This is a genomic window from Streptomyces sp. Pv4-95 (assembly GCF_045782725.1).
Classification (GTDB): domain Bacteria; phylum Actinomycetota; class Actinomycetes; order Streptomycetales; family Streptomycetaceae; genus Streptomyces.
The window spans coordinates 2,748,893-2,805,000 of sequence record NZ_CP127172.1; the positions used below are offsets into that span (position 1 = coordinate 2,748,893).

Genomic DNA, 56,108 nt, shown 5'->3' on the forward strand with positions numbered 1-56,108 from the left:
TGGAGCCCAGGTCGAAGGCGAAGACCAGGTAGATGATGTAGAGCACGCCGTGGATCTGGGACACGACGAGGGTGAGGTCCTTGCCCATCCCGAAGCCGTACTTGAACACCATGCAGGTGCACAGCACCAGCAGCATCACGGCGGTGATGTAGGCCATCACCCGGTACCGGGTCAGGACGCTTCGCTTCATGCCCACGAGCGTAACCGCCCGTTCCGTGACGATCTTCGCCACCCCCCGGTCGTCACCGCCGGTGGTCGTCACTCCTCGGAGAAGTCCTCCGCCGCCACCCGCAGCGGGCGCAGCATCGCGAAGATCTCCCCGCACTCCTCGCCGTCGTACACCCCGAGCCCGAAGTCCATCGCCATCAGCTCGCGGGTGGCCGCGTCGCACACCTCGCGCCCCTTGTCCGTGATGGAGGCGAGCGTGCCGCGCCCGTCGTTGGGGTTGGGGCGCTTGTCCACCAGGCCGGACTTCACCAGCCGGTCCACGGTGTTGGTCACCGAGGTCGGATGCACCATCAACCGTTCGCCGATCTTGGACATCGGCAGCTCGCCGGCCTTGGAGAAGGTCAGCAGCACCAGCGCCTCGTAGCGGGCGAACGTCAGGCCGTACGGCTTGACGACGGCGTCCACCTCGGCCAGCAGGATCTGGTGGGCCCGCATGATCGAGGTGATCGCGGCCATCGACGGCACGGCGCCCCATCGCTCCTGCCACAGTTCGTCGGCGCGCGCGATGGGATCGAAAGCAAGGCTGAGCGGCTTCGGCACGCCACCGACACTACCCGGCGGTCATATCGTGGTCAGCCTCGTCTCAGGTTTCGGGCGCCGCACCGGGCAATGCGGCTCCCGCGCCGGCCCCCGGCGCCTTGGCTCCGCCACCGGCCGCGGTCCGCCGCACCTCCGCGATCACCGCGAGCACGCACACCGCGCCGACCACGCCCGCCGCCGGCATCACCACCCGAAGGGGGGCGTACTCGGCAGCCGCCCCGGCCGCGCCCATCCCCAGGCCCATGATCGTCATCCGGCCCGCCTGCATCACCGTCATCGCCTGTCCCAGCAGTGCGTCGGGCACCGCCGCCACGAACCACCGGTCCACCCCGAAGTTGTACGAGATACCGGTCCCCGTCAGCGCGAGCAGCAGCACGGCCCAGCCGAGCGAGGGCCCGGCGGCGAAGCCGAGGGAGGGAAGGACGGCGAAGAGACCCATCGGGAAGGTGAGCCGGGTGCGGGCACGGGGCCCGAGGAGCGAGCCGACAAGGGTTTCCGCGAGCACCGCACCGACCGGCATGCTGCACATCAGCAGCCCCAGGCCGGCCGGGCCGACGCCGAGCCGGTCGGAGTACGGGATCAGCAGGGCCTCCGGGACGACCACGAACGTCGGCGGCAGCCAGGACAGCAGCAGAAGGGCCCGCACCCGGCGATCACCCAGCAACCGGCGGACGCCCGCAAGCGACGCCCCGAACAGCGCGCCACGGGAGCCACCCCGCGCCGGACGGGCGCGGGTCCCCACGCCGAGCAGGAGTGCGGAGCCCAGAAAGGTGCCCGCGGTGACGGCGAGCACCGCCGCCGGTGACACGACGGCAAGCAGCAGACCGCCGGCCGCGAAGCCCACCAGCTGAGCGCTCTGGTTGACGATCCGGATCACCGAGCGGCCCAGCACGAACAGATCCCCCTCCCCGAGGATCGCGCCGAGCGTCGCCGCACGCGTCCCCGCGAAGACCGGCGCGATGGCGGCGATCACGCAGCGCAGCCCCAGGAGGACCGCGACCGGGGTGCCCGGCAGCACCATCGCGGCGGCGGCCCCCGCGCACAGCAGATCGCAGCCCACCAGCACCCCGCGGGCCGGACAGCGGTCGGCGACGGCCGACAGCAGCGTGCCGCCGAGGACGTACGGCAGCAGCCCCAGCGCAAAGGTCAGCGCGCTCAGCAGCGGGGAGGACGTCAGCTGGAAGACCAGCAGGGACAGCGCGATCTCGCAGACCACCACGCCCAGGGAGGACAGCAGATGCGCGGCGAAGACGCACCGGAACTCGGGGACGGCGAAGACCGCGCGATACCGGGCCCTGCCGTCCGGCTCCCCGGACGGCGCGTCGGGTAACGCGCCGGGGCGCGCTGGGGTACGGCCCGGCTCCGCGGGCCCGGAAGGTGCAGTCATGGCGGCAGCGTGCCGGTGCCGCCGGGCGGACCGTAGTCTTTCGGCTCCAGCCGAATCCTGGGAGCGAGGGGACCGCCCGTGCCGCTGGATCTGCATTTCGGCGCCGACGACCTGCTGCGCGTCCGGTTCGCCGTTTCCCCGCTGTGCGAGACCCACGAGGCCGTCCGGACCCTGCGCCGCTCCGACCGGCACGGCTATCACCTGCCATGGCTGCGGCGGATGCGCGAGGCCCTCGCCGGACTCGACCTCTCGCCGCTGTGGCTGTTCATGCCGTCGCCGCCGCCCGGCTACACCCCGGATTTCCTGGGCCGCCCGCCGGACGTCCCGCTGGCCGGCTTCGAGGAGGAGCTGGCGCTGCTGCGGGCCACCGATCCGGCGATGGCGCGCGCCGAGATGGCCAAGTCACTTGCCTGCACACCGGGGGCCGCGCAATCGCCCCGCGGCCGGGCGGCCCTGGACGATCCCGCACGGGCGATCCAGGAGCTCGCCGATGTCACCGAACGGGCCTGGCACGCCCTGCTCGCCCCTGACTGGCCCCGGCTGCGCGCTCTGCTGGAGGCCGAAATCGCCTACCGGTCGCGGCAGTTGGCCGGTGGCGGGCTGCGACGGCTCTTCGCCGACCTGCATCCACGGCTGTCCTGGTCCGGGGACACGCTCACGGTACGTACGCGTACCGACTTCGTGCAGCTCCAGGATCTGGAGGGCCGCGGGGTGCTGCTGCTGCCGAGCGTCTTCGTCTGGCCGGACGTGGTGAGCGGCTTCGATCCGCCGTGGCAGCCCACCGTCATCTATCCGGCGCGCGGTATCGGCGGGCTGTGGAGCGAGCCGGCGACCGGGCCGGCCCTGGTGCGCCTGCTGGGAGCCAACCGCGCCGCGGTGCTGGCGGCGCTGGACACGCCCTCGTCGACGTCGGCGCTGGCGCACCGGCTGGGCCTGGCCGCCTCGTCGGTCTCGGCGCATCTGTCCGTGCTGCGCGACGCCGGTCTGCTGGCCTCGCGCCGGCACGGACATCAGGTGCTGTACGAGCGCACGCCCCTGGGCATGGCGCTGCTGGCCGGAGGCTGAGCCCCGGGCCGTGCGGTCCTAGCGGGCACCCTCGGCGAGGTGCCGCTCGACGGTGTCGACCTTGGAGGTCAGACCGTCGGTGACGCCGGGCCGGATGTCGGCCTTCAGCACCAGCGAGACCCGGCCGCTGCGCGCCTCGACGGCGGCGACCGCGCGCTTGACGACGTCCATGACCTCGTCCCACTCGCCCTCGATGGAGGTGAACATGGCGTCCGTACGGTTCGGCAGCCCGGACTCGCGGACCACCCGGACCGCGTCGGCGACGTACTCGCCGACGTCCTCGCCGACGCCCAGCGGGCTCACGGAGAAGGCGACGATCATGCGTTCACGACGCCTTCCTGGCGGGCGCGGGCGGCGATCACGCTGGCCTCCGCCTCGCCCTTGAGCTTGCGCTCGGCGAAGAAACCGCCGGTGGGCAGCACGGAGAGGATGAAGTAGAGCGCGGCGGTCTTCAGGTTCCACTTGGTGCGGTTCCAGGCGTCCAGCCAGAAGAGGACGTACAGGATGAAGAGCACGCCGTGCACCATGCCCATCACCATCACGCCGTCGAAGCTGGTCGTGCGCTTGAGGACGGAGCAGCACAGCAGCAGCAGGAAGGACACCGCTTCGGGGGCGGAGACCAGGCGGAGGCGGCGCAGGGCGGAGGCGGTCTTGATGTCCACGGGAACCTCGTTCGGGTGGCAGGGGGCGGCAGCACGGCTTGTGCAAGAGTTCACAAGCTTCGCCACCATTGTTACAGCCGCTCCGGCGATCATTGCGCCGGGGGCGGCCCGTGAAAGGCCCTGCCCTCAACGGCCGCGGCCGACTACCGTCTGATCCGTGGCTCAGTTTCGGCTCCAGGGGAGCAAGGTGCTCGCCGTCGACATGACGGGCGACGCCGTCAAGGCGAAGAACGGTGCGATGGTCGCGTACGACGGCCAGATGTCGTTCAAGAAGATGACCGGTGGGGGCGAGGGCCTGCGCGGCATGGTCACCCGGCGCCTCACCGGCGAACAGATGGCCGTGATGGAGGTGAAGGGCCAGGGCACCTGCTACTTCGCCGACCGGGCGAGCGAGATCAACCTCGTGCAGTTGCAGGGCGAGAAGCTGTACGTCGAGGCCGGCAATCTGCTGTGCACGGACGCGGCGCTGCGCACCGGCACGACGTTCACCGGACTGCGCGGCGCCTCCCAGGGCAACGGCCTGTTCACCACCACCGTCGAGGGACGCGGCCAGGCCGCGATCACCTCCCACGGACCGGCGGTGGTGCTGCGGGTCACCAAGCAGTATCCGCTCCAGGTCGACCCGGGCGCGTACGTCGCGCACACCGGCGACCTCAAGCAGCACCTCCAGTCCGGGGTGAACTTCCGCACGGTCATCGGCGAGGGCTCCGGCGAGGCGTTCCAGATCCGTTTCGAGGGCGAGGGCCTGGTGTACGTCCAGCCCAGCGAGCGCAACACCGTGGGAGGCGAGATCTGACATGCCGTTCACGGTGCTCAACTCCCGCATGGTCGAGGCGCGTCTGACGCCCGGCATGCGGATGTTCAGCCAGCGGGGCGCGATGCTCGCCTACCGCGGCGATGTCACCTTCACCCCGAACATCCAGGGCGGCCAGGGCGGGCTCGGGTCGATGATCGGCCGCCGGGTCGCCGGTGAGGCCACCCCGCTGATGACGGTGGAGGTCCCACCGGGCCCCGCGGGCCCGGGCGGTGCCTCCGGCGGCACGGTGATGTTCGGGCACGGCGGCCACCACGTCCACGTCGTCGACCTGACCGGCGAGACGCTGTACGTCGAGGCCGACCGCCTGCTCGCCTTCGACGGGACCCTGGAGCAGGGCACGATGTTCATGGGCTCGCAGGGCGGGGTGATGGGCATGGTGCGCGGACAGGTCACCGGACAGGGCCTGTTCACCACCACGCTCAAGGGCCACGGCTCGGCCGCGGTGATGGCCCACGGCGGCGTCGTCGAACTGCCGATCACGCCGCAGCGTCCGGTCCATGTCGACCCGCAGGCGTATGTCGCGCACCGCGGCGACGTCCGCAACAAACTCTCCACGGCGCTCGGCTGGCGCGACATGGTCGGCCGCGGCTCGGGCGAGGGCTTCCAGCTGGAGCTGTCGGGTCAGGGCACCGTCTACGTACAGGCCTCGGAGGAAAAGCTGTGACCGGTCCCGTCATCCACGACGCCACCACCCTCCCGGCCGACGACAACGTCAATCCGTACACCTTCGGCGTGGACCTCAACGGCCAGTGGTTCCTGCAGAAGGGGAAGATGATCGCCTACTACGGGCGGATCGACTTCCACGGCATCGGACACGGCCGCCTCGACCGGCTGATCGCCGGCAGTTTCCATTCGCCACTGCACGCCGCCGACTGGGTCGTGGCCGAGGGCCAGGGCAAGATGCTGCTCGCCGACCGTGCCTTCGACGTGAATTCCTACGACCTGGATGAGGGCAACCTCACTATTCGCTCCGGCAATCTGCTCGCCTTTCAGCCATCTCTGTCGCTGAAGCAGTCGATCATCCCGGGCTTCCTCACCCTCATCGGCACGGGGAAGTTCGTGGCCGCGTCCAACGGCCCGGTGGTCTTCGTCGAGCCGCCGATCCGGGTGGATCCGCAGGCGCTCGTCGGCTGGGCCGACTGCCCGTCGCCCTGCCACCACTACGACCACCAGTACCTGCGGGGATTCCTGGGCGGACTGCGTGCGCACACCGGGATCGGCGGGACCTCCGGCGAAGAGCACCAGTTCGAGTTCATCGGGGCCGGCACGGTCCTGCTGCAGTCGACGGAGCAGCTCATGCCGGAGCTGGCGACCGGCGCGGTGCCGAACGAGGCGGGCGTGCCGGGTGGTGGTTCCGGCCCGCAAAGTGGCTCACAACTGCCGCAGCTGCCGGGCAACCTCGGCGGCCTCCAGCGCCGTCTCGGGCTGTGAGCGGTAGTCTGCGGACCGTGACGTCGAACGCCTGACCAGCCCCGGCCCCGCCGGGAGACGTCCACCACAGCACCGACCAATTTAATTCATTATTCAACTTTTACGGGTAGAATTCCTCCATGACGACCGACAGTGACACCCCCTGGCTCACCGACCAGGAGCAGCGTGCCTGGCGCACTCATCTGGACGTCAGCAGACTGCTGATGTACCAGCTCGAGCGCGATCTGCAGCCGTTCGGGCTGACGATCAACGACTACGAGATCCTGGTCAACCTCTCCGAGGCCGAGGACCGACGGCTGCGGATGAGCGACCTGGCCGCGGGCACCCTGCAGTCCAAGAGCCGTCTCTCGCACCAGATCACCCGCATGGAGAACGCCGGCCTGGTCCGGCGCGAGAGCTGCGAGTCGGACCGCCGCGGCCTCTACGCCGTCCTGACGGAGGAGGGCTGGGACACCATGCGCCGCGTCGCCCCGCACCACGTCGCGTCCGTCCGCAAGCACTTCATCGACCTGTTCTCCCCGGAAACCCTCGACGCGCTCCGCGCCTCGCTCGCCCCGGTGGCCGACCACCTCCGGGAGCAGCGCGGCAGCCTCTGACGGAGCCGCCGCGGCCCTTCCGTCGGGCCGCGGCGCCGCCCTCGGGCACTCCGCTGCCGCCCCGGGCGCCACCGCCGGCCCGCCCCTCAGCCGGCCACCGGCAGCCGCAGCTCGAACGCCGAGCCCTCCCGCACGGCCAGCGAACCGCCGTGCCGCACCGCGACATCCCGTGCGATGGCGAGCCCCAGCCCCGCACCGCCGTCGTCCCGCGCCCGCGCGTCGTCGAGCCGCACGAACCGCTCGAAGATCCGTTCCCGCTGGTCCTCCGGGACACCGGGCCCGTCGTCCTCCACCCGCAGGACCGCCCAGGCTCCCTCACGCACCACGGTCACCCGTACGGACGACTTCGCGTGCCGCTGCGCGTTGTCCAGGAGATTGCCCAGCACCCGGCCCAACTGGCTCCGCGACCCGGTCACTTCCACACTCGCCAGGTCTGCGGCCCGGACCGGGATCCGGTCCCCGACCCGCTGGGAGCTCTCCTCGCTCACCATCGCCGCCAGGTCGATCCGGACGTCCGAGGGCCGCTCCCCCGCGTCCAGCCGGGCCAGCAGCAGCAGATCCGCGGCCAGCCGCTGCAACCGCACGGTGTCCGCCACCGCGCCCGGCGTGTCCAGCAACTCCGGATGCGCCACGCCCACTTCCAGCTGGGTGCGCAGGCTCGCGATCGGACTGCGCAGCTCGTGCGAGGCGTCCGCGACGAACCGCCGCTGCCGCTCCACGGACGTCTCCAGGGCGGCCAGCGTCTCGTTGGTGGTACGCGCCAGCCGGCCGATCTCGTCCTTCGACGACGGCACCGGCACCCGGCGGCTCAGATCCGTGCTGGCGGTGATCGCGGCCATCTCCTGGCGGATCCCCTCCACCGGCCGCAGCGCGCGCCGGGTGACCAGCCAGGTCACCCCGGCGACCACCACGAGCAGCAGCGGCAGCCCGATCAGCATGGCGTTGCGCACCGTCCCGACGGCGTTCTGCTCCGCGGCCAGCGCCGCCCCGGCCCGCACCGTGGCCTGCTCACCACCGGTGTCCTTCGCCTCCACCCGGGCGAATCGGTAGTCGGCCACCTTCCCGTCGACCTCCGCGGTGCCGTCCGCGTAGTGCACCTCGTCGTCGACCTCGCCGGGCTCCGGCCCGGTGTCGTCGTCGTCCCCGTCCTCGTCCGACGCGCCCGGCCCCTGCTTGCCCGGACGGCCGACCTCCTTGCCGTCGATGGCGCGGACATCGTCACCGACCGCGAGCACCCGCCCGCTCTCGCTGGTCACCACCACGGGGTGCTCGTCGCTGTCCGGCAGATCCAACTGGCCGTACGGGGTGCCGGTGGCGATCTGCGAGGCGACCTCGCGGGCCGAGACCTCTGCCTGCAGCCCGGTCTGGTCCTGGAGGTTGTCGCGCAGCACCAGCAGCACCGCCAACCCGGCGGCCACCAGCGCGAGCGCCACCACGACCGTCGCCCCGACGGCCGCCCTGGCCCGTACCGAACCCAGCCCGCTACTCACCGGCCACCAGCCGGTATCCGGCACCGCGCACCGTCACGATGCTGCCGGCGCCGATCTTGCGCCGCAGCGTGCTCACATAGACCTCGATGATGTTGAGATCACCCTCGTAGGCGAAGTCCCATACGTGCTCCAGGATCTCCGCCTTGGAGACCACGTCCCCCGCGCGCAGCGCGAGCTGCTCCAGCACGGCGAACTCCTTCGCGGTCAGCACCACTTCCTCGCCGTCCCGCTCCACCTTGCGCGACCCCTGGTCGATGACGAGCGGTCCCACCCGCAGCACCGGCTCGGCCGTCCGCCCGCGCCGCCGCAGCAGCGCCTTGACCCGCGCCACCAGCACGACGTACGAGAACGGCTTGGTCAGGTAGTCGTCCGCGCCGGTGTCCAGCCCCTCGGCCTCGTCGTACTCACCGTCCTTGGCGGTGAGCATCAGGATCGGCACCTCATGGCCCGCGGCACGCAGCGCGCCGCACACCCGGTAGCCGTTCATCCCCGGCAGCATGATGTCCAGGACGATCAGGTCGTATGCGTCCTCACTCGCCCGGTGCAGCCCTTCGAGGCCGTCGTGCACCACGTCGACCGCGTAGCCCTCGGCCATCAGGCCCTTGGCCAGCGACAGGGCGAGACGCTTCTCGTCCTCCACGATCAACAGGCGAAGGGGGCGGCGCGCGGCGCCGCCGGCGGGGCGGTGATGAGTGACGGGCGGGAGCATGCGCACCACCTTGCCACTCCTTTCCTGAAGACCTCTTCAGGCTCCTTCAGCTCCTGTTCAGGTCGGTTCGGCCACTGTGTTGTCACAACCGATCGCAAGGGGAGAACACACATGAAGCGCCACATCATCGTCGCCACCACCGCCGCGGCCGCCCTCATCGCCGGCGGCACGGTCAGCGCCATGGCGGTCGGAGGCGGCAGCACCGCACCGGGAACGGCGGCCGGCGCGCAGCAGGCCGCGGCGAACGACTCGGGCCGCTCCAGCATCCACGTGCAGGACCAGGACGACCAGGAGGACGCCCGCGAGGCGAAGGCCGCCAAGGTGACGGCCTCGCAGGCCGCGGCCGCCGCGCTGAAGGCCGTCCCCGGCACCGTGACCGGCCTGGACCTGGACGAGGACCGTCCCGGCCTGGTCTGGGACGCGGACGTCCTCGGCAAGGACGGCAAGTGGCACGAGGTCACCCTCGACGCCGGCAACGCGCGGGTGCTGAACCAGCACGTCGACGCGGAGGACGGCGACGACAGCGACGACATCGCCGTCGTCCGTGACGGCCTCAAGGGCGCCAAGACCGACGCCGCGGCCGCCGCCCGCGCCGCGAACGGGCACGGCACGGTGACCTCCGTCGAGCTGGACGACGACCACGGCGCGAAGGCCGCCTGGGAGGTCGAGACGACCACCAAGGACGGCAAGGAGCACAAGTTCCTCGTCGACCCGCAGTCCGGCAAGGTGACGGCCGCCCCGGCGCACGACCAGGACCACGACGGCGACAACGACTCCGACGACAACGACGACGACAACGGCCAGGACGACTGAATCCCGGCACCCGTCACAGGTGACTGACACTCCCGGCCCGTCCCGCTCCTGCGGGGCGGGCCGCAGTCGTGTCCGGAGCCGGGTGGCGGACGTAGCGGGGGGCCGGACGAGAAGCCCGGACCGGACCGCCCGCCCGGACCGCGGGGCCTCAGCCCCCGTTCGTCAGCCCCTCCACCAGCTCGTCGGCCGCGCGGTACGGGTCGGTGTCGCCCGCCACGATGCGCTCGGCCAGCGCGTCCAGCCGCCGGTCGCCGCTCAGGTCGCCGATCCGCTCCCGCAGCGCCGTGACCGCGATCGTCTCGACCTCGCGCGCGGCCCGGGACCGTCGGCGCTGCGCCAGGACGTCCCGCTCCTCCATCCAGGCCCGGTGCTTCTCCAGCGCCTCGACCACCTCGTCGACGCCCTCGCCCCGCGCCGCCACCGTCTTGACGATCGGCGGCCGCCAGTCCCCCGGGGCCCGCGATTCGCCCAGGCCCAGCATGTGGTTCAGCTCCCGGGCGGTGGCGTCCGCACCGTCCCGGTCGGCCTTGTTGACGACGTAGACGTCCCCGATCTCCAGGATTCCGGCCTTGGCCGCCTGAATGCCGTCACCCATTCCGGGGGCCAGCAGGACCACGCTGGTGTCGGCCTGCGAGGCGATCTCCACCTCGGACTGCCCGACGCCGACCGTCTCGACGAGCACCACGTCGCACCCGGCGGCGTCCAGCACCCGGATCGCCTGCGGAGCCGCCCAGGCCAGCCCGCCCAGGTGGCCGCGGGTGGCCATCGACCGGATGTAGACGCCCGGGTCGGAGGCGTGGTCGCTCATCCGTACCCGGTCGCCCAGGAGCGCGCCCCCGGAGAACGGCGAGGACGGGTCGACGGCGAGGACGCCGACCCGTTTGCCCGTCTTGCGGTACGCCGTGACCAGCGCCGAGGTGGTGGTGGACTTCCCGACGCCCGGCGAGCCGGTCAGCCCGACCACGTAGGCGTTGCCGGTGAGCGGCGCCAGTGCCGCCATCACCTCGCGCAGCTCCGGTGACGCCCCCTCCACGAGGGAGATCAGCCGGGCCACCGCCCTCGGCCGGCCCTGCCGTGCCTGCTCCACAAGCTGCGGAACGTCCACCATCGCTGCTCGGCTCCTTCGGTTCGGCGCGCTGACTTACCCGGACGGTCGTATGCGGTTACTTACCCGGGACCCGGATGATCAGCGCATCGCCCTGGCCGCCGCCACCGCAGAGCGCGGCGGCACCCACACCGCCGCCCCGGCGGCGCAGTTCGAGGGCGAGGTGCAGCACGATCCGGGCGCCGGACATGCCGATCGGGTGTCCGAGGGCAATCGCACCGCCGTTGACATTCACCTTTTCCGGGGAGACCCCGAGGTCCTTCATTGACTGGACCGCGACGGCCGCGAACGCCTCGTTGATCTCGATCAGGTCAAGATCCTCGACGGTGAGCCCGTCCTTGCCGAGGGCGTGGTTGATGGCGTTGGAGGGCTGCGACTGGAGCGAGTTGTCCGGGCCCGCGACGTTGCCGTGCGCGCCGATCTCGGCGATCCACTCCAGGCCCAGTTCCTCGGCCTTGGCCTTGCTCATCACGACCACGGCGGCGGCGCCGTCGGAGATCTGCGAGGAGGTGCCCGCGGTGATGGTGCCGTCCTTGGCGAAGGCCGGCCGCAGCTTGCCGAGCGAGTCCGTGGTGGTCTCGCCACGGATGCCCTCGTCCTGGCTGAAAATCACCGGCTCGCCCTTGCGCTGCGGGATCTCCACGGGGGTGATCTCGGCCTCGAACAGCCCGTTCTTCTGGGCGGCCGCGGCGCGCTGGTGGGACCGTGCGGCGACCTCGTCCTGCTCCGGACGGGCGATACCGAGACGGCTGTTGTGCTTCTCGGTGGACTCGCCCATCGCGACGCCTTCGAAGGAGTCCGTGAGCCCGTCGTGCGCCATCGAGTCGAGCATTTCCACGGCGCCGTACTTGTATCCCTCACGGGACTTGGTCAGCAGGTGGGGCGCGTTGGTCATCGACTCCTGGCCGCCGGCGACGATCACGTCGAACTCGCCGGCGCGGATCAGCTGGTCGGCCAGCGCGATGGCGTCGAGGCCCGAGAGACAGACCTTGTTGACGGTCAGCGCGGGGACGTTCATGGGGATGCCGCCCTTGACGGCGGCCTGCCTGGCCGGGATCTGGCCGGCACCGGCCTGGAGGACCTGCCCCATGATCACGTACTGGACCTGGTCGCCGCCGATGCCCGCCCGGTCCAGCGCCGCCTTGATGGCCACACCGCCCAGGTCGGCGCCGGAGAAGGTCCGCAGCGATCCCAGGAGCCGGCCCATGGGGGTGCGCGCTCCTGCCACGATCACTGAGGTGCTGCTGTTCGAGCCGTTCGTTGCAGACATGCGGTGCGGCCTTCCTTTGCAGGGAAGTTAACGAGGGTTCCCGTCAATGTACTGAGGGGTAGGCGCCGGGTCACCGGCAAGCGGGTGTGATCGCGCGCACGTTGCGTAACCAGGCGTGCGAGCGGTGCACTGGAGCCATGCTGACGCGAATCGACCACATCGGAATCGCCTGTTTCGACCTCGACAGGACCGTCGAGTTCTACCGTGCCACCTACGGGTTCGAGGTGTTCCACTCCGAGGTCAACGAAGAGCAGGGTGTCCGGGAAGCGATGCTCAAGATCAATGAGACGTCCGACGGCGGCGCCTCCTACCTCCAGCTGCTGGAGCCCACCCGCGAGGACTCCGCGGTGGGCAAGTGGCTCGCCAAGAACGGTGAAGGCGTCCACCACATCGCCTTCGGCACCGCGGACGTGGACACCGACGCGGCGGACATCCGCGACAAGGGCGTCCGGGTCCTCTACGACGAGCCGCGAACCGGTTCGATGGGCTCCCGGATCACCTTCCTGCACCCCAAGGACTGCCACGGAGTTCTCACCGAACTCGTCACCGCCGCACCCCCCGCCTCGACGGACCACTGACCTTCGCGTTCCCCGGCCGGTAGAGTGCACCCTCGGCCGGGGTAAGGGAGTGGGGCTCGGTCCATACTCTGCCGATGATCTGACACCATTTCTTCGGAAGGGTCAGCTCCAGACGTACGAATCCGGTACGACATGACGTGTACGGGACGACTGCGAGCAGGACGGAGCAGGCCGCCACCATGACCAGGGGACGGATGGGACCGCGCAGTGCGGGGCAACGACCGCTACGAGGCTGACGACCACCTCTCGCAGTTCGAAGCCGAGATGGAGCGGCTGAAGACCGAGCGGGACAAGGCCGTCCAGCACGCCGACGACCTCGGCTACCAGGTCGAGGTGCTGCGCGCCAAGCTCCATGAGGCGCGCCGCAACCTCGCGACCCGCCCTGCCTACGACAACCTCAGTCACCAGGCCGAACAGCTGCTGCGCAATGCGCAGATCCAGGCCGACCAGCTGCGTTCGGACGCCGAACGCGAGCTGCGCGAGGCCCGTGCGCAGACCCAGCGGCTGCTGCAGGACCAGGCCGAACGGCAGTCCCGCCTGGAGGCGGAGCTGCACTCCGAGGCGGTCACCCGCAGGCAGCGGCTGGACGAGGAACTCAACGAGCGCCGGCAGACCGTCGAGTCGCACGTCAACGAAAACGTCGCCTGGGCCGAGCAGCTGAGGGCCCGTACGGAGTCCCAGGCCCGTCGCCTGATGGAGGAGTCCCGGGCGGAGGCCGAGCAGGCCCTGGCGTCCGCGCGCGCCGAGGCGCAGCAGCTGGCCGAGCGTGCCCGTGAGCGGCTCAACACCGAGGCCACGGACGCCCGCGCCGAGGCGGAGGCCATCCTCCGCCGGGCGCGTACGGACGCCGAGCGACTGCTGAACGCCGCCTCCAACCAGGCCCAGGAAGCCACCGATCAGGCCGAGCAGCTGCGCACCAGCGCCGGCACCGAGTCGGAGGAGGCGCGCCGGCAGTCCGCCGAGCTGACGCGTACCGCCGAGGCCCGCATCCAGGAGGCGGACACGGCGCTGCGCGAGGCGCGCGCCGAGGCGGAGAAGCTCATCGAGGAGGCGCAACAGAGCGCCACCAAGCGACTGTCGGCCACCGAGTCGGACAACGAGCAGCGCACCCGTACGGCCAAGCAGGAGATCGCCCGGCTGGTCGGCGAGGCCACCAAGTCCGCCGAGGCGCTCAAGGCCGAGGCCGAGCAGCTGCGGGACGACGCGAAGGAAGAAGCCGAACGCCTGGTCGGCGAGGCACGGGAGGCCGCACGGTCCAAGGCCGCGGAGGACTCCGCGGCGCAGCTGGCGAAGGCCGCGCGGACCGCCGAGGAGGTGCTGACCAAGGCGTCCGAGGACGCCAAGGCCACCACCAAGGCCGCCACCGAGGAGGCCGAACGGCTGCGCAGCGAGGCCGAGGCCGAGGCGGACCGGCTTCGGGAGCAGGCCCATGACACCGCCACGCAGCTCAAGGGCGCGGCGAAGGACGACACCAAGGAGTACCGCGCCAAGACCGTCGAACTCCAGGAGGAGGCGCGGCGGCTGCGCGGCGAGGCCGAGCAGCTGCGGGCGGACGCGGTCGCCGAGGGCGAGCGGATCCGCAGCGAGGCCCGCCGGGAGGCGGTCCAGCAGATCGAGGAGGCGGCCGGTTCCGCCGAGGAGCTGCTGGGCAAGGCCAAGGCCGACGCCGAGGAGACCCGTTCGGGTGCCGTCGCGGAGAGCGAGCGGGTCCGTACGGAGGCCATCGAGCGTGCCACGGCGCTGCGCAGGCAGGCCGAGGAGGCGCTGGAGCGGGCCCGTTCGGAAGCCGAGGAGCTGCTCACCGAGGGCGCCCAGGCCGCGGAGCTGGTCACCACCGAGGCGGAGGAATCCGCCGCGCGGCTGCGCGCCGAGGCCGAACGTGCCGCCGAGGAGCGGCGCGAGGAGGCCCAGGCCGAGCTGACGCGGTTGCAGACCGAGGCCGCGGACAAGGTCGCGGCGGCCGAGGACGCGCTGCGCGAGGCCCGCGCGGAGGCGGAGCGGCTGCGCCGGGAGACGCAGGAGGAGGCGGCCCGGCTCAAGGCGGAGTCGGCCGAGCGGCTGCGGACGCTGCAGCAGCAGGCCGAGGAGGAGGCCGAGCGGCTGCGCACGGAGGCCGCGTCGGACGCGTCCACGGCGCGCGCCGAGGGCGAGTCGGTGGCCACACGGCTGCGCGGCGAGGCGGCCGCCGAGGCGGAGCGGCTCAAGGCGGAGGCGCAGGAGACCGCGGACCGGGTGCGCGCGGAGGCGGCGGCCGCCGCGGAGCGCACCGGTTCCGAGGCGGCGGAGGCGCTGGCAGCGGCCCAGGAGGAGGCCGCCCGGCGGCGCCGGGAGGCCGAACAGCAGCTGGGCGAGGCCCGCGAGGAGGCCCACCAGGAGCGCACCGCGGCACGCGAGCAGAGCGAGGAGCTGCTGGCGTCGGCCCGTACGCGGGTGAGCGAGGCGCAGGCCGAGGCGGAGGGGCTGGTCGAGGACGCCGACCGGCGTGCCGGCGAGCTGGTGGCCGCGGCCGAGCAGACCGCGCAGCAGGTGCGGGACGCGGTCGCGGGACTGCACGAGCAGGCCGACGAGGAGATCGCGGGGCTGCGTTCCGCGGCCGAGCACGCCGCGGAGCGCACCAAGGCGGAGGCGCAGGACGAGGCCGACCGGGTCCGCACCGATGCCTACGACGAGCGCGAGCGCGCCTCGGCGGACGCGGCGCGGGTGCGGCACGAGGCGCAGGAGGCGTCGGAGGCCGCGAAGTCGCTCGCGGAGCGCGCGGTTTCGGAGGCCATCGAGGAGGCCGAGCGGCTGCGCACCGAGGCCGCCGGGGTGCTCGACGGGGCCCGCCGGGACGCCAACGCGGCGCGGACTGACGCGGCGGAGCAGGCCGACCGGCTGCTTGCGGAGGCGACCGAGCAGGCCGAGAAGCTGGTCGCGGACGCCTCGTCGAAGGCGCAGCAGCTGCGTACGGAGGCCTCGGAGGCGCTGGCGTCCGGCGAACAGGACGCCGCACGGGCCCGTGCGGAGGCGCGGGACGACGCCAACCGCATGCGGTCGGACGCCGCGGAGCAGGCCGACCGGCTGATCACCGAGGCGCGCACGGAAGCCGAACGGATCGTCACCGAGGCGACCGAGCTGACGTCGTCGGCGCAGGAGGACGCGGACCGCACGGTCCGCGAGGCCCAGCAGGCCGCCGACCGGCTGCGCGGGGACGCCGAGCAGCAGGCACAGACGATCGTCGGGGAGGCGAGCGAGGCCGCGGAGCGGCTGCGCACCGAGGCCGCCGAGGTGCTGGAGAGCGCGCGGACGGACGCCGAACGCACCGGCGACCAGGCGCGCGAGGCGGCCAACAAGGCGCGTTCGGACGCCGCGGAACAGGCCGACGAGCTGATGTCGGAGGCCGCGAGCGAGGCCGAGCGGCTGCGCACCGAGGCGGCCGAGGCGACCGCGGACGCCGAGCGGGACGCGGACCGTACGCGGGCCGACGCCCGTGAGCAGGCGGACCGGATGCTCGCGACGGCCACCGCGGAGGCCGACCGGCTGCGCGCCGAGGCGGCCGAGACGGTCACCGCCGCGCAGGAGCACGCCAACCGCACCCGCGGCGAGTCCGCGAAGGTCAAGGAGGACGCCGAGGCGGAGGCGGAGCGGCTGCGGACGGAGGCTCAGCAAGAGGCCGACCGGCTGCTCGACGAGGCCCGCAAGGCCGCCGCCGAGCGTCGCGGTGACGCCGCGGAGCAGGCGGACCAGCTCATCGCCAAGGCCCAGGAGGAGGCGCTGCGCACCGCCGCGTCCGCCGAGGAGCAGGCCGACACGATGGTCGGGGCGGCCCGCAAGGAGGCCGACCGGATCGTCACCGAGGCGACATCCGACGGCAACACGCGGGTGGAGAAGGCGCGTACGGACGCCAATACGCTGCTGGGCGAGGCCCGCGGCGACGCCACGGCCATCAGGGAGCGGGCCGAGGAGCTGCGGGTGCGGATCGAGGCAGAGGTCGAGGAGCTGCACGAGCGGGCGCGCCGGGAGTCGGCGGAGACGATGAAGAACGCCGGCGAGCGGGTCGACAAGCTCATCGCGCAGGCCACGGCCCAGCAGGTGGAGGCCGAGGAGAAGGCCGAGGAGATGGTCTCGGAGGCGAGCAGCGAGGCGAGCAAGGTCCGGATCGCGGCGGTGAAGAAGGCCGAGGGCCTGATCAAGGAGGCCGCGAACAGGAAGGCCGAGGCCGAGCGCGACGCGGAGCGGATGCGCACCGAGGCCGAGGCCGAGGCCACCCGCATCGTGGAAGAGGGCAAACGCGAGCTGGAGGTCCTGGTGCGCCGGCGCGAGGACATCAACTCCGAAATCTCCCGTGTCCAGGACGTGCTGGAGGCACTGGAGTCGTTCGAGGCGCCGACGGGGGGCGCGGAGGGCAAGAGCGGTGGCGTCAAGGCCGCCGCGGGCGCCGGTGCAACTCGTTCGAGTGGCAAGCAGTCTGAGGGGTAGCCACTCGAATGAGGGGTCATTCTCCAGATCAAACGGGCATTGACTCGATGACACGCCGTTGTGGCCCCTAGGATTCCCCTTATCACCTCACCGGTCTCTTTCGACAGGAACCCCATGAGCGACACTTCCTCCCCTTTCGGCTTCGAGCTCGTGCGGCGTGGGTACGACCGCGGTCAGGTGGACGACCGCATTACGAAGCTCGTCGCCGACCGTGACAGCGCGCTGGCCCGTATCACCTCGCTGGAGAAGCGCATCGAGGAGCTCCACCTCGAAACGCAGAACGCCCAGGCGCAGGTCAATGACGCCGAACCGTCCTACGCGGGCCTGGGTGCGCGCGTGGAGAAGATCCTCCGTCTCGCCGAGGAGGAGGCCAAGGACCTGCGCGAGGAGGCCCGCCGCGCCGCGGAGCAGCACCGCGAGCTGGCCGAGTCGGCCGCCCAGCAGGTCCGCAACGACGCCGAGCAGTTCGCCGCCGAGCGCAAGTCGAAGGCGGAGGACGAGGGCGCCCGGATCGTCGAGAAGGCCAAGGGCGAGGCGTCCACGCTGCGCGCCGAAGCGCAGAAGGACGCGCAGTCCAAGCGCGAGGAGGCGGACTCCCTCTTCGAGGAGACCCGCGCCAAGGCCGCGCAGGCCGCCGCCGACTTCGAGACCAACCTCGCCAAGCGCCGCGAGCAGTCCGAGCGTGACCTGGCCTCGCGTCAGGCCAAGGCCGAGAAGCGCCTGGCGGAGATCGAGCACCGTGCCGAGCAGCTCCGCCTGGAGGCGGAGAAGCTGCGTACGGACGCCGAGCGCCGGGCCCGCCAGACGGTGGAGACCGCGCAGCGCCAGGCCGAGGACATCGTGGCCGACGCCAACGCCAAGGCCGACCGGATCCGCAGCGAATCGGAGCGCGAGCTCGCGGCGCTGACGAACCGCCGCGACTCCATCAACGCCCAGCTGACGAACGTCCGCGAGATGCTGGCGACGCTGACCGGTGCGGCCGTCGCCGCCGCCGGCGCCCCCGGCGACGAGGAGTCCGCCAACCGCGGCGTGCCCGCCCAGCAGTCCCGCTGACCCTCCCCCGGCCGACGCCGGGAGGTCCCCGCGAGCAGGGTCTCGCACCGCACCTTCACGCGCCCCCGTACCGCCCTCCGGCGGTGCGGGGGCGCGGTCGTGTGCCGGTCCGCCGGGCGGCTGTGCCCCGGTGGCGGGGCCCACCGGGCGCCCCTAGCGTGCAGTACATGATCGAGCTCGAGGGGCTGACCAAGCGCTACGGCGACAAGATCGCGGTGGACCACCTCACCTGCGCGATCCGGCCCGGGATCATCACCGGCTTCCTCGGCCCCAACGGCGCGGGCAAGTCCACCACCATGCGGATGATGCTCGACCTGGACCACCCGACCGCCGGTACGGTCCGGATCGACGGCAGGCACTACCGGCAGCTGAAGGATCCGCTGAAGTACATCGGTGCACTGCTGGACGCGAAGGCGATGCACGGCGGGCGGAGCGCGTACAACCACCTGCTGTGTCTGGCGCAGAGCAACGGCATTCCGCGCAGCCGGGTGGGCGAGGTGCTGGACACGGTCGGGCTGAGTTCGGTCGCCGGGAAGCGCTCGAAGGGGTTCTCCCTGGGGATGGGCCAGCGGCTGGGCATCGCCGCGGCGCTGCTGGGCGACCCGGAGATCCTGATGTTCGACGAGCCGGTCAACGGCCTCGACCCGGAGGGCATCCACTGGATCCGCCATCTGATGAAGAATCTGGCGAGCCAGGGCCGTACCGTCTTCGTCTCCTCCCATCTGATGAGCGAGATGGCCCTCACCGCCGATCACCTGATCGTGATCGGGCAGGGCAAGCTGATGGCGGACACCTCGATGGCGGACTTCATCCGGCAGAACTCGCGGTCCTATGTACGGATGCGGTCGCCGGAGCAGGAGCGGCTGCTGGAGATGCTGCGGGCCGAGGGCATCGAGGTGTCGGCGGTCGGCAACGGCTCGCTGGAGATCGACGGGGTGACCGCCGACCGGCTGGGTGAGCTGGCCGCCCGGCACCGGCTCACCCTGCACGAGCTGAGCCCCCAGCAGGCGTCCTTGGAAGAGGCGTTCATGCAGCTGACGGCCGAGTCGGTGGAGTACCACGCCCACGACGGGGAGCCGGTCGTGGTTCCGGGCGGGCCGGCGCCGGGCGGCGTGCCCCCGGCGGCTCCGCAGCCGGTCGGACAGCCGGGCGGGCGGGCCGCAGGACAGCCGGACGGCTGGGGCGCCGACTGGCGGAAGAAGAGGAGCTGACGATGGCGGCGGTCACGCAGGTGCTGCGTTCGGAGTGGACCAAGATCAGATCGGTGCAGTCGACGGTGTGGACGCTCGGCGTCGCCGTCGTCGTCACCATCGGCCTGGGCATCTTGATCTGCGTCCTGGCCGGCAACGAGTTCGATTCGATGTCGGTCAGGGACCGGCTCTCCTTCGACCCCACCAACATCAGCTTCGCCGGGATGGGCCTGGGCCAGCTCGCGATGATCGTCTTCGGTGTGCTGGTGGTCTCCAACGAGTACAGCACCGGCATGATCCGTACCTCGCTCGCCGCCGTCCCGCAGCGGACGACGTTCCTCTTCAGCAAGCTGCTCGTCGCCACCGTGCTGGTCTTCCTGGTCGGGCTGGCGACCAGCTTCGCGACCTTCTTCGCGGGCCAGGCGGTCCTGGGCGAGCACCGGGCATACCTCGGCGACCCGGGGGTGCTGCGCGCGGTCTTCGGCGGCGGGCTCTACATGACGCTGATCGCGCTGTTCTCGATGGGTGTCGCCGCGATGCTGCGCAGCCCGATGCTGTCGCTGGGCATCCTGATGCCGTTCTTCTTCCTGATCTCCAACATCCTCGGGAACGTCTCGGCGACCCGTAAGGTCGGCCGCTATCTCCCCGACCAGGCGGGCCGGAAGGTCATGGAGGTGGTCACGCCGCTCGACGAGAACGTGCCGTACGGCCCGTGGGGCGGGATCGCCATCATGGTCGCGTGGACGGCGGCCGCGCTGGCCGGCGGTTTCGTGCTGTTCAAGAAGCGCGACGCCTGACCGTCCCGGCAGCTGAGCGGCGCCTGCGCCTCCCCGGGCGGCCGGCGCCGTCAGCGGGACCGCCGCGGCCCGTCATCCCGGGTGACGCATCCCTCTCCCGCGTTTTGACGGGAACCGTCAAGGGACCGATAGCCTCCTAACCCTCACGGGGGCACGAGGGCGCCTCTGCCCCGCCACCATCTCGCGAGGGGCGGAGAATGATCGAGGCAGTCGGCCTGACGAAGCGCTATGGCGCCAAGACGGCCGTGCACAACCTGTCGTTCCAGGTACGGCCGGGCACGGTCACCGGCTTCCTGGGGCCCAACGGCTCCGGCAAGTCGACGACGATGCGCATGATTCTGGGCCTGGACACCCCGACCTCCGGCCACGCCACCGTCAGCGGCCACCCCTTCCGCAAGCTCCCCAACGCCCCCCGCCAGGTGGGCGCGCTGCTCGACGCCAAGGCGGTGCACGGCGGCCGCAGCGCGCGCCAGCACCTGCTCTCGCTCGCCCAGCTGTCCGGCATCCCGGCCCGGCGGGTCGACGAGGTGCTCGGCGTGGTGGGCCTGCAGGGCGTCGCCAGGCGGCGCTCCAGCGGCTTCTCGCTGGGCATGGGCCAGCGGCTCGGCATCGCGGCGGCGCTGCTCGGCGACCCGCAGGTGCTGCTCTTCGACGAGCCGGTCAACGGCCTCGACCCCGAGGGCATCCTGTGGGTGCGCAATCTGATGAAGCAGCTGGCCTCCGAGGGCCGCACGGTCTTCGTCTCCTCGCACCTCATGAGCGAGATGGCCCTCACCGCGGAGCACTTGATCGTGATCGGGCGCGGCCAGCTGCTCGCGGACATGTCGGTCAAGGACTTCATCTCGGCCAACTCCGCCGATTTCGCCCGGGTACGCGTCCCCGACGCCGACGCCGAGCAGCGCGAGAAGCTGACCGCGGCGCTCGGCGAGGCCGGCGGGCAGGTCGCGGCGGAGCAGGACGGTGCGCTGCGGGTGACCGGGCTGCCGCTGCCCCGCATCAGCGACCTCGCACACGGCGCCGACGTCCGGCTCTGGGAGCTGTCGCCGCACCAGGCGTCCCTGGAGGAGGCGTACATGCAGCTGACGCAGGGCGCCGTGGACTACCGCTCCACGGCCGACCAGCGGTCCGGACTGCAGGAGGCCGCGGCGGGGTACGCGCCCCAGGGCGGCGTTCCGCACGGCGCGCCGCAGGGGTACGCGGGCCCGGGATACCCGCCCGGTCAGCCGGGTCAGGGGCAGCCCAACCCTTACGCGCAGCAGGACCCGTACGCCCAGCAGATGCCGGGAGCCGCTCCCGGGCAGGGCTACCCGCCGCCCGCCCAGGGACAGGGTCACCCGTACGGGGCACCCGCGCCGTACGCCGCCCCCCACCCCTACGGGCAACAGCCCGCCGCACCGATGCCGCCCGCCGCCCAGCCCGCCGACGCCACCACGCCGCACCACGAGGACGCCCGATGACCAGCCCTCAGCAGCCGCAGCCCCAGCAGCCGCAGCCTGAGCGCGGACCCGACGACACCGCGCAGGCCCAGCAGACGCCGCCCGCCCCGCCGATGCCGCCCACCGCGCCGCCGCAGCCGCAGGGCGCACCGCGCCAGGCGGGCGGTCAGGGCCGGCCGGAGCAGCAGCCCGCCCGGGAGGCCGGGACGATGATGCTCCAGGCCCAGCAGGCGCCGGAGCAGCAGCCCGGCCAGGAGTCGGGCACGATGATGCTCCAGGCCCAGCCGATGCCCCAGGCCCAGCCGCAGCCGTCGGGCGAGGCCCCGCAGCCGCTCGCCGCGCACGGTCCGGGCAAGGACGCGGGCACGATGATGCTCCAGGCCCAGCAGGCACCCCCGCCGCAGAACGCGTACGCGGGCGCCCCGCACCTCCAGGCCCCTCAGGCACCCCAGGCACCCCAGGCACCCCAGGCACCCCAGCAGGGTCAGCCGCAACAGGGCCACCCGCAGCAGCAGCCCGGCGCCAACTGGCAGGGCGGCCACGCCGGTTATGTCTCACCCATCCCGATCCGCCGCACCCACCTCGGCCACGCACTGGCCTCGGAGTGGACGAAGATCCGCTCGGTGCGCTCGACGCTGTGGACGCTGGGCGTGTTCGTCCTGCTGGTCATCGGCGTCGATCTGCTGACCAGCCTCGCCCTGAGCGACCCCACCCGCATGGTCGACCCGAAGCTGGGATTCTCCTTCCTCGGCGTCCTGTTGGGCACCTTGTGCATCATCCCGCTCGGGGTACTGGTGATCTCCTCGGAATACGGCACGGGGATGATCCGTACGACCATGACCGCCTGCCCCAGCCGGGCGCGGGTGCTGGCCGCCAAGGCGATCGTGTTCTTCGGCCTGGCCTTCGTCATCACGACCGTCACCACCACCCTCGTCGCGCTCTTCACCTCCGGGATGCTGTACGGCCCGGACCCGACGACCGACCAGTGGCTGCGGGGCACGGTCGGCGCCGGCCTCTACGTGTCGATGCTCGGCCTGCTGGCACTGGCCGTGGGCTCGCTGCTGCGGCATTCGGCGGGCGCGATCAGCGCCATGCTCGGTGTGGTGCTGCTGCCGATGCTGCTGGCCGTCTTCATGGCGGGCTCGGAGAGCCTGCGGAAGGTCAGCGAGGCGCTGATCAACTACTCGGTGCCCAATTCGCTGGCGACGCTCTACGACAACCCGTTCTTCGCCTCGGGCCCGGAGGGCTGGACCCCGCTGTGGGTCCTGACCGGCGTGACCGCCGTCGTCCTGGGCGGCGCCTTCGCCGCCCAGCAGCAGCGCGACGTGTAGTCCGCGCGCATCACCTTCGCCGCGCGTCAGTAGCGCGGCGCGTTACGGGACCGCTGGAGCCGCGCGCTCCGGCGGTCCCGTGCGTTCCAGCAGGCTTTGTGCCAGTGCCTGCGGTCGTCGACGTCGCCGTGCTGCGGCCAGGCGACGACATGCGGCACACCGGGCGGGATCTCCTGGTCGCAGCCGGGGCAGCGGTAGTGCTTGGCCGCGCCGCCGCCTCCGACGTGGCGCACGGCCCACTCCTCGCCCCGCCACTCCTCGGTCCGCTCCAGACCGAAGCGGTCCCCGCCCGGGCGTTCGGTGGGCTTCGCACCGCCACGCTGGCGGTTTCGACGCGGAGACACTGGGGCACCTCGGAAGATTCACGGAGTCACGGGCTGTCACCAGCGTACGCGGAAGCGGCGGGGGCGGGCACGGCCCGTCACGTTTCTGCGATCATCGGGAAATTTCGCGGCAGGCCGTGCCCTTGGCACGTGTCAGACGTTGTTGCCTGTAAGGGGGAAGTCGCGTCGGCTGCGAGGAGGCAGAGAGCGATGCGTGTCGGAGCTTTCATCCTGGCCGCTCAATTTCCCGGTCAGGGACAAGGGGAAGCACTGCACCGCGCGGTGCGCTCCGCGGAGATCGCGGAGGAGGCCGGACTCGACGACGTCTGGCTGGCGGAACACCATTTCGTGCCCTACGGCGTCTGCCCCAACGCCGCGACACTGGCCGCGCTGCTGCTGGGCCGGACCCGCAGGATCGGCGTCGGGACGGCCGTCAGCGTGCTGCCGACCCAGCACCCGGTGGCTCTCGGTGAGCAGGCCGCCTTGCTGCACCTGACGTCCGACGGGCGGTTCACGCTCGGCGTCGGCCGTGGCGGCCCCTGGGTGGATCTGGAGGTCTTCGGCTCGGGCCTCGCCGCCTACGACCACGGCTTCCCCGAATCGCTCGATCTGCTGCTGCGCTGGCTGCGCGAGCCCCGGGTCGGGGCGGACGGCGAGCGCTTCTCGTTCCGTGAGGTCGCGGTCGTACCGCGTCCTTCGGAGGCGCTGGCCGGCCTGGACCGTCCGGCGAGCGCGCCCCCCGGCCCCCCGGTGGTGGTCGCCTGCACCTCGCCCTCCTCGGTCCGGCTGGCCGCGGAGCGCGGACTGCCGATGCTGCTCGGCATGCACTGCGGCGACGAGGAGAAGGCGGACATGGTCGCCCTGTGGCGGTCGGCCGCCCTGGAGGCCGGGCGGGACGGCGACGAAGTGGCGGCGGCCGAGCATGTCTCGGCGGGCGTGGTGCAGATCGCCGACGGCCCCGGGGACGCGGCCGAGACGCTGGCGAAGTCGATGCCCGGCTGGCTCCGGCAGGGGCTGGGTGCGCATGTGACCGTCGACGGCCGCTATCGCGCGATGCGTGACCCGCTGGCGTACACCGAGCTGTTGTGCGGGCTGCATCCCGTCGGCCCGCCCGCGCTGTGCGCCGACCGGCTCGCGGCGACGGCGGAGCGTACGGGCGTGCGGAGGTTCGCGCTGCTCGTCGAGGGGTCCGGCGATCTCGCCGCCACCGAGGAGAACGTCCGCCGGCTGGGCGCGGAGGTTCTGCCGCAGTTGGGGTGACCCCGCCGGGCCCGACGGGGCGGCCTGCGCTGTGCTGCCGCCGTGTTGGCGTGCGGATGACTCTGGCAGTGCCCGTGGTGCGGTCATGCGAGGCGCCGTGCTCTCGAAGGGGCGGGGACGGGCGGTCGACGGTGGTGCTGCCGCTGGCGTATGGGCACCGAACATGCCGGAACGCGCTACGCAGCGGCAGCAACTCCGCTCAGCAGTCGCGGAGTTCCGGCGACTGGTTGAGCAGCTGACCCCGGATGGAGGTGAAGCGGGCCAGACGGTCGTCCACCACCGGGTCGAGCGGGAACACCGCGACCCGATGGCAGTTCTGGAAGGCGAGACGCACACCGAAGTGGCGCTCCAACGAACCGCGTATCGCGTCACTCGCCAGGGCGCGCAGCAGCTGGCCTCGCGCCTGCTCGTCCGGCGGCGGCGTCTGGTTGTCGGCGAACTCTCCACCGTCCACCTTCAGCTGGGCCACCAGGGAGCTGATCATCCCCCATGCATAGGGCAGGGAGGTCCGGACGCAGTCGACAAATGCGGCTTCGTCGACCTCGCCTCGCTCGGCCTGTTCGAGGAGGGCCGGTGAGACGTCGAGCGACATGAGGTTCTCCTCTCGCGACCCCGCCGGGACGGGGCCTCAGGAATGGGACAAGGGGCGCCGCGACGCAGCGTGTTCGTATCACGACCCCCTGCTTCAACGGTATGCCGCACAAGAGGCCCGCACCAGGAGATTGCACATACAACCGGCCAATGCCGAACAGGTGGATCCAGGGGCGAATCGCGTCAGCGCCCTCCGGTCGAGTAGCGTGACGCACCATGCGTCTCGTCATCGCCCGCTGCTCCGTGGACTACGCGGGCCGGCTCACGGCCCACCTCCCCTCGGCCCCCCGTCTCATCCTGGTGAAGGCGGACGGCTCCGTCTCCATTCACGCGGACGACCGGGCCTACAAACCACTCAACTGGATGTCCCCGCCCTGTTCCCTCAAGGAGGGGGACGGCGATGTGTGGACGGTGGAGAACAAGGGCGGCGAGAAGCTCATCATCACGCTGGAGGAGGTCCTGCACGACTCCTCGCACGAACTCGGCGTCGATCCCGGCCTCATCAAGGACGGGGTGGAGGCCCACCTCCAGGAGCTGCTCGCGGACCGGATCGAGACCCTCGGCGAGGGCTATTCCTTGATTCGGCGTGAATACCCCACCGCCATTGGCCCGGTGGATATCTTGTGCCGGGACTCCGATGGCGGGACCGTCGCGGTGGAGATCAAGCGCCGCGGCGAGATCGACGGCGTCGAGCAGCTCACCCGCTACCTCGAACTCCTCAACCGCGACCCGCACTTGGCCCCGGTCAAGGGCATCTTCGCCGCGCAGGAGATCAAGCCGCAGGCCCGCGTGCTGGCGACCGACCGCGGAATCGGCTGCGTCGTGCTCGACTACAACGCGCTGCGCGGCATCGAGGACGACAAGCTGCGCCTGTTCTGACCTGGTCGGGTCCGGCCGCCACGGCGGGCGGACCCGGCAGCGCAACGGCCCGGTAGGGGGCCGGCCGCCGATGTGGCGGGCCGGCCGCGTACCGGGCCGTTGCGCTGTGTCCTGTCGGTGTCAGCCGGCGGGTGCGGGCTCGGCGGACGCCGTGGAACTGCCGTCGCCGGAGGGCGCGGCCTCCTGGGTGGGTGCCGCGCCGGCGGTCGTCTGCGACGGGCTCTGGGTCGTCGGCTTCTCCGTGGGCTCCCCGGTCGGCGTCGGGTCCGTGGGCTCGCCGGTCGGCTCGTCGGTGGGGGTCGGGTCGGTGGGCTCTTCGGTCGGGGTGTGGGTGGGGCGGGTCGGCTTCCCGGTGGGGCGGGTCGGCTTGCCGGTCGGCTCGCTCGGACCGGTCGTGCCGTCCGTCGGCCCGCTGCCGGTCTCCGTCGGTGCCGCGCTGGTGGCGGAGCCGCTGTTCGACGGGGACGGGCTGTCACGGTGACCCGGGCTGCCCTCCTGGGCGGTGCCGGTACGGGTGGGCGGCAGGCTCGCTCCCGTGTCGGGCCCGTCGGCGGGCAGCTCGGCGCTGCCGCCGTCGTCCGTGCCCTGCTCCGTGCCGGTGCGGTCGCCCTTGGCGTCGTCGTCCGAGGTGACGCCGAGGGTGACGACGGTGCCGAGCACGGCGACGAGCAGCGCGCCGGCGCCCGCGGCGACCAGATTGCGGCGGGCACCACGGGCCGCGGCCCGACCGGTGCCGGCCTCGCCGCCGCTTCCGGATGCGGCCGCGGCGGACGCGGCGCCCCGGGCGACGACGGTCGCGGCGGTCTCCCCGGTGCGCGAGATGCGTACCGGGGCGGTGGGCCCGCTGTCGGCCGGTGCGGACGGTGTGCCGAGGGACTTCGCCGCCGGGGTCGCGGCGCCGGGGGTCTTCGTGCCCGGTGCGGTCTGTGCGAGGCGGGCCGGGGCGGCGGCGGTGGACTCGGCCCGCGTCCGGTCGGTGACCAGCGCCAGGGCCCGCCGGCCGGCCACCGCGCCGTCACGGTCGGAGAGCACACCGCGCAGCCCGATGGACGCCTCCAGTTCGGCCCGCGCCCGGTCGACGTTGCCGGTACACAGGGCCAGGACGCCCAGCTCGTGGTGGAAGTAGGCCTCCTCCGCCACCTCGCCGGCCAGTCGGGCGGCCTCCTGGCCGTGCCGGAGGCTGCGCTCCCAGGCGCTCCAGTGCAGGGCCGCGGCGAACGCCGGTGCGGCGGTACGGACGAGCAGCACGGCCGCACTGGCGTGCCCGCTCTCCCGGCTGCCGGTCAGTACGCCCATGGCGGCCAGGATCGCGTCGGCCTCGGCTGCGGCCCGCTCGGGAGTGACCGAGGGGTGGCCGGCCCACCAGGCGTAGTGCTGGGCCGCGGTGTGGGCCCGGCCGGTGGCGCCCTCGGCGTAGCCTGCGGCCTCCAGTTGGTCCTGGACGGTCGCGGCGAGCCGGTAGTGGCTCCCGGCGGGGGTGATCAGGCCGCAGGCCAGCAGATCGGCGAGGGCTGCGTCGGCGTGGGTGTCCTGGGTGAGCGCGGGCAGGTGCGCCTGGTGCGGCACTTCGCCGCCGAGCGCGACGGCGAAGCGCAGCGTCTCCTGGGCGGCGGCGCCGAGCCGGGCGGCGAGCAGCGGAGCGGGGGAGGCGGCCTCGGCCCGGGAGGGCAGCGGGGCCTCCGGGCGGTCGGCGGGCTCTGCGGGATCTGCGGCCTCGGCGTCCGGGTCACCGGATTCCTCGGGGAACAGGCCGTAGCCGTCGTCGAGCGCGCCGGGCCCGGCGCTCAGCTTGTCGCGCTGCCGCAGCAGGGCCGCGGCCTGTACGAACCGCAGGGGCAGGCCCTCGGACTCGAACCAGAGGTCAGCCGCCCAGGCCGCCTCCTCGTGCGTGAGCGGCCGGCTCAGGGCACGCTCCAGCAACCGTACGCAGCCGTTCCGGCCGACTCCGCCGAGGAAGACCTCTTCGAGGTGGGAGCCGGTGCCGGGCGGCGCGACGTCGGGGGTGGCACCGATCAGGAAGGCGCATTCGGGGGTCGCTTCGAGGAGTTCGTCGAGCGCGGCGCCGCCGAACTCCAGGTCGTCGACGACGACGATCGCGCCGATGCCGCCGAGCAGCTGCAACAGCTCAGGGCGCTCCGGGCGGTGCTGCGGGAGGCGGTACACCGCGGCGGCGAGCGCCTGGAGGACGTCGTTGGGAGAGCGGTGGTAGCCGGAGAGGCGTACGACGCCGTCGGGGGCGAGGTCGGCGCAGGCGGTGGCGACGGCTTCCAGCAGCCGGGTGCGGCCCGTGCCCGAGGGGCCGGTGACGCGTACCGAGCGGCCGCGGGAGAGCAGCCGGGCCAGGCGCTCGGTTTCCTCCGCGCGCTCTTCCAGGGCGGCTTCGTGGCCGGCGAATCCGGGCGGGGCGGCGGGCAGCGGCGGTGCCGCGGCGCGGGTGGCCGCGGCCCGTTCCTGCGGGGTGAGCTTGCCGGGTGTGGCGGGGCGCTCGCCGGGTGGGCAGGGCTCCATCTCGCTGCCGTCGACGGGGTTGACGGTGACGAGGTAGCGGCCCGAGACGAGCCGTACGACGCGGACCGGTCCGTCGGCGCGGCTGTGCGCGCTGCCGAAGGCGGGTGCCGGAGGCTCGGCAGGGCTGCCCTGCGTGGCGTACTCCTCAGGCCCCCGGTGGGTGTTCCGGTCCATGCTCAAAGCCCCCAGACGTGGCGTGCCGACTGCTCCTCCGGCCGTCCGCACTCCCCCGGCTCCGGCCGGGGTGTCTCAGCCGTCGCGTCCGGTCCGGTGCCCGCCGCTGCCGTGGCGTAGGGCGGGGATGCGAACCTTAGACCTGGAGTGCGGGCCGACGCATCGCCGGGGTCCGGCGATGACCGGAACATCCCGCCGTAGTGGAAGTCTGCTGGTGTGCGGCTTTTGCCGCCCCTGCACGGGGTCGGCGCTGCGGGGCGGACCGGCCGCCACGGCCCTTGCGTCACACGCGAGGAAGCGATTCCGCTTCGATGCCGCCCTCGATGGCGAGGATACGGTGCAGGCGGGTGGCGACCAGGAGGCGCTGCATCTGAGGTGGCACGCCGCGCAGCACGAGCCGCCGGTTGACCCGGCCGGCACGGCGGTGCACACCCATGATCACGCCGAGGCCGGTGGCATCCCAGGAATCCAGCTCGGTCAGGTCCAGCACGAGATCCCCGCGACCGGAGTCGACGGCGGTGTGCAGGGCCGTACGGGCGTCCGCCGCGCTGCGGACGTCGAGGCGGCCCCCGACGACCAGCTCGACGTGGTCGCCCCTGATGTGCATATGCGCTCCCCGAAGTCATGGGTACTCGTGTGTTGGCGTCTACAGAACTGACTGCCTCTCATGCGGCGAAGTTGCCGCCTGTAAGCGAACCGATACCGAATTCACCCCGAGGGGTGAAGCAATCGGGTGCCCCTGCTGAAGGGGCACCTGACGCGGTCTCAGTGCTCGTAGAAGCCCTGCCCACTCTTGCGGCCGATATCGCCCGCATCGACCATTCGCCGCATGATCTCCGGCGACGCGAACTTCTCGTCCTGGGACTCGGTGTAGATGTTGTCGGCGGCGTGCAGCAGGATGTCGACGCCGGTCAGATCGGCGGTGGCCAGCGGTCCCATCGCGTGGCCGAACCCCAACTTGCAGGCGATGTCGATGTCCTCGGCGGTCGCCACACCGGACTCGTACAGCTTCGCGGCCTCGACGACCAGCGCCGTGATGAGGCGGGTGGTGACGAAGCCGGCGACGTCGCGGTTGACGACGACGCAGGTCTTGCCGACGGACTCGGCGAACTCCCGCGCGGTGGCGAGGGTTTCGTCGCTGGTCTTGTAGCCGCGCACCAGTTCGCACAGCTGCATCATCGGCACCGGCGAGAAGAAGTGCGTGCCCACGACCCGCTCGGGCCGCGAGGTGGCGGCGGCGATCTTGGTGATCGGGATGGCGGAGGTGTTGGAGGCCAGCACCGCGTCGTCCTTGGCGAGCTTGTCCAGCGCCTGGAAGATCTCCCGCTTGACCTCGATCCGCTCGAAGACGGCCTCGACGACGATGTCGGCGTCGGCGACGGCTTCCAGCTCGGTCGTGGTGGTGATCCGGGCCAGCGCCTGCTCGGCGGCGGACGCCTCCAGCTTCCCCTTGGCGACGAACTTCTCGTACGACGCCTCGATGCCACCCTTGCCGCGGGCCAGCGCGCCGTCCGTCACATCGCGGAGGACGACGTCCCAGCCCGCCTGGGCGGAGACCTGCGCGATTCCCGAACCCATGAGTCCGGCTCCGATGACGGCGAGCTTCCTTGCCACTGCTGTCCCCTAACACCCTGTGCACTTAACGGCTCTCAGGGCGACGTTAGCGGTCGTGAGCGATCGTTTGGTAGGGAAGAGATGCGCGTCACGTCTCAGATGACGGACATCACACCGACGGGGTGCCGGCCGGGGCCCCAAACCCGCCACCCGGCCGTCATTCGTCCGCCCGTACGGCGTAGTTGAGCACCTTTTCGCTCAACAGTTCCTCCATCTCGTCCAGCAGGACGAGCGCGTCCCTGGACACCTCGGCGGCGGTGCGGCCGGTGAGCATCTCGCGGGCGATGGCGCCGATGACGGTGGAGTGCACCCAGGAGATCTGGCCGGCGACGAGCAGCGGCAGCGGGTCCTCGGGGCCGGCGCCGGTCTCCTCACGGAGGGTGTCCTCCAGGTTGACCAGGCTCTCCTGCTGGAGGTACCAGAGCCGGGCCTTGAGGGTGGGGGCGTCGTGGACCACCCGCATGAAGCGGTCGTAGCCGTCGATCAGACCGAGAGACGGCGAGACGGCGACGGCCTCCTCGCGCAGTTCGCGCAGCACCGCGGCGGCCGCGGACTCACCCTTGTCGCGGCCGCGTACGGAACGCGACAACCGGTCCACCAGGTTCTTGCTGCGGTCCAGGAAGAGGTCTTCCTTCGCCGGGAAGTAGTTGTAGACGGTGTTGACCGAGACGTCGGCCGCCTCGGCGACCTCGGCGATGGTCACCGCGTCGAAGCCGCGCTCCAGGAACAGGCCGGTGGCCACGTCCGAGATGTGCTGCCGGGTCTGCCGTTTCTTCCGCTCCCTGAGCCCCTCTGCCATGCCTTCACCCTACCCTTCGCTGAGCTCCATCAAATTTTGGAGACATTGCAATATTGGTGATGCTCTGTTTTTCTGTCCCCATGCCAGTCATCAGCGCGTCCGGACTCGCCCGGACCTTCACCACCAAGAGCGGTCCCGTCGAAGCCGTGCGCGGCATCGACCTCAGCGCCGACCGCGGCGAGATTCTCGGCTTCCTCGGCCCCAACGGGGCGGGCAAGACCACCACCCTGCGGATGCTCACCACGCTGCTGGCGCCCACCGGCGGCAGCGCGACCGTGGCCGACTGCGATCTGGTCCGCGATCCCGCGGGAGTGCGCCGCGCCTCCGGGTACGTCGCCCAGTCCGGCGGCGTCGACCCCCACGTCTCGGTGCGCGAGGAGCTGGTCACCCAGGGCCGCCTCTACCGCCTGACCAAGCACCGGGCGCTCGCCCGTACCGAGGAACTGGCCGCCGAACTGGGCCTGACCGAGGTGCTCGACCGCAGGACCGCCGCCCTCTCCGGCGGTCAGCGCAGAAGGCTGGACCTGGCGATGGGCCTCGTGCACCGGCCCCGGGTGCTCTTCCTCGACGAGCCGACGACCGGCCTGGACCCCGGCAGCCGGGCCGGCCTGTGGGAGCTGGTCCGCCGCATCCGCGCCGAGCACGGCACCACCGTGTTCCTGACCACCCACTACCTGGACGAGGCCGACGCCCTCGCCGACCGCCTGGTGATCGTCGACAAGGGCGTGGTCGTCGCGGAGGGCACACCGCGGGAGCTCAAGACCACGTACGCGGGATCCGCCGACGCATCGCTGCAGGACGCCTTTCTCGCCATCACCGGACGCGGCGCCCCCGCCGCGGACACCGCCCCCGTCGCGGTCTGAGCTCCACGACCGCCCGTCGCCGCACCCCTCCCCCGCCCTCCAGGAGTCCCCCGATGTCCACCCTGCTCACCGACACCGCTCTCATCTTCGGGCGGTACGCCCGGCAGACCCTGCGCTCCCGGCTCCAGATGCTCTTCGGACTGCTGATGCCGCTGCTGTACCTGCTGTTCTTCGGTCCACTGCTCACCGATCTGCCGCTCGGCCCCGCCGGCACCAGCTCCTGGCAGGTGCTGGTGCCCGGCCTGCTGCTCCAACTCGCCCTGTTCGGCGGCGGGTTCTGCGGATTCGGCATCCTCCTGGAGAAGCAGTTCGGTGTCGTGGAGCGGATGCGCGTGACCCCCGTCAGCCGCCTGGCGCTGCTGCTCGGGCGGGTGCTGCGGGACGTCGCGTTGCTCGTCGTCCAGTCCGTGCTGCTGGTGCTGGCGGCCGTCGCGATGGGCCTGCGCGCCCCGCTGCCCGGCGTCCTCATCGGTCTCGCGTTCGTCGCCGTCCTCACCCTCGCCCTCTCCTCGCTGTCCCACGCGCTGGCCCTGAAGGTCAGCACCCCGCAGGAGTTCGCGCCCGTCATCAACGCCGTCACCATGCCGTCGATGCTGCTGTCCGGGCTGATGCTGCCGATGACCCTGGGGCCGGGGTGGCTCGATGTGCTCTCGCACCTGATGCCGTTCCGCTATCTCGTCGACGCGGTCCGGGAGGCGTTCACCGGGGGCTACGCCTCCGCTGCGCTGCTCCGCGGTGTCCTCGTCGCACTCGCGCTGACCCTGGTCTCCGTGACGCTTTGCACACGGGCCTTCAAGAAGTCCGCGGCGTAGGGTCGTCCGTATGGTGAATCTGACCCGCATCTACACCCGCACCGGCGACAAGGGCACCACCGCCCTCGGCGACATGAGCCGCACCGCCAAGACCGACTCCCGGATCTCGGCCTACGCGGACGCCAACGAGGCCAACGCGGCCATCGGCGTGGCCCTGGCGCTCGGTTCACTGCCCGACGACGTCGCCGCGGTGCTGCTGCGGGTGCAGAACGACCTCTTCGACGTCGGCGCCGACCTCTCCACCCCCGTGGTGGAGAACCCCGAATTCCCGCCGCTGCGCGTCGAGCAGACCTACATCGACAAGCTGGAGGCCGACTGCGACAGCTTCCTGGAGCAGTTGGAGAAGCTGCGCAGCTTCATCCTCCCCGGCGGCACGGCCGGCGCGGCCCTGCTCCACCAGGCGTGCACGGTCGTACGCCGCGCGGAGCGTTCGACCTGGGCGGCCTTCGAGGAGCACGGCGAGACGATGAACCCGCTCACCGCCACCTACCTCAACCGGCTGTCCGACCTGCTGTTCATCCTCGCGCGCTGCGCCAACAAGGAGGTCGGCGACGTGCTGTGGGTGCCGGGCGGCGAGCGCTAGGCAGGACACGGCCCGGGCCGCCCGGCCCGGGGTCCGGGCGTCAGCGGAGGGACTTCTCCTGCGCGCGGTCCCGCGTCCCGGGGGACGCGGGGCCGCCCGGGTCCTTCTTCTGCCAGAGGAGATACGTCAGGGCGATCAGGCCGTGGATCGCGGCCATCCGGCCCGTGGTGAACTGCCACCCGCGCAGCGACGCGGTGTCACCGCCCTCGCCGACGTACCAGATCGCCAGCTGGAGCAGGCCCGACGCGACCGCCGCCATCAGCACCGTACGCAGCCACAGCTTCCCCTCGTGCGCGGCGCGGGCGAGACCGTAGCGCGGGGGCTTGACCGGCGGCGGTCCGCCGGCGAAGCGATGCGCGAAGTGCCCGTCAACCCAGGCGATGGTGTAGTGCCCGTAGGCGACCGTGTAGCCGATGTAGACGGCGGCCAGGCCGTGCTTCCAGTCCGCGGTCGCGCCGTTCTTCAGGTCGATCGCGGTGACGACCAACAGGATCAGCTCCAGCAGCGGCTCCATCAGGAGCACCGCCGCTCCGGTGCGCGGCATGCGGGCCAGGTAGCGCAGCGCCAGACCGGCGACGAGCAGCACCCAGAAGCCGACCTCGCAGACGATGATCAACGTGACGACCACGGTGTCTCTCCTCTCGGGACGAACACCTCAAGGCTCGCAGCGCGGGCCGCCCGCCACGTCGTCGTGCGCGACGATCCAGGACTGCATCTTTCGATGTAGTCGACCGGCGGCCATCCCGGCCCGGACGTGGAGGCGGCGGGCCCCGGCGCCCTGTTTGATGGTGGGGTGACCGCCAGATCCTTCACCGCCCCAGGCCGGCCGCACCGCACCGATGTGCTCATCGCGGGCGGCGGCCTGCTCGGCGGGCTGCTGCTCTGGACGCTGAATCTGCACGGCGGCCCACCGCTCCTCGGCCTGCCGCCCGCGCTCACCCTCGTCGCGCTGGCCGTCATGTCCGGGACCGAACTGCTGCGCCGTACCGCCCCGATGACCGCACTGGGGATCGCGCTCGCGGCGCTGGCCCTGGACATCTGCTCCGGCACCCTCATCGCCACCGTCCTGATGTTCACGGACCTGATCTACGCGGCCGTCCTCTACGGCGGCCCGGCCGCCGCCCGCCGGATCCCGCAGTCCACCGTGCTGGTGACCGTGTTGGCGACCGTCGTGCTCACCGCGTTCCGGCACGACCCGCAGGTGGTGACGCTCAGCATCGCCATCGCCCTGGGCACCGTCGCCCCGGCCTGGACCGGGTTGATCATCCGCAACCACCGGGACGCCGCGCAGGCCGCCCGGCTGCGTGCCGAGCAGACCGCGCTGCTCGCCGAGGTCGACCGGGCCCAGGCGGTCGCCGGCGAACGCGCCCGCATGGCGCGCGAACTGCACGACGTGGTCGCCAACCACCTGTCCGCCATCGCGATCCACACCACCGCGGCGCAGACCCTCGACGACCCTGCGGCGACGCGTGAGGCGCTCGGTGTGATCCGCGAGAACAGCGTGCAAGGTCTGGCCGAAATGCGCCGTCTCATCGGTCTGTTGCGAGACCCCCGAGCGCCCGGCGGCACCGCGGAGCCGGCCGCGACGCCCACCCTCGACGGCCTCGACGCGTTGCTCACCAAGGCCGGCACGAACGGCGCGAGCAGCGGGCTGGCCTTCGTCCTGGACGACGCCCGGTCCGCCGACGGCGGCCGGTCCGCGGTGGCCGCGCCGGTCGAGCTCGCCGCGTACCGCATCGTGCAGGAGTCGCTGACCAACGCCCTCAAGCACGCGGCACCGGGCGAGGTGCGGGTGCGGATCACCCATGAGCGGGGCACGGCGCTCACCGTCACCGTCAGCAGCCCGTTCGCCGAGCGGCCGCGGCCCCGCGCGCCCGGATCCGGCGCCGGACTGGTCGGGATGCGCGAGCGGGTCGCCCTGCTGGGCGGGGCGTTCGAGGCCGGCCCGGAGAGCTGCCCGGCCGGTCGGTTCTGGCAGGTGCGGGCAGTGCTGCCGGCACCCGAGGAGGGAGAGTGACGATGACGGACGCCACCCGGCCGCCGATCCGGGTCCTCGTCGCGGAGGATCAGTCCGCCGTACGCGCCGGGCTCGTGCTCATCCTGCGCTCCGCCCCCGACATCGACGTGGTCGGGGAGGCCGCGGACGGCGAGGAGGCGGTACGCCTGGCCCGAGAGCTGCGCCCCGACCTGGTGCTCATGGACATCCAGATGCCCCGGCTCGACGGGGTCTCCGCCACCCGCCAGGTCGTCGCGGAGAGCCTGGCGGACGTCCTGGTGCTGACCACGTTCGACCTGGACGAGTACATCTTCGGGGCGCTGCGGGCGGGCGCCGCGGGGTTCCTGCTGAAGGACAGCGACGCGGCCGCCCTGCTGTCCGCGGTGCGGACCGTGGCGTCCGGCGACGGGCTGATCGCCCCTGCCGTGACCCGCCGGCTGATCGCGGAGTTCGCCGACCCGACTCGGGCGGTGCGGCGGGCACCGGCCGGTGACGCGCCTGATCCGGCCGTTCTGGACGCGCTCACCCGGCGCGAGCGCGAGGTGCTCGGCTGTCTGGGGCGGGGCCTGTCGAACGCCGAGATCTCGACGCGGCTGACCATGGCGGAGGCGACCGTCAAAACACATGTGAGCCGCCTGCTGGCCAAGCTGGGTCTGCGCAGCCGGGTGCAAGCCGCGGTCCTGGCACAGGAGTTGGGGGTCGACGCGCCGTGACGGGGCAGCTGCCGGCCCTCAGGCGGCGTTCACCCGCGCCCGGGCCGCAGTGCGCGGCACGGTGCCACGAGTCGTTCCTCGCTCACGCCACGTTGACGCGCTGGCCGGGCGGAGCAGCCTCCAGCCAGGCGAGGAAGCCGGTGAGGGCGTCCTCGCTCATCGCCAGTTCCAGCCGCGTACCGCGGTGGCGACAGGCGAGCACGAGGGAGTCGGAGAGCAGCGCCAGCTCTTCCTCACCCTGGGGGGTGCGGCGCTCGACGACCTCGATGGCGGAGCGCTCCAGGACGCGGCGGGGCCGGGGCGCGTAGGAGAACACCCGGAACCACTCGATCCGGTCCCCGTTGTAGCGCGCCACGCCATAGATCCAGCCCTTGCCGCTGGGCTCCGTCTCGGTCTCCGGAACGTCCCAGCGCAGGCTGCAGTCGAACGTGCCGCCGGACCGCTGGATGAGCCGTCGCCGCAGTCCGAAGACGAACAGCCCCAGCAGCACCACCAGCACGACCGCGCCGCTCACAAGCAGAGCGAGGACCATCTCGACCGACCTCCTCGCCTCGATGGGGTACCCCGGACGGAGCCCGGGGGACGGAAACGCACCTGCATTGCCTCAGCCGCGGGCCGCTCCGGAGGAGTCCGGGCAGCCCGCGGCTGAGGATCGATCTCGTCGGTGGCGGGGCTCAGTGAACGCCCGTCACCGCACGCAGACGGACATCGGCGCGACGCTCGGCGGCCGCGTCGGCCTCCGACTTCGCTCGCTCCAGGGCCCGCTCCGCGCGCTGGACATCGATCTCGTCCGACAGTTCCGCGATCTCCGCGAGCAGAGACAGCTTGTTGTCGGCGAAAGAGATGAAGCCGCCGTGCACAGCGGCGACGACGGTGCCGTCCCCGCTCTCGCCGGTCGTACGAATCGTCACCGGGCCCGACTGCAGCACGCCGAGCAGCGGCTGATGTCCGGGCATGACGCCGATGTCGCCCGACGGGGTGCGCGCGACGACAAGGCTGGCCTCGCCGGACCAGACCTGACGGTCGGCTGCGACCAACTCGACGTGCAGCTCAGCCACGATGGCTCCTCGGGTCTCCACCTGCCTGGCTCGGCAGATGTTGGGTCAAATACTAGTGGTCGTACGGGCCGGGGGCGGACAGGGCCGCCCCCGGGACCGCGAGCACGGGGTCAGGAGACGCCCAGCTCCTTGGCGTTGTTCTTGAGGTCCTCGATACCACCGCACATGAAGAACGCCTGCTCGGGGAAGTGGTCGTACTCGCCGTCGGCGATCGCGTTGAAGGCTGCGATCGACTCGTCCAGCGGAACGTCCGATCCGTCGAGACCGGTGAACTGCTTCGCCGCGTGGGTGTTCTGCGACAGGAAGCGCTCGATACGACGGGCACGGTGGACAACCAGCTTGTCCTCCTCGCCCAGCTCGTCGATACCGAGAATGGCGATGATGTCCTGCAGGTCCTTGTACTTCTGCAGGATGCCCTTGACGCGGGAGGCCGCGTCGTAGTGGTCCTGCGAGATGTAGCGCGGGTCCAGGATGCGGGACGTCGAGTCCAGCGGGTCGACCGCCGGGTAGATGCCCTTCTCCGAGATCGGACGCGACAGAACGGTCGTCGCGTCGAGGTGCGCGAAGGTCGTCGCCGGGGCCGGGTCGGTCAGGTCGTCCGCGGGGACGTAGATCGCCTGCATCGAGGTGATCGAGTGACCACGGGTCGAGGTGATGCGCTCCTGCAGGAGGCCCATCTCGTCCGCCAGGTTTGGCTGGTAACCCACCGCGGAGGGCATGCGGCCCAGCAGGGTGGAGACCTCGGAACCGGCCTGGGTGAAGCGGAAGATGTTGTCGATGAAGAACAGCACGTCCTGCTTCTGCACATCGCGGAAGTACTCCGCCATGGTCAGACCGGCCAGCGCGACGCGGAGACGGGTGCCCGGGGGCTCGTCCATCTGGCCGAAGACCAGCGCGGTCTTCTCCAGAACGCCGGAGTCCGTCATCTCGTCGATGAGGTCGTTGCCCTCACGGGTGCGCTCGCCGACGCCGGCGAACACGGAAACGCCCTCGTGCAGCTTCGCCACACGCATGATCATTTCCTGGATGAGGACGGTCTTGCCGACGCCCGCACCACCGAACAGACCGATCTTGCCGCCCTTGACGTACGGGGTCAGCAGGTCGACTACCTTCAGGCCGGTCTCGAACATCTCGGTCTTCGACTCGAGCTGGTCGAAGGCCGGGGCCTTGCGGTGGATCGGCCAGCGCTCGGTGACCTGAGCCTCCGCCTCCGGCTCGTTCAGGATGGCGCCAAGGGTGTTGAACACCTTGCCCTTGGTGATGTCGCCGACCGGAACGGTGATGCCGTCGCCGGTGTCGGTCACCGGGGCCTGGCGGACCAGACCGTCGGTGGGCTGCATCGAGATGGCGCGGACCATGCCGTCGCCCAGGTGCTGGGCGACCTCGAGGGTCAGCGTCTTGAGCTTGCCCTGCTCGGCGGGGTCGGCGACCTCGACGTGCAGTGCGTTGTAGATCTCCGGCATCGCGTCGACGGGGAACTCCACGTCGACGACCGGGCCGATGACCCGGGCGACGCGGCCCGTTGCCGTGGCCGTTTCAACAGTGGTGGTCATAGTGGTCAGTCACTCCCCGCGGTCGCGTCGGCCAGAGCACTGGCACCACCGACGATCTCGCTGATTTCCTGGGTGATTTCGGCCTGTCGGGCCGCGTTGGCAAGCCGCGAGAGCGACTTGATGAGCTCTTCTGCGTTGTCGGTCGCCGACTTCATCGCACGACGCGTGGCGGCGTGCTTGGAGGCGGCGGCCTGCAGCAGTGCGTTGTAGATCCGCGACTCGACGTACCGCGGCAGCAGGGCGTCGAGGACGTCCTCGGCCGACGGCTCGAAGTCGAACAGCGGAAGGATCTCGCCCTTGGACGACTCCTCCGCCTCCACCTCGCCGAGGTGGAGCGGCAGCAGACGCTTGTCGACAGCCGTCTGCGTCATCATCGACACGAACTCGGTGAAGACGATGTGGAGCTCGTCCACGCCGCCCTCGGCCGTGTCCTTCTGGACCGCCGCGATCAGCGGGCCGGCCACGGCCTTGGCGTCCGCGTACGTCGGGCTGTCGGTGAAGCCGGTCCACGACTCCGCGACCTGGCGCTCACGGAAGCCGTAGTACGAGACACCCTTGCGGCCGATGATGTACGTCTCGACGTCCTTGCCCTCGGCCTTGAGGCGCTCGGTGAGCGTCTCGGCGGCCTTGATGGCGTTCGAGGAGTAGCCGCCGGCCAGACCGCGGTCGCTCGTGATGAGCAGCACCGCGGCACGGGCCGGGTTGTCCACCTCGGTGGTCAGGGCGTGCTGGGTGTTCGAGCCGGTGGCAACCGCTGTCACCGCGCGGGTCAGTTCACTCGCGTACGGCGTCGACGCCGCCACCTTGCGCTGCGCCTTGACGATGCGCGAGGCGGCGATCATCTCCATCGCCTTGGTGATCTTCTTGGTCGCGGTGACGGAGCGGATGCGACGCTTGTAGACCCGGAGCTTGGCTCCCATGGATCAGGTCCCTTCCGTCGTCACTTGGCGGTGCTGACCGGAGCGTCCTCACCGAGCAGCTTGCCGTCCGAGGTCTCGAACTGCTGCTTGAAGGCGGCGACGGAATCGGTGAGCGCCTGGATGGTGTCGTCGGACATCTTGCCGCCCTCGCGAATGCTGGTCAGCAGGTCCTTCTTCTCCCGGCCCAGGTAGTCCAGGAGCTCCCGCTCGAAGCGGCGGATGTCCTCGACCGGGACGTCGTCCATCTTGCCGGTGGTGCCGGCCCAGATGGAGACGACCTCGTGCTCGGTCGAGAAGGGCGCGTACTGGCTCTGCTTCAGCAGCTCCACCATGCGCTTACCACGCTCCAGCGACGCCTTGGAGGCCGCGTCCAGGTCCGAACCGAAGGCGGCGAACGCCTCCAGCTCGCGGTACTGGGCGAGGTCCACACGCAGTCGGCCGGAGACCTGCTTCATGGCCTTGTGCTGGGCCGAGCCACCGACACGGGAGACCGAGATACCGACGTTCAGCGCCGGGCGCTGGCCCGCGTTGAACAGGTCGGACTCCAGGAAGCACTGGCCGTCGGTGATCGAGATGACGTTGGTCGGAATGAACGCCGAGACGTCGTTGGCCTTGGTCTCGACGATCGGGAGGCCCGTCATCGAACCGGCGCCCAGGTCGTCGGAGAGCTTCGCGCAGCGCTCGAGCAGACGCGAGTGCAGGTAGAAGACGTCACCCGGGTATGCCTCACGGCCCGGCGGGCGGCGCAGCAGCAGCGACACGGCGCGGTAGGCGTCGGCCTGCTTCGACAGGTCGTCGAAGACGATCAGGACGTGCTTGCCCTGGTACATCCAGTGCTGGCCGATGGCCGAACCGGTGTAGGGCGCCAGGTACTTGAAGCCCGCCGGGTCGGACGCCGGGGCGGCGACGATGGTGGTGTACTCCAGGGCACCGGCCTCCTCCAGCGCGCCGCGCACGGACGCGATGGTGGAGCCCTTCTGGCCGACGGCGACGTAGATGCAGCGGACCTGCTTCTTCGGGTCGCCCGAGCGCCAGTTGTCGCGCTGGTTGATGATCGTGTCGACGGCCAGGGCGGTCTTGCCGGTCTGGCGGTCACCGATGACCAGCTGACGCTGGCCACGGCCGATCGGGGTCATTGCGTCGACGGCCTTGTAGCCCGTCTCCATCGGCTCGTGGACCGACTTACGGACCATGACGCCCGGAGCCTGCAGCTCCAGGGCGCGGCGGCCCTCGGACTCGATCTCGCCGAGGCCGTCGATCGGGTTGCCCAGCGGGTCGACGACGCGGCCGAGGTAGCCCTCGCCCACGGCGACCGAGAGCACCTCACCGGTGCGCTGCACCGGCTGGCCCTCCTCGATGCCGCTGAACTCGCCGAGGACAACCGCACCGATCTCGCGCTCTTCGAGGTTGAGCGCAAGACCGAGCGTGCCGTCCTCGAACTTCAGCAGCTCGTTCGCCATCGCCGAGGGAAGGCCCTCGACCTTCGCGATGCCGTCCCCGGCCTCGCTGACCGTGCCGACCTCCTCGCGCGAGGCCGCGTCCGGCTTGTACGCCTGGACGAAGTTCTCCAGCGCGTCCCGGATCTCCTCCGGCCGGATCGTGAGCTCCGCCATCTGGGTTCCCTGCTCTCCTATGTTGGGCCCGAAGTTACTTGCGGGTGTCTGGGGGGCTGTCCCCCAGGGGGTTTCCGCCTACGGCCCAACTCGGGCCGCCGTCGTGCTTGTGCTGTGTCCCCGACGGTGGCTTCCGGACCGCAGCCGGATCTTTCGATCCGGCCGTCTGGCCCGGCGTCCTCCGCCGGCTGTGCAGCTCTTGAGTTGGTGGGTGGGTCAGCCGGCCATCCGTCGGGCCACCTCGTCGAGGCGGTCCGCGATGGTCCCGTTGATGACCTCGTCGCCGATGCGCACCTGCACACCGCCGAGGACCTCGGGGTCCACGTCGAGGTTCAGGTGGATCTGCCGTCCGTACGTCGCGGCCAGTGCAGCGCCGAGGCGCTGACGCTGCCCCTCGCTGAGGGGCACCGCGGAAGTGATCACCGCGACCATGCGGTCCCGGCGGCTCGCCGCAAGCTTGGAGAGGGCATCGAACCCTGCTTCCAGGCTACGGCCCCGCGGCTGTCCGACAAGACGGACCACGACTCGCTCGGTGACCGGGTTGGCCCGGCCGCCCAGCAGCGAGCGCAGCAGCTCCGTCTTGGCCGTGACCGAGGCGTTCTGGTCGGTCAGCGCACTGCGCAGCTCGGGGTTCGAGGTGACGATCCGGCTGAACCGGAACAGTTCGTCCTCGACGTCGTCGAGCTGACCGGCCCGCTGGGCCGCGACGAGGTCGGCGCTGTAGGCCAGCTCCTCGATCGAGTCCGACAGGTCACGCGAGCGCGACCAGCGGGAGCGGACCATGCCGCTGACCAGTTCGGTGGTCGGGCCGCCGACCCGGCCACCGAGCAGGCGCTCGGCCAGCTCGGCTCGCGCCTGGCCGGTCTGCGCCGGGTCGGTCAGGACCCGACGCAGCGACACCTCGCGGTCGAGCAGAGCGGTGACGGCAGCCAGCTCCTCGGCGAGCGTCGCCGCGTCGACGGAGGTGTTGTCCGTCAGCGCGTCGAGCTGCTCGCGTGCGGAGGCGAGTGCCTCGCGGCTCGCTCCATTCATCGGCCGGCCTCAGCCTTCGTCGTGTCCGACGCCGCGTTGGCCTCGAGCTCGTCGAGGAAGCGGTCGATGGTCCGGCTCTGCCGGGCGTGGTCCTCGAGGGACTCGCCGACGAGCTTGCCGGCCAGTTCGGTGGCGAGGGAGCCCACGTCCTGACGCAGCGACTGTGCGGCCTGCTTCCGGTCCGCCTCGATCTGGGCGTGACCGGCAGCGATGATTTCCTCACGCTGCCGCTGGCCCTCGGCGCGCATCTCGGCGATGAGCGTCGCGCCCTGCTCCTGCGCCTCCTGGCGCAGACGCGCGGCCTCGTGGCGGGCGTCGGCGAGCTGTGCCCGGTAGTCCTCGAGCACCTGCTGCGCCTCGGCCTGCTTCGCCTCGGCATCGTCCATACGGCCTTCGATCGACGCCCGACGCTCGTCCAGAACCTTGTTGATGTTCGGGAGAAGCTTCTTGGCGAGGAAGCCGAAGACGATGAAGAAAGCGATCAGGCCGATGACCAGCTCTGGAATCGGCGGGACCAGCGGGTTCTCAGGAACCTCCGCCGCCATGTTCACCAGGGCGTTCACATCAGTGCCTTCCGTCTGAATCGAATGTCGATGGTTCGTTTACTTGAAAACGAAGCCCATGACGATGCCGATCAGGGCGAGCGCCTCACAGAACGCGAAACCCATGATCTGGTTGGTGCGGATCAGGCCGGCAGCCTCGGGCTGACGGGCCAGGGCCTGGGTGCCGTTACCGAAGATGATGCCGACGCCGACGCCGGGACCGATCGCGGCCAGGCCGTAGCCGATGGCGCTGGCGCTGCCGGTGAAGGCATCCGCGGAGGCAAGGTTGACGGTTTCGAGAGCAGCGGACATGCCGTTACTTCCTTCTCATTTCACGGACCGGTGGGGGTTGGCCACCGGACAGCTGTTGGGCGGGGAGTCGGGGCGCTCAGTGGTGCTCGGCGAGCGCGCCCTGAACGTAGTTGCAGGCCAGGAGGACGAAGACGTACGCCTGAACGGCCTGGATGAAGAGCTCGAAGGCTGTCATCACGAGGGTCATGACGAACGAGGCGCCGGCGTAGATGATGCCGATGCCGTTCAGCAGGTACCAGCTGGCGATGGTGAACATCAAGATCAGCATGTGACCCGCGAACATGTTCGCGAAGAGCCGGACGGCGTGCGTGAACGGCCGGATGATCACGTTGGAGAAGAACTCGATGACGACGATCAGCGGCAGAACCCAGCCGAGCGACTTGTCGTAACCGGTGATGTTCTTCCAGCCGCCGACGAAGCCGTGCTTCTTGAACGTCAGGTACATCCAGAGGATGTAGACGATCAGCGCGAGGCCCGCCGGGAACGCGATGACCGAGGTCACGGGGAACGCCATGAGCGGGATGATGGACCAGAGGTTCATGATCCAGACGAAGAAGAACAGGGCGACCATGAAGGGGACGTATTTGTCGCCCTCCTTCTTGCCCAGTGCGTCATAGACCAGACCCCGGCGCACGAAGTCGTAGCCCGCCTCGCCGACCATTTGCAGCTTTCCGGGAACAACCTTGGCCTTCGCGAATGCGGCCCAGAAGAACCACACAACGACGACGGTGCTGAGGAAGGCCAGCAGCATCGGCTTGTTGAACTCGAAGCCACCGACCGTGAAGAGGGGCTCGAAGACGAACGAATGAAGACCCGGGGCCTCGAAGCCACACCCCGGGATCAAGAGGTGGCACTCCGTGTCGAAGGCGAGCATCGTTTCAGCACTCACCGCGGGCTCCTTCAGCGTGGCGCATGGGTACGGCAACCTCGTTGTGTCGGCGCGGCGTTGAGCCACGGTGCGGCACTGGACTGGTCTTACGGATGTGGGGGCGGCTGGTCGGCGCTGGGCCGGGTCGGATCACAGGCATGGGCCATGAGGACTGCCCGTTCCATCCCGTGGAACCGGGGCGCTCAGCCGCCTGCGCCAACTGTGCCGCAGTTGGCACCGGACGATAGCAGGCCCGCATGGGGGCTTTTATTCCGGCCCTACGTGTCACGTCGGCGACCCCGCCGTCTCCGCCTTCTTCGCTTCCGCGGAGTCGGGGTCGACGTACAGGGTCTTCGCCTTCATGTGGCCGCGGGTCTGTGCCGCGATCCACACGAGAGTGGTACCGAGCAACGTGAACGCAAAAGCCTTTGTGTCGAAGAGCGTTGTGTCCTTGAAGGCCAACAGGAAGACAAGGACGGCCAGAATCTGCACCGTGTACAGCAGGAGTCCCATCATCTGGAACAGCTGCGGGTGGTTCCGGGCGGTGCTCTGCAGAACGACGAGCCCGGCACCCATCACGATCAGCACCAGCGCGGTGCCGAGGACGGCTCCGATCGCTCCCGTCCCGCCTGCGACCGCAGCGCTCACGGCAACGGCGATGGCGCCGATGGCGAGCGTGGGCACAACGGCGTGAAGGAGTAGTCGGGCGTCATTCGACTGCATGGCGGCGCTCCGGCAAGGGGTGGGGGTTGTCGTCAGGGACGAGCGTAGTCCCGGCCTGAGGCTGAACCTGAGGCCAAAAGACCGTCGCACTACGGCCCTTCGGCTCTATCGCCGGGTTTCGTGAACGGTATCACAAACTATTTGATGAGGTCTTTACCTGTTCGTGTGGACCCTGTCACACCTGAGCGTGAACGCGCGCGTTGGTGCACTGACGGCCGGCCTTTTGTCTGGTATGAGGCCAACCACCCCGGTTTCCGACGCCGGTTGACGCGGCCGGAGCGGGAAGTCAGCGGTGACTGTCCGCCCGGCGGCGGTCCACGAAGCGTGACCGGTCGCCGATCGCGGTGGCGCCGTGGATGCCCGCCGGGACCCGTTCGCGCTCCTCCTCGGCGTCCTGCGCGGCATCTGCGTCCGTCGTCGCGGACACCTCCACCGCCGGCCCGCCGACGACCCTGCGGTAGCGCGGCGGAACCAGCCGCTCCGCCCAGCGCGGCGCCCGCGGCGTGAACCGGGGCAGCAGGAGCAGCACCAGGCCGACCGCACTCAGCAGCACGATGCCGAGGACGATCCACATGCTGGCGTTGTTCACCGAATAGGCGACCGCGCCGAAGGCGATCAGCGCCGACCAGAAGTACATGATCAGCACGGCACGGCTGTGCGAGTGGCCGATCTCCAGCAGCCGGTGGTGGAGATGACCGCGGTCGGCGGCGAACGGCGACTGGCCCTTCCAGGTCCGGCGCACGATCGCCAGGATCAGGTCGGCGACGGGGACCGCGATGACGGTCAGCGGCAGCAGCAGCGGGATGTAGACCGGCACCATCGCGTGAGTCGCCTCACGCAGACCGCCCGCCTTCAGGTTGAGCAGATCCGGATCCACCTGGCCGGTGACCGAGACGGCACCCGCGGCCATCACCAGACCGATCAGCATCGAACCCGAGTCGCCCATGAAGATCCGCGCCGGATGCATGTTGTGCGGCAGGAAGCCCAGGCACATGCCCATTAGAACGACCGAGAACAGCGTTGCGGGCGCGGCCGCCTCGATGCCGTAGCCGAACCACATCCGGTACGCGTACATGAAGAAAGCCGCGGCGGCGATGCACACCATGCCGGACGCGAGACCGTCCAGGCCGTCGACGAAGTTGACCGCGTTGATGGTGATCACGACCAGCGCGACGGTCAGCAGCGTGCCCTGCATGGGAGTGAGCGAGACCGTGCCGACACCGGGGATCGGGATCCACAGGATCGTCAGGCCCTGGAGGACCATCACACCCGCGGCGATCATCTGGCCGCCCAGCTTGACCAGAGCGTCCACGCCCCACTTGTCGTCCAGTACGCCGAGAATCCAGATCAGCGCGGCGCCGGAGAGCAGCGCCCGTGGCTCGTTGGAGTTCTCGAAGACGCTCTTGAGGTTCGTCAGATGCGAGGCGACCAGCAGCCCCGCGCACAGCCCGCCGAACATCGCGATACCGCCGAGCCGCGGTGTCGGCTCGCGGTGCACGTCACGCGCACGGATCTCCGGCATCGCCCCGGCCGCGATCGCGAACTTCCGCACCGGGCCGGTCAGCAGGTAGGTCACCGCGGCCGTGACGCACAGCGTCAGCAGGTATTCACGCACGGGCTGCCCCATTGGTATAGCTGGCCATCACAGCCACACACCCTATGCGTGTCAGCCCCCTGGCCGTGAATACAGGAAGAGACGCACGCCGTCAGCGGATGGTTCCGGCCTCAGACCTGATCGGGATAAGGGGGGAATCCACGGACCAAAGCGACGGTCTCCGAGCGGCCCGGTCCCTCCTCGCGCAGCGCCGCGCCGATCAGCGCGGCGATCCGCCGCATCTCGGGCGCGCCCATCCCCTGCGTCGTCACCGCCGCCGTGCCCAGCCGGATGCCCGTCCTGCGGGCGGCGGGGTCGAGCGGGGCGTCGGGGCACGGCAGCGCGCAGGTGTCCAGCACGATCCCGGCGGCGGCCAGCCGGCCCCTGGCGGTGCGCGCGTCCAGCCCCAGCGGGGCGGTGTCCGCGGTGATCAGGTGCGTGTCGGTGCCGCCCGTGGTGATCGTCAGTCCCTGGCCGGCCAGCTCCTCCGCGAGGACGCGGGCATTGGCGGTGACCTGTTGGGCGTACTCGCCGAACGCGGGCGTGGCGGCCTCCCCGAAGGCGACGGCCTTGGCGGCCACCGCGTTCATCTGGGCACCCCCCTGGGTGAAGGGGAACACCGCCCGGTCGATCCGCTCCGCCAGCCGGGAGCCGCAGAGGATCATCCCGCCCCGGGGCCCGCGCAGCACCTTGTGGGTGGTGGCGCAGACCACGTGCGCGTACGGGACGGGGCTGGGCGCCGCTCCCCCGGCGACCAGGCCGATCGGATGCGCCACATCCGCGATCAGGTAGGCGCCGGTCTCGTCGGCGATATCGCGGAACGCGGCGTAGTCCATGTGCCGGGGATAGGAGATCGAGCCGCAGACGATGGCCTTGGGCCGGCGTTCCCGGGCCAGGGCGCGGATCGCGTCGTAGTCCAGCAGGCCGGTCTCCTCGTCGAGGCCGTATCCGACGAAGTCGAACCAGCGGCCCGAGAAGTTGGCCGGTGAGCCGTGCGTGAGGTGGCCGCCGTGCGGGAGGGACATGGCCAGGACTGTGTCTCCGGGGCGCAGCAGGGCGGCGTAGGCGGCCAGTACGGCCGAAGACCCCGAGTGGGCCTGGACGTTGGCGTGTTCGGCGCCGAACAGGGCCTTGGCGCGTTCGACGGCGATCCGCTCCGCGAGGTCGACGAGTTCGCAGCCGCCGTGGTGCCGCGCGCCGGGATAGCCCTCGGCGTACTTGTTGGCCAGCGGGGAGCCGAGGGCCGCCAGCACGGCGGGCGAGGTGAAGTTCTCCGCGGCGATCAGCTGGAGCCCGTCACCCTGCCGGGCGCCCTCCCCGAGCAGGACACCGGCGATCTCCGGGTCCTGGTGGAGCAGGGAGGCGAAGTCGGGTGCGCCGGCCGGAACGGTCCCTTCGCGGGCCGCGGCCCGTGCCCGGTCCTCGATCGTCTCGGGCGCACCGGCGCCCGACGGAGGCTCGGCGGCCTGCACACGGCCGTCCTGGCTCTGGCTGCGGGGTGACGCGGTGGTGGCGGGCATGGCGTGCTCCGGGCCTCGTACGGGGACGTAGTCCCAATGTAGGCGCGGCGGGGCGATCGGGCGCGGTGTGTGGAGCGGTCGGGCGGTGTCCCCGTCTCAGGCGCGCGCGGGGACCCCGGTGAGGGCCGTGACGACCGGGTCGAGCGCCTGGTTGATCTCGTCGCCGATGGAGCGGAAGAAGGTGATGGGGGCGCCGTAGGGGTCGTAGACCTCGTCGGACTCCGGATTGGGCGCCAACAGCCAGCCGCGCAGCGCGGCGGCGGCACCGACCAGCGCACGGGCGCGCTCCACCAGCCCGCCGCCCGGCAGCGCCAGGTCGGGCTCGGGCAGCGTGGCGGGGTCTATGGCGCGCACCAGCCGGTTGAATTCCTTGAGCGTGAAGGTACGCAGCCCGGCGGAGTGGCCCATCGAGATGACCTGCGCGCGGTGGTCGCGGGTCGCGGTGAGGACCAGGTCGGCGCGGATGACGTGCTCGTCGAGCAGCTCGCGGCCGATGAAGCCGGCCGGGTCCGCGCCGTAGTCGGCGAGCACCGTGGCGGCGTGCGCCTCCATGGGGGCGCCTTCATGGCCCCAGGTGCCGGCGCTCTCCACCAGCAGTCCCCCGCTGCGGGACTCGCCCAGACGCAGCTCCAGGGCATGGCGGTGCAGCCGCTCGGTGATCGGCGAGCGGCAGACGTTGCCGGTGCTGACGTGGAGGATCCGAAACGGCGGTGCAGGGGGAAGGAAGGTCTCGTCGCCCTGTCCCGCTATGCCACGCCCCAGGGGCGCCATCAATTGGCCACCTCGAGCTCGGGTACGACCTTGCGCAGCTCGTCCGCGCTGATCGCGCCCTCGCGCAGCAGCACCGGAACCGCACCGGTGACGTCGACGATCGAGGACGGTACGGCGGCGGGCGTCGGACCGCCGTCGAGGTAGACGGAGACCGAGTCGCCGAGCATCTCCTGGGCGGCGTCGCAGTCCTGCGGGGAGGGGTGGCCGGTGAGGTTGGCGCTGGAGACGGCCATCGGGCCGAAGTCGGTGAGCAGCTCGATCGCCACCGGGTGCAGCGGCATCCGCACCGCGACCGTGCCACGGGTCTCGCCCAGGTCCCAGGTCAGCGACGGCTGGTGGTTGGTGACGAGGGTCAGCGCGCCGGGCCAGAAGGCGTCGACCAGCTCCCATGCCTGCTCGGAGAAGTCGGTGACCAGGCCGTGCAGGGTGTTCGGGGATCCGACGAGGACCGGGGACGGCATCCCGCGGCCGCGGCCCTTGGCCTCCAGCAGGTCGCCCACCGCCTCGGCGCTGAAGGCGTCCGCGCCGATGCCGTAGACGGTGTCGGTCGGCAGCACGACCAGCTCGCCGCGGCGGACGGCCGATGCGGCCTCGCGCAGACCGGTCGCGCGGTCGGTCGCGTCGCTGCAGTCGTATCGCCGTGCCATTTAACGGACCTCCTCGTGCGGAACGGATACTTCAGGCGTCGTGGCGGTACGCGTCATGGCGTCGCCCGGCGCGCGGTGGCGAAACGGGGCCGGTTGTTGAGGTCGGGGTGGTCGGCCGCGTCGGCCCAGCCCCGTTCCTCGGTGAAGATCCACGGCACCTGGCCGCCCTGGGTGTCGGCGTGCTCGATGACGACGATGCCGCCGGGCCGCAGCAGGCGGTGGGCGGTCCGCTCGATGCCACGGATGGTGTCCAGGCCGTCCTCGCCCGAGAACAGCGCGAGCTCCGGGTCGTGGTCGCGCGCCTCGGGTGCGACGTACTCCCACTCGGTCAGCGGGATGTACGGCGGGTTGGAGACGACCAGGTCGACCTGCCCGTCCAGTTCGGGAAGCGCGGTCAGCGCGTCCCCCTGGTGAAGAACGACGCGGGACCCCTCGACGTTCTTGCGGGCGTACTGCAGAGCTTCCTCGGACAGCTCCACGGCGTGCACCCGCGAGCGCGGGACCTCCTGTGCGAGCGCCAGGGCGATGGCCCCGGAGCCGGTGCACAGGTCGACGATCAACGGCTCGACGACGTCCATGGCGCGCACCGCGTCTATCGCCCAGCCGACCACCGACTCGGTCTCCGGCCGGGGCACGAACACCCCTGGCCCGACGTGGAGTTCGAGGTAGCGGAAGAAGGCGCGGCCGGTGATGTGCTGGAGTGGTTCGCGGGCCTCACGGCGGGCGATCGCCTCCCAGTAACGGGCGTCGAAGTCCGTGTCGGGGACGGCGTGCAGCTGGCTCCGCTTGACGCCGTGCACATGCGCGGCGAGCTCCTCGGCGTCGAAACGCGGTGAGGGCACGCCGGCGTCGGCCAGCCGCTGGGTGGCCTGGGCCACCTCGGCGAGCAGCAGATTCACGGGCTTCCTCCAGCCGGTACGTACAGCGTCTTACTGGGCGGCGGCGAGCTTGGCGGCCGAGTCGGCATCCACGCAGGCCTGGATGACCGGGTCGAGCTCCCCGTCGAGCACCTGGTCCAAGTTGTACGCCTTGAAGCCGACCCGGTGGTCCGAGATGCGGTTTTCGGGGAAGTTGTACGTACGGATGCGCTCCGAGCGGTCGACCGTTCGAACCTGGCTGCGCCGGGCGTCCGACGCCTCCTTCTCGGCCTCTTCCTGGGCCGCGGCCAGCAGCCGCGAGCGCAGGATGCGCATGGCCTGCTCCTTGTTCTGGAGCTGGCTCTTCTCGTTCTGGCAGGAGACGACGATGCCGGTGGGCAGGTGGGTGATGCGCACCGCGGAGTCGGTGGTGTTGACGGACTGGCCGCCGGGGCCCGAGGAGCGGTAGACGTCGATGCGCAGGTCGTTGGGGCCGATCTCGACCTCGACCTCCTCGGCCTCGGGCGTGACGAGCACGCCGGCCGCGGAGGTGTGGATACGGCCCTGCGACTCGGTCGCGGGCACCCGCTGGACGCGGTGCACCCCGCCCTCGTACTTCAGCCGCGCCCAGACGCCCTGGCCGGGCTCGGTGGCACCGTTGCCGCCCTTGGTCTTCACGGCGACCTGGACGTCCTTGTACCCGCCGAGGTCGGACTCGTTGGCCTCGAGGATCTCGGTCTTCCAGCCGGCCCGCTCGGCGTAGCGCAGATACATCCGCAGCAGGTCGCCGGCGAACAGCGCGGACTCCTCGCCGCCCTCGCCGGCCTTGACCTCGAGGATGACGTCCTTGTCGTCGCTGGGGTCGCGCGGGACGAGCAGCAGCCGCAGCTTCTCGGTCAGCTCGTCGCGCCGGGCGTCGAGCTCCTTGACCTCATCGGCGAAGTCCGGGTCGTCCGCGGCGAGTTCGCGCGCGGTCTCCATGTCGTCGCCGGTCTGCTTCCAGGAACGGTAGGTCGCGATGATCGGGGTCAGCTCGAAGTAGCGCTTGTTCAGCCGCTTGGCCTCGCGCTGGTCGGCGTGGACCGCGGGGTCGGCCAGCCGCTTCTCGAGATCGGCGTGCTCACCGATCAGTTCCTCGACCGCCTCGAACATCGTGGGGTTCCCTCTGCTGGCTGACTGTGTCTTCCCGGGGGCGGTCAGATGTGCGGCGGTGCCGCGAACCCCCGGACCCCCGCCCGGAGGGCAGGGGGCCTGGACGACAAAACGCCGGTCCGGTCACCCCTGAGCAGGGGCGACCGGAGACCGGCGCCTTGCGGGTCGCTACTTCTTGGCAGCGCCCTTGCCGAAGCGGGCCTCGAAGCGGGCCACGCGGCCGCCCGTGTCCATGATCTTCTGCTTGCCCGTGTAGAACGGGTGGCACTCGGAGCAGATGTCGGCGCGGATGCTGCCGCCGGCAACGGTGCTACGGGTGGTGAACGACGCGCCACAGGTGCAGCTGACCTGGGTCTCGACGTACTCCGGGTGGATGTCGCGCTTCAAGGGGTTCTCCTAGGTTCGGGAGTGCTCCGGGTCGTGTCGCGGGTTGCGTCACGTGAACCGGGGCCGACGGTCCAGTCTGCCAGGACTCGCCGTATCTCCCAAAACCGGGGTACACGCGCAACTATTCCCCCGCGCCGGCCCGGGGCCCGTGCGGGCCCCGGGTGAGCGCGTTCGGCTACTTCACGTAGGCGTCCGTGCCGCCCTTGTCACCGGCCGAGTCCTTGATCGCGGACTTCGGGATGGCCTTGTCGTGCCGCAGCGCGTCCCAGACCTGCTTGCTCTGCTTGGTCAGCGGCAGCACCCGGTCGGGGTCGGCGGTGTCGTAGGTGACCGGCAGCGTCACCATGTCGATCTTCTCCGACCCGATCCCGGACAAGCCCTTGGCCAGCCCGCTCAGCTCGCTGACGGAGTTGAGGTCGGTGTCGGTGGTGACCGCCTTGGTGGCCGTGTCGGCGACGTCGTACAGCTTGGTGGGGTTGCTGAGCACCCCGACGTCCTTGACCTGCTTCATCAGCGCCTTGATGAAGGCCTGCTGGAGCTGGATGCGGCCGAGGTCGCTGCCGTCGCCCCCGGGGACGCCGTGCCGGGTCCTGACCAGGCCCAGGGCGTCCTCACCGTTGAGGGTGTGCTTGCCGGGCTGCAGGTGCAGGTGGCTGTTGTCGTCGTTGATCGCCTTGGTGGTGGTGATGCCCACCCCGCCCAGCGCGTTGATGAGCTTCTTGAAGCCGGTGAAGTCGACCTCGACGAAGTGGTCCATGCGGATGCCGCTCATCGACTCGACGGTCTTGACGGCACACGCCGGGCCACCGACCTCGTAGGCGGTGTTGAACATCGCCCGCTGCGCGCCGGGGACGTCCTTGCCGTCCTTGACGCAGTCCGGCCGCTTGATCATGGTGTCGCGCGGGACGCTGACGACGCTGGCCTTCTTGTGGCCCTTGTAGACGTGCAGGATCATGGCCGTGTCGGAGCGTGCGCCGCCCTCGTCCTTGCCGTACTGCCCGTTCTTGCCCGCCCGGGAGTCGGATCCCATGACGAGGATGTCCATCGAACCGTTGTCGACGTTGTCCGGCCGGTCCTTGCCGAGGGCGGCGTTGATGTCGACGCCCTTCAGGTTGCCGTTGAGTTTGAAGTAGACGTATCCGAGGCCGGCTCCGCCGAGCAGTGCGACGCTGACCAGCGCACACAGCGTGATCGTCAGCACTCGGCGGCGTCGGGTCGGCCCCTTGCGCCGGCGGCCCGTGGCACGTATGCCGCGGGCCCGGCTCTCGGCCGTCTTCGCGGTCCCGTTGCTGTCCGCCATCTGCTCCTCAGTCCTCGTTCTCTCGACTGCCCCTCGCCATCACCGTGCTCCGTGCACCACGGGTTGTTGCTTGTCCAGACGGGAGGTAGACGGGAAGCGTTGCACAGCGACCTGTGTGGGTTTTCGTGACGCCGGGCCGCCGGCGCCCCGACGCGAAAGCGGACCCTCGTCCTCCTCACCAGGGATTTCGCCGGATTCCGCGGCGCGGCGCGAACCGGTCGAAGACGCCGCGATCTGTGCCGAAGGTCTCAGCCGCGCAATGCCGTGCGTGCCGTACGGGCGGCGCAGGTCACACCGTGCGGGCCACCCGGTGAACGGTCGTGCACGCAGCACGGAGCCCTCCTCACCGCGAGGGTGAGGAGGGCTCCGTGTGCGTTGCCAGGGGCGTCAGTCGTTGCCGTTGCCGCCCATGCCCGGCGTCGTCTTCTGGATCTGGAGCAGGAACTCCGCGTTGGACTTCGTCTGCTTCATCTTGTCCAGCAGCAGCTCGATGGCCTGCTGCTGGTCCAGTGCGTGCAGCACCCGACGCAGCTTCCAGACGACGGAGAGCTCGTCGCTGCCCATCAGGATCTCTTCCTTACGGGTACCGGACGCGTCGACGTCCACCGCGGGGAAGATGCGCTTGTCGGCGAGCTTGCGGTCGAGCTTGAGCTCCAGGTTGCCGGTGCCCTTGAACTCCTCGAAGATCACCTCGTCCATCCGCGAGCCGGTGTCGACCAGCGCGGTGGCCAGGATGGTCAGCGAGCCGCCGTCCTCGATGTTGCGCGCGGCACCGAAGAAGCGCTTCGGCGGGTACAGCGCGGTCGAGTCGACACCACCGGACAGGATGCGGCCGGAGGCGGGCGCCGCGAGGTTGTACGCGCGGCCCAGACGGGTGATGGAGTCCAGCAGGACGACCACGTCGTGACCCAGCTCGACGAGACGCTTGGCGCGCTCGATGGCCAGCTCGGCGACGGTGGTGTGGTCCTCGGCCGGACGGTCGAAGGTCGAGGAGATGACCTCGCCCTTGACCGACCGCTGCATGTCGGTGACCTCTTCGGGCCGCTCGTCGACGAGGACGACCATCAGGTGGCACTCGGGGTTGTTGCGGGTGATCGCGTTGGCGACCGCCTGCATGATCATGGTCTTACCGGTCTTCGGCGGGGCCACGATCAGACCGCGCTGGCCCTTGCCGATGGGCGCGACCAGGTCGATGATGCGGGTCGTCAGGCCGCCCGACTCACCCTCCAGGCGCAGTCGCTCCTGCGGGTAAAGGGGCGTCAGCTTGCCGAACTCGGCGCGGTTGCGGCCCTGTTCGGGGGCAACGCTGTTGACGGTGTCGAGACGCACCAGCGCGTTGAACTTCTCGCGCCGCTCGCCGTCCTTGGGCTGGCGGACCGCACCGGTGACGTGGTCGCCCTTGCGCAGGCCGTTCTTCCGGACCTGGGCGAGGGAGACGTACACGTCGTTCGGGCCGGGCAGGTAGCCGGAGGTCCGGATGAACGCGTAGTTGTCGAGGATGTCGAGGATGCCCGCGACGGGGATCAGGACATCGTCCTCGGAGACCTGCGGCTCGTTGCCGAAGTCCTCGCGTCCGCCACGACGGCCACGGCGGTCGCGGTAGCGGCCGCGGCGGCCACGGCGGCCGCCCTCGAAGTCGTCGTCGTCCTCGGCCCGGCGGTTGTCGCGCTGGCGGTTGCCGCCCTGGCCCTGGCCGCCGTCACCGGCGTCGTTCTTACGACGGTCGCCGCGGTCGCGCTGGCCACGCTGGCCGCGCTCCTGACGGTCGCCACGGTCACCGCGCTCCTGGCGGTCCCCGCGGTCGCCCTTCTGGCCCCGCTCCTGGCGGTCGCCGCGGTCCTGGCGGTCGCCGCCCTTGTTCGGACGGCCGTCGGCGGTGTCCTGGCCGGGGGCCGCGGTGTCGGTCTTGGCCTCCGTCTTGACGGCGCCGGCGTCGGCCTTGGCCTCGGTCGCGACGTCACCGGAGGCGGCGTCGGGGCTGCCCGCGGCGGCGGTGGCCCGGCGCCGACGGCGCTCGCCGGCCGGCTGCTCGTCGCTGACCGGCTGGCCCGGGATGTCGATCTGCTGCTGGTCGCCGGACTTCTCGGCGGCCTTGTCGGCCTTGGTGGCCTTGGCAGCGGGCCGCTCGGCGGTGTCGTCGCCGGTGCGGGCCTTGGAGGTGGTGCGGCGCTTCGGCTTGGTCTCGGAGTCCGCGGGCGCGTCGGCCTTGGCCGCGGAGCCGGAGCCCCCGGCCTGCTTCTCCTTGATGACCTCGATCAGCTGGCTCTTGCGCATCCGCGCGGTGCCCTTGATGCCGAGGCCGGAGGCAACCTGCTGGAGCTCTGCCAGGACCATGCCGTCAAGGCCGGTGCCCGAACGGCGTCGCCGCGAGGCAGGGGCTGTGGCAGCACCGGTGGCAGGCGCGGCGGGAGCGTCCGTGGCGGGCGCGGTGGCACTGCCATCGGTGCGCACGCCCATCAGATCGGTGGTGTCGCTCACGAAGGGTCCTTCCCTGGAGCGGGCGTCGGCCTGTCTGGCTCGGCGACCGGTTGTGCTGTCCGGCTGTGGTCCTTGGTCTGACGGACCGGGGCCGGGGCGGTGGTCCCGCCGGATACGGCGGAAAGATCAGTGCTGGTTCCGGCGCGAAGAGATGCAGAGTGACTCATGTCGTCACGCCGATTCCGGAGCGTGCTCACTTCTGCTCAGGCCATTGCTCCAAGCAGTTTGGGAGGCTCCCGGAAGAAAGTGGTCCCGATGGGGGACACGAAGCACCGCGCCACTCAGGCGTCGAGTACTGACTTGAGGTTAACACTACCGGATCCAACAAACATTCCCCCTCTCGAAGACCGGCAATCGTCGATCACCCGGCGAGCGGCAGTACGCAGGTACCTGCCGCGTCGAGGGTCAGCCGATTGGCCGCCCACCCCTCTCCCGCCAGCGCCGCGACCTTGTCGGCCGCTGCTTCCTCGACCAGCGCGAGCACCGTCGGGCCCGCACCGGAGATGACTGCGGGGACGCCGTCCGAGCGCAGTCGGTTCACCAGGCTCACGCTCTCCGACATCGCGGGGGCGCGGTACTCCTGGTGAAGTCGGTCCTCGGTCGCGGCGAGCAGCAGCTCGGGGCGCCTGGTCAGGGCCTCGACGAGCAGTGCGGCGCGACCGGCGTTGGCCGCTGCGTCCACATGCGGGACGGTGCGCGGCAGCAGTCCG

General features: G+C 71.1%; 56 protein-coding genes (2 of these 56 running past the window's edge). 20 read left to right on the forward strand and 36 right to left on the reverse strand.

What is annotated here, in order from left to right; translation table 11 throughout:
• From QOM21_RS12005 to QOM21_RS12015, 3 genes are all read right to left on the reverse strand, one after another.
• Positions 1 to 190, reverse strand: partial view of a DUF3817 domain-containing protein gene (locus tag QOM21_RS12005; protein WP_407549911.1) — the 5' portion only. It extends 143 nt beyond the left edge of the window; only the first 190 of its 333 coding nucleotides appear in the window; the start codon lies at positions 188 to 190; its stop codon lies off the left edge, out of view.
• Positions 191 to 258: 68 nt separating this feature from the next.
• Positions 259 to 768, reverse strand: coding sequence for a MarR family winged helix-turn-helix transcriptional regulator (locus QOM21_RS12010; RefSeq protein WP_407549912.1), 510 nt, complete (start codon positions 766 to 768; stop codon positions 259 to 261).
• 43 nt (positions 769 to 811) lie between these two features.
• Positions 812 to 2,155 (reverse strand): MFS transporter, encoded by a 1,344-nt coding sequence (locus QOM21_RS12015; protein WP_407549913.1) that lies wholly within the window; start codon positions 2,153 to 2,155, stop codon positions 812 to 814.
• Positions 2,156 to 2,233: 78 nt separating this feature from the next.
• Between QOM21_RS12015 and QOM21_RS12020 the strand changes: the two genes are divergently transcribed.
• Positions 2,234 to 3,220 (forward strand): DUF5937 family protein, encoded by a 987-nt coding sequence (locus QOM21_RS12020; RefSeq protein WP_407549914.1) that lies wholly within the window; start codon positions 2,234 to 2,236, stop codon positions 3,218 to 3,220.
• 18 nt (positions 3,221 to 3,238) lie between these two features.
• Here QOM21_RS12020 and QOM21_RS12025 read toward each other — a convergent pair whose 3' ends face one another.
• Positions 3,239 to 3,541, reverse strand: coding sequence for an MTH1187 family thiamine-binding protein (locus QOM21_RS12025; RefSeq protein ID WP_407549915.1), 303 nt, complete (start codon positions 3,539 to 3,541; stop codon positions 3,239 to 3,241).
• The gene (locus QOM21_RS12030) at positions 3,538 to 3,882 is read right to left on the reverse strand and encodes a DUF3817 domain-containing protein (RefSeq protein ID WP_407549916.1); all 345 of its coding nucleotides are present in this window, start codon (positions 3,880 to 3,882) and stop codon (positions 3,538 to 3,540) included. The genes QOM21_RS12025 and QOM21_RS12030 overlap by 4 nt, the downstream gene beginning before the upstream one ends.
• Before the next feature lie 157 nt (positions 3,883 to 4,039).
• On the opposite strand from QOM21_RS12030, the gene QOM21_RS12035 reads away from it, so the two are divergent.
• The 4 genes from QOM21_RS12035 (at position 4,040) to QOM21_RS12050 (ending at position 6,726) form a co-directional block, all read left to right on the forward strand.
• Positions 4,040 to 4,678: an AIM24 family protein gene (locus tag QOM21_RS12035; RefSeq protein WP_393896933.1), complete on the forward strand. Its 639-nt coding sequence runs from the start codon at positions 4,040 to 4,042 to the stop codon at positions 4,676 to 4,678.
• A 1-nt stretch (position 4,679) separates the two neighbouring features.
• Positions 4,680 to 5,363 (forward strand): AIM24 family protein, encoded by a 684-nt coding sequence (locus tag QOM21_RS12040; protein ID WP_407549917.1) that lies wholly within the window; start codon positions 4,680 to 4,682, stop codon positions 5,361 to 5,363.
• Positions 5,360 to 6,130: an AIM24 family protein gene (locus QOM21_RS12045; protein WP_407549918.1), complete on the forward strand. Its 771-nt coding sequence runs from the start codon at positions 5,360 to 5,362 to the stop codon at positions 6,128 to 6,130. Before QOM21_RS12040 ends, QOM21_RS12045 begins: the two co-directional genes overlap by 4 nt.
• Before the next feature lie 119 nt (positions 6,131 to 6,249).
• Entirely contained in the window at positions 6,250 to 6,726 is a 477-nt protein-coding gene (locus QOM21_RS12050; protein WP_393896936.1) for a MarR family winged helix-turn-helix transcriptional regulator, read from the forward strand.
• Between the two features lie 86 nt (positions 6,727 to 6,812).
• On the opposite strand, the gene QOM21_RS12055 is transcribed toward QOM21_RS12050, so the two are convergent.
• Together QOM21_RS12055 and QOM21_RS12060 are read right to left on the reverse strand one after the other, a co-directional pair.
• The gene (locus tag QOM21_RS12055) at positions 6,813 to 8,204 is read right to left on the reverse strand and encodes a sensor histidine kinase (RefSeq protein ID WP_407555640.1); all 1,392 of its coding nucleotides are present in this window, start codon (positions 8,202 to 8,204) and stop codon (positions 6,813 to 6,815) included.
• A gap of 4 nt (positions 8,205 to 8,208) precedes the next feature.
• The gene (locus QOM21_RS12060) at positions 8,209 to 8,925 is read right to left on the reverse strand and encodes a response regulator transcription factor (protein ID WP_393896995.1); all 717 of its coding nucleotides are present in this window, start codon (positions 8,923 to 8,925) and stop codon (positions 8,209 to 8,211) included.
• Between the two features lie 111 nt (positions 8,926 to 9,036).
• Here QOM21_RS12060 and QOM21_RS12065 point away from each other — a divergent pair, with 111 nt between their 5' ends.
• Positions 9,037 to 9,738: a PepSY domain-containing protein gene (locus QOM21_RS12065; RefSeq protein ID WP_407549919.1), complete on the forward strand. Its 702-nt coding sequence runs from the start codon at positions 9,037 to 9,039 to the stop codon at positions 9,736 to 9,738.
• Between the two features lie 148 nt (positions 9,739 to 9,886).
• Here the strand turns inward: QOM21_RS12065 and meaB are convergent, their stop codons facing one another.
• Both meaB and QOM21_RS12075 read right to left on the reverse strand, forming a co-directional pair.
• Entirely contained in the window at positions 9,887 to 10,846 is a 960-nt protein-coding gene (gene meaB, locus QOM21_RS12070; protein ID WP_407549920.1) for a methylmalonyl Co-A mutase-associated GTPase MeaB, read from the reverse strand.
• Between the two features lie 55 nt (positions 10,847 to 10,901).
• Entirely contained in the window at positions 10,902 to 12,077 is a 1,176-nt protein-coding gene (locus tag QOM21_RS12075; protein WP_407555641.1) for an acetyl-CoA C-acetyltransferase, read from the reverse strand.
• Positions 12,078 to 12,250: 173 nt separating this feature from the next.
• Between QOM21_RS12075 and mce the strand changes: the two genes are divergently transcribed.
• The 7 genes from mce (at position 12,251) to QOM21_RS12110 (ending at position 22,956) form a co-directional block, all read left to right on the forward strand.
• On the forward strand, positions 12,251 to 12,691 hold the full coding sequence (gene mce / locus QOM21_RS12080; RefSeq protein ID WP_407549921.1) for a methylmalonyl-CoA epimerase: 441 nt from the start codon (positions 12,251 to 12,253) through the stop codon (positions 12,689 to 12,691).
• 207 nt (positions 12,692 to 12,898) lie between these two features.
• Entirely contained in the window at positions 12,899 to 17,149 is a 4,251-nt protein-coding gene (gene scy / locus QOM21_RS12085; RefSeq protein WP_407549922.1) for a polarized growth protein Scy, read from the forward strand.
• A gap of 114 nt (positions 17,150 to 17,263) precedes the next feature.
• Entirely contained in the window at positions 17,264 to 18,202 is a 939-nt protein-coding gene (locus QOM21_RS12090; RefSeq protein WP_393896941.1) for a cellulose-binding protein, read from the forward strand.
• 167 nt (positions 18,203 to 18,369) lie between these two features.
• Positions 18,370 to 19,413 (forward strand): ABC transporter ATP-binding protein, encoded by a 1,044-nt coding sequence (locus tag QOM21_RS12095; RefSeq protein ID WP_407549923.1) that lies wholly within the window; start codon positions 18,370 to 18,372, stop codon positions 19,411 to 19,413.
• A gap of 2 nt (positions 19,414 to 19,415) precedes the next feature.
• A complete protein-coding gene (locus tag QOM21_RS12100) occupies positions 19,416 to 20,189 on the forward strand; it encodes an ABC transporter permease (RefSeq protein WP_407549924.1) in 774 nt (257 codons plus the stop codon).
• Between the two features lie 197 nt (positions 20,190 to 20,386).
• Positions 20,387 to 21,646: an ABC transporter ATP-binding protein gene (locus QOM21_RS12105; protein WP_407549925.1), complete on the forward strand. Its 1,260-nt coding sequence runs from the start codon at positions 20,387 to 20,389 to the stop codon at positions 21,644 to 21,646.
• A complete protein-coding gene (locus tag QOM21_RS12110; protein ID WP_407549926.1) occupies positions 21,643 to 22,956 on the forward strand; it encodes an ABC transporter permease in 1,314 nt (437 codons plus the stop codon). The genes QOM21_RS12105 and QOM21_RS12110 overlap by 4 nt, the downstream gene beginning before the upstream one ends.
• A gap of 26 nt (positions 22,957 to 22,982) precedes the next feature.
• Here the strand turns inward: QOM21_RS12110 and QOM21_RS12115 are convergent, their stop codons facing one another.
• The gene (locus tag QOM21_RS12115; protein ID WP_407549927.1) at positions 22,983 to 23,300 is read right to left on the reverse strand and encodes an ATP/GTP-binding protein; all 318 of its coding nucleotides are present in this window, start codon (positions 23,298 to 23,300) and stop codon (positions 22,983 to 22,985) included.
• A 189-nt stretch (positions 23,301 to 23,489) separates the two neighbouring features.
• Between QOM21_RS12115 and QOM21_RS12120 the strand changes: the two genes are divergently transcribed.
• Positions 23,490 to 24,539, forward strand: coding sequence for an LLM class flavin-dependent oxidoreductase (locus QOM21_RS12120; RefSeq protein ID WP_407549928.1), 1,050 nt, complete (start codon positions 23,490 to 23,492; stop codon positions 24,537 to 24,539).
• 199 nt (positions 24,540 to 24,738) lie between these two features.
• Here QOM21_RS12120 and QOM21_RS12125 read toward each other — a convergent pair whose 3' ends face one another.
• Positions 24,739 to 25,131, reverse strand: a complete 393-nt coding sequence (locus QOM21_RS12125; RefSeq protein ID WP_030080104.1) for an SCO5389 family protein — start codon at positions 25,129 to 25,131, stop codon at positions 24,739 to 24,741.
• Between the two features lie 215 nt (positions 25,132 to 25,346).
• Between QOM21_RS12125 and nucS the strand changes: the two genes are divergently transcribed.
• Positions 25,347 to 26,009, forward strand: coding sequence for an endonuclease NucS (nucS, locus tag QOM21_RS12130; protein ID WP_393896948.1), 663 nt, complete (start codon positions 25,347 to 25,349; stop codon positions 26,007 to 26,009).
• A 120-nt stretch (positions 26,010 to 26,129) separates the two neighbouring features.
• Here nucS and QOM21_RS12135 read toward each other — a convergent pair whose 3' ends face one another.
• From QOM21_RS12135 to QOM21_RS12150, 4 genes are all read right to left on the reverse strand, one after another.
• The gene (locus QOM21_RS12135; RefSeq protein WP_407549929.1) at positions 26,130 to 28,691 is read right to left on the reverse strand and encodes an ATP-binding protein; all 2,562 of its coding nucleotides are present in this window, start codon (positions 28,689 to 28,691) and stop codon (positions 26,130 to 26,132) included.
• Between the two features lie 283 nt (positions 28,692 to 28,974).
• Positions 28,975 to 29,298, reverse strand: coding sequence for an STAS domain-containing protein (locus QOM21_RS12140; protein ID WP_393896950.1), 324 nt, complete (start codon positions 29,296 to 29,298; stop codon positions 28,975 to 28,977).
• Positions 29,299 to 29,456: 158 nt separating this feature from the next.
• Entirely contained in the window at positions 29,457 to 30,305 is an 849-nt protein-coding gene (locus tag QOM21_RS12145) for a 3-hydroxyacyl-CoA dehydrogenase family protein (protein ID WP_407549930.1), read from the reverse strand.
• A 157-nt stretch (positions 30,306 to 30,462) separates the two neighbouring features.
• Positions 30,463 to 31,104 (reverse strand): TetR/AcrR family transcriptional regulator, encoded by a 642-nt coding sequence (locus tag QOM21_RS12150; RefSeq protein WP_407549931.1) that lies wholly within the window; start codon positions 31,102 to 31,104, stop codon positions 30,463 to 30,465.
• Positions 31,105 to 31,184: 80 nt separating this feature from the next.
• Between QOM21_RS12150 and QOM21_RS12155 the strand changes: the two genes are divergently transcribed.
• The 3 genes from QOM21_RS12155 to QOM21_RS12165 are packed head-to-tail and all read left to right on the forward strand — an operon-like array spanning position 31,185 to position 33,362.
• On the forward strand, positions 31,185 to 31,967 hold the full coding sequence (locus QOM21_RS12155) for an ABC transporter ATP-binding protein (RefSeq protein WP_407549932.1): 783 nt from the start codon (positions 31,185 to 31,187) through the stop codon (positions 31,965 to 31,967).
• Positions 31,968 to 32,020: 53 nt separating this feature from the next.
• Positions 32,021 to 32,779, forward strand: coding sequence for an ABC transporter permease (locus tag QOM21_RS12160; protein WP_407549933.1), 759 nt, complete (start codon positions 32,021 to 32,023; stop codon positions 32,777 to 32,779).
• A gap of 10 nt (positions 32,780 to 32,789) precedes the next feature.
• The gene (locus QOM21_RS12165) at positions 32,790 to 33,362 is read left to right on the forward strand and encodes a cob(I)yrinic acid a,c-diamide adenosyltransferase (protein ID WP_407549934.1); all 573 of its coding nucleotides are present in this window, start codon (positions 32,790 to 32,792) and stop codon (positions 33,360 to 33,362) included.
• Positions 33,363 to 33,402: 40 nt separating this feature from the next.
• Here the strand turns inward: QOM21_RS12165 and QOM21_RS12170 are convergent, their stop codons facing one another.
• A complete protein-coding gene (locus tag QOM21_RS12170) occupies positions 33,403 to 33,990 on the reverse strand; it encodes a hypothetical protein (RefSeq protein WP_407549935.1) in 588 nt (195 codons plus the stop codon).
• A 165-nt stretch (positions 33,991 to 34,155) separates the two neighbouring features.
• Here QOM21_RS12170 and QOM21_RS12175 point away from each other — a divergent pair, with 165 nt between their 5' ends.
• Positions 34,156 to 35,379 (forward strand): sensor histidine kinase, encoded by a 1,224-nt coding sequence (locus QOM21_RS12175; protein WP_407549936.1) that lies wholly within the window; start codon positions 34,156 to 34,158, stop codon positions 35,377 to 35,379.
• A 2-nt stretch (positions 35,380 to 35,381) separates the two neighbouring features.
• On the forward strand, positions 35,382 to 36,071 hold the full coding sequence (locus QOM21_RS12180; protein WP_407555642.1) for a response regulator: 690 nt from the start codon (positions 35,382 to 35,384) through the stop codon (positions 36,069 to 36,071).
• A gap of 82 nt (positions 36,072 to 36,153) precedes the next feature.
• Here the strand turns inward: QOM21_RS12180 and QOM21_RS12185 are convergent, their stop codons facing one another.
• From QOM21_RS12185 to thrB, 20 genes are all read right to left on the reverse strand, one after another.
• On the reverse strand, positions 36,154 to 36,603 hold the full coding sequence (locus QOM21_RS12185) for a DUF2550 domain-containing protein (RefSeq protein ID WP_393896959.1): 450 nt from the start codon (positions 36,601 to 36,603) through the stop codon (positions 36,154 to 36,156).
• Between the two features lie 142 nt (positions 36,604 to 36,745).
• On the reverse strand, positions 36,746 to 37,129 hold the full coding sequence (locus QOM21_RS12190; RefSeq protein WP_393896960.1) for a F0F1 ATP synthase subunit epsilon: 384 nt from the start codon (positions 37,127 to 37,129) through the stop codon (positions 36,746 to 36,748).
• A gap of 110 nt (positions 37,130 to 37,239) precedes the next feature.
• Complete coding sequence (atpD, locus tag QOM21_RS12195; RefSeq protein ID WP_398557905.1) at positions 37,240 to 38,682, reverse strand: F0F1 ATP synthase subunit beta; 1,443 nt, start codon at positions 38,680 to 38,682, stop codon at positions 37,240 to 37,242.
• A 5-nt stretch (positions 38,683 to 38,687) separates the two neighbouring features.
• On the reverse strand, positions 38,688 to 39,602 hold the full coding sequence (locus QOM21_RS12200) for a F0F1 ATP synthase subunit gamma (RefSeq protein WP_407549937.1): 915 nt from the start codon (positions 39,600 to 39,602) through the stop codon (positions 38,688 to 38,690).
• Positions 39,603 to 39,622: 20 nt separating this feature from the next.
• On the reverse strand, positions 39,623 to 41,215 hold the full coding sequence (gene atpA / locus QOM21_RS12205; RefSeq protein ID WP_393896963.1) for a F0F1 ATP synthase subunit alpha: 1,593 nt from the start codon (positions 41,213 to 41,215) through the stop codon (positions 39,623 to 39,625).
• A 216-nt stretch (positions 41,216 to 41,431) separates the two neighbouring features.
• Positions 41,432 to 42,247 carry a F0F1 ATP synthase subunit delta gene (locus tag QOM21_RS12210; RefSeq protein ID WP_407549938.1) on the reverse strand — a complete coding sequence of 272 codons (816 nt, stop codon included), beginning with the start codon at positions 42,245 to 42,247 and terminating at the stop codon, positions 41,432 to 41,434.
• Complete coding sequence (locus QOM21_RS12215; RefSeq protein ID WP_398557908.1) at positions 42,244 to 42,810, reverse strand: F0F1 ATP synthase subunit B; 567 nt, start codon at positions 42,808 to 42,810, stop codon at positions 42,244 to 42,246. The genes QOM21_RS12210 and QOM21_RS12215 overlap by 4 nt, the downstream gene beginning before the upstream one ends.
• Positions 42,811 to 42,849: 39 nt before the next feature.
• Positions 42,850 to 43,101 (reverse strand): ATP synthase F0 subunit C, encoded by a 252-nt coding sequence (atpE, locus tag QOM21_RS12220; RefSeq protein WP_393896966.1) that lies wholly within the window; start codon positions 43,099 to 43,101, stop codon positions 42,850 to 42,852.
• Positions 43,102 to 43,177: 76 nt separating this feature from the next.
• Positions 43,178 to 43,975 (reverse strand): F0F1 ATP synthase subunit A, encoded by a 798-nt coding sequence (gene atpB / locus QOM21_RS12225; RefSeq protein ID WP_393896997.1) that lies wholly within the window; start codon positions 43,973 to 43,975, stop codon positions 43,178 to 43,180.
• Positions 43,976 to 44,254: 279 nt separating this feature from the next.
• Positions 44,255 to 44,692, reverse strand: coding sequence for a hypothetical protein (locus QOM21_RS12230; protein WP_407549939.1), 438 nt, complete (start codon positions 44,690 to 44,692; stop codon positions 44,255 to 44,257).
• A gap of 286 nt (positions 44,693 to 44,978) precedes the next feature.
• Positions 44,979 to 46,319 (reverse strand): MraY family glycosyltransferase, encoded by a 1,341-nt coding sequence (locus QOM21_RS12235; RefSeq protein WP_407549940.1) that lies wholly within the window; start codon positions 46,317 to 46,319, stop codon positions 44,979 to 44,981.
• 98 nt (positions 46,320 to 46,417) lie between these two features.
• A complete protein-coding gene (gene glyA / locus QOM21_RS12240) occupies positions 46,418 to 47,806 on the reverse strand; it encodes a serine hydroxymethyltransferase (RefSeq protein WP_407549941.1) in 1,389 nt (462 codons plus the stop codon).
• A 96-nt stretch (positions 47,807 to 47,902) separates the two neighbouring features.
• Positions 47,903 to 48,580, reverse strand: a complete 678-nt coding sequence (locus QOM21_RS12245) for a protein-tyrosine-phosphatase (RefSeq protein ID WP_393896970.1) — start codon at positions 48,578 to 48,580, stop codon at positions 47,903 to 47,905.
• On the reverse strand, positions 48,577 to 49,224 hold the full coding sequence (locus QOM21_RS12250; protein WP_407549942.1) for an L-threonylcarbamoyladenylate synthase: 648 nt from the start codon (positions 49,222 to 49,224) through the stop codon (positions 48,577 to 48,579). The genes QOM21_RS12245 and QOM21_RS12250 overlap by 4 nt, the downstream gene beginning before the upstream one ends.
• 53 nt (positions 49,225 to 49,277) lie before the next feature.
• On the reverse strand, positions 49,278 to 50,123 hold the full coding sequence (gene prmC, locus QOM21_RS12255; protein WP_393896972.1) for a peptide chain release factor N(5)-glutamine methyltransferase: 846 nt from the start codon (positions 50,121 to 50,123) through the stop codon (positions 49,278 to 49,280).
• A 30-nt stretch (positions 50,124 to 50,153) separates the two neighbouring features.
• A complete protein-coding gene (gene prfA / locus QOM21_RS12260; protein ID WP_393896973.1) occupies positions 50,154 to 51,233 on the reverse strand; it encodes a peptide chain release factor 1 in 1,080 nt (359 codons plus the stop codon).
• A gap of 168 nt (positions 51,234 to 51,401) precedes the next feature.
• On the reverse strand, positions 51,402 to 51,620 hold the full coding sequence (gene rpmE / locus QOM21_RS12265; RefSeq protein ID WP_407549943.1) for a 50S ribosomal protein L31: 219 nt from the start codon (positions 51,618 to 51,620) through the stop codon (positions 51,402 to 51,404).
• 175 nt (positions 51,621 to 51,795) lie between these two features.
• Positions 51,796 to 52,920: an LCP family protein gene (locus QOM21_RS12270; protein WP_407549944.1), complete on the reverse strand. Its 1,125-nt coding sequence runs from the start codon at positions 52,918 to 52,920 to the stop codon at positions 51,796 to 51,798.
• Between the two features lie 387 nt (positions 52,921 to 53,307).
• A complete protein-coding gene (gene rho / locus QOM21_RS12275; RefSeq protein WP_407549945.1) occupies positions 53,308 to 55,398 on the reverse strand; it encodes a transcription termination factor Rho in 2,091 nt (696 codons plus the stop codon).
• A 361-nt stretch (positions 55,399 to 55,759) separates the two neighbouring features.
• Positions 55,760 to 56,108, reverse strand: partial view of a homoserine kinase gene (gene thrB / locus QOM21_RS12280; protein ID WP_407549946.1) — the 3' portion only. It continues 569 nt past the right edge of the window; 349 of the gene's 918 nt are visible here — the last part of the coding sequence; its start codon lies beyond the right edge, outside the window; the stop codon is at positions 55,760 to 55,762.

Coding starts and splice junctions, on each gene's coding strand:
- glyA (WP_407549941.1), bottom strand. CDS start 47,806: ATGCCCGCCACCACCGCGTCACCCCGCAGCCAGAGCCAGGACGGCCGT.
- QOM21_RS12015 (WP_407549913.1), bottom strand. CDS start 2,155: ATGACTGCACCTTCCGGGCCCGCGGAGCCGGGCCGTACCCCAGCGCGC.
- meaB (WP_407549920.1), bottom strand. CDS start 10,846: ATGGTGGACGTTCCGCAGCTTGTGGAGCAGGCACGGCAGGGCCGGCCG.
- QOM21_RS12065 (WP_407549919.1), top strand. CDS start 9,037: ATGAAGCGCCACATCATCGTCGCCACCACCGCCGCGGCCGCCCTCATC.
- QOM21_RS12165 (WP_407549934.1), top strand. CDS start 32,790: ATGGTGAATCTGACCCGCATCTACACCCGCACCGGCGACAAGGGCACC.
- QOM21_RS12105 (WP_407549925.1), top strand. CDS start 20,387: ATGATCGAGGCAGTCGGCCTGACGAAGCGCTATGGCGCCAAGACGGCC.
- QOM21_RS12235 (WP_407549940.1), bottom strand. CDS start 46,319: ATGGGGCAGCCCGTGCGTGAATACCTGCTGACGCTGTGCGTCACGGCC.
- QOM21_RS12135 (WP_407549929.1), bottom strand. CDS start 28,691: ATGGACCGGAACACCCACCGGGGGCCTGAGGAGTACGCCACGCAGGGC.
- atpD (WP_398557905.1), bottom strand. CDS start 38,682: ATGACCACCACTGTTGAAACGGCCACGGCAACGGGCCGCGTCGCCCGG.
- QOM21_RS12100 (WP_407549924.1), top strand. CDS start 19,416: ATGGCGGCGGTCACGCAGGTGCTGCGTTCGGAGTGGACCAAGATCAGA.
- QOM21_RS12025 (WP_407549915.1), bottom strand. CDS start 3,541: ATGATCGTCGCCTTCTCCGTGAGCCCGCTGGGCGTCGGCGAGGACGTC.
- atpA (WP_393896963.1), bottom strand. CDS start 41,215: ATGGCGGAGCTCACGATCCGGCCGGAGGAGATCCGGGACGCGCTGGAG.
- QOM21_RS12185 (WP_393896959.1), bottom strand. CDS start 36,603: ATGGTCCTCGCTCTGCTTGTGAGCGGCGCGGTCGTGCTGGTGGTGCTG.
- QOM21_RS12155 (WP_407549932.1), top strand. CDS start 31,185: ATGCCAGTCATCAGCGCGTCCGGACTCGCCCGGACCTTCACCACCAAG.
- QOM21_RS12090 (WP_393896941.1), top strand. CDS start 17,264: ATGAGCGACACTTCCTCCCCTTTCGGCTTCGAGCTCGTGCGGCGTGGG.
- QOM21_RS12200 (WP_407549937.1), bottom strand. CDS start 39,602: ATGGGAGCCAAGCTCCGGGTCTACAAGCGTCGCATCCGCTCCGTCACC.
- QOM21_RS12040 (WP_407549917.1), top strand. CDS start 4,680: ATGCCGTTCACGGTGCTCAACTCCCGCATGGTCGAGGCGCGTCTGACG.
- QOM21_RS12095 (WP_407549923.1), top strand. CDS start 18,370: ATGATCGAGCTCGAGGGGCTGACCAAGCGCTACGGCGACAAGATCGCG.
- mce (WP_407549921.1), top strand. CDS start 12,251: ATGCTGACGCGAATCGACCACATCGGAATCGCCTGTTTCGACCTCGAC.
- atpE (WP_393896966.1), bottom strand. CDS start 43,101: ATGTCCGCTGCTCTCGAAACCGTCAACCTTGCCTCCGCGGATGCCTTC.
- QOM21_RS12250 (WP_407549942.1), bottom strand. CDS start 49,224: ATGGCACGGCGATACGACTGCAGCGACGCGACCGACCGCGCGACCGGT.
- QOM21_RS12125 (WP_030080104.1), bottom strand. CDS start 25,131: ATGTCGCTCGACGTCTCACCGGCCCTCCTCGAACAGGCCGAGCGAGGC.
- QOM21_RS12150 (WP_407549931.1), bottom strand. CDS start 31,104: ATGGCAGAGGGGCTCAGGGAGCGGAAGAAACGGCAGACCCGGCAGCAC.
- atpB (WP_393896997.1), bottom strand. CDS start 43,975: ATGCTCGCCTTCGACACGGAGTGCCACCTCTTGATCCCGGGGTGTGGC.
- QOM21_RS12210 (WP_407549938.1), bottom strand. CDS start 42,247: ATGAATGGAGCGAGCCGCGAGGCACTCGCCTCCGCACGCGAGCAGCTC.
- nucS (WP_393896948.1), top strand. CDS start 25,347: ATGCGTCTCGTCATCGCCCGCTGCTCCGTGGACTACGCGGGCCGGCTC.
- QOM21_RS12110 (WP_407549926.1), top strand. CDS start 21,643: ATGACCAGCCCTCAGCAGCCGCAGCCCCAGCAGCCGCAGCCTGAGCGC.
- QOM21_RS12140 (WP_393896950.1), bottom strand. CDS start 29,298: ATGCACATCAGGGGCGACCACGTCGAGCTGGTCGTCGGGGGCCGCCTC.
- QOM21_RS12060 (WP_393896995.1), bottom strand. CDS start 8,925: ATGCTCCCGCCCGTCACTCATCACCGCCCCGCCGGCGGCGCCGCGCGC.
- prfA (WP_393896973.1), bottom strand. CDS start 51,233: ATGTTCGAGGCGGTCGAGGAACTGATCGGTGAGCACGCCGATCTCGAG.
- QOM21_RS12160 (WP_407549933.1), top strand. CDS start 32,021: ATGTCCACCCTGCTCACCGACACCGCTCTCATCTTCGGGCGGTACGCC.
- QOM21_RS12230 (WP_407549939.1), bottom strand. CDS start 44,692: ATGCAGTCGAATGACGCCCGACTACTCCTTCACGCCGTTGTGCCCACG.
- QOM21_RS12120 (WP_407549928.1), top strand. CDS start 23,490: ATGCGTGTCGGAGCTTTCATCCTGGCCGCTCAATTTCCCGGTCAGGGA.
- QOM21_RS12180 (WP_407555642.1), top strand. CDS start 35,382: ATGACGGACGCCACCCGGCCGCCGATCCGGGTCCTCGTCGCGGAGGAT.
- QOM21_RS12270 (WP_407549944.1), bottom strand. CDS start 52,920: ATGGCGGACAGCAACGGGACCGCGAAGACGGCCGAGAGCCGGGCCCGC.
- QOM21_RS12050 (WP_393896936.1), top strand. CDS start 6,250: ATGACGACCGACAGTGACACCCCCTGGCTCACCGACCAGGAGCAGCGT.